The following is a 56860-nucleotide window of genomic DNA, read 5'->3' as shown; positions in this document are numbered from 1 at the left end:
CGGCGTGTCGTCGTCCTCGTTGTGCCAGGCCACGCCGAAGGCCGACAACAGCGCGCGCAGGGTGGCGCGCGGCGCCTGGTGCTCGTGGCCGAAGACGTCGTGGTAGCGGGTGTCGATGCCGAAGCGCGCGCACAGCGCCTCGATCGTGGGGGGCTCGCGGGATTCACTCGACATCGGACACCTGCAGGCTCAGATGCACCGCGCCGCGCGCGAGGCGCAGCCGTTGCGGATGTTCGTCGGGTGCGCTCGCGGCATCCACCGCCTCGCCGAGCGCGCCGACCGAATGCAGCGTCTCGCCCGGTGGCGCGTCGACCGCATGTTGATGCTCGCCGAAGCAGGCCAGCAGGTGCAGCACCGCGCCGTCCGACAGCGTCCAGCGCACGCGCAGCAGGTCGTCCTCGACGTCGTAGTCGCCGCCGTGCTGGCGGCCGCCGAAGTGCGGCACCAGCCGCTCGCGGCGCAGCTGCAGCAGCTGCCGCACGCCCTCGAGGTTCTCGCGGTGCGGCGAGCGCTCGCGCTCGCTCCAGTCGAGCTTGGCGAGCGCGAAGCTCTCGGGCGCGTTGCAGTCGGGGATCGCCGCGCGCGCGGCCTCGTCGGCGAAGGCGGCGAAGCGGCCGAACTCGTCGCGCCGGCCCTGCGACACCGCGGCCGCGAGCTCGGGCCCGAAGTCGCAGAAGTAGGGGAAGGGCGTGGCGGCCGCGTACTCCTCGCCCATGAACAGCATCGGCGTGTGCGGCGACAGCAGCAGGCAGGCGCGCGCGGCGCGCACCAGCACCGGGTCGGCCAGCGCATCGATGCGTTCGCCGAAGGCGCGGTTGCCGACCTGGTCGTGCGTCTGCAGGTAGGACACGAAGGCGCCCGAGGGCAGGTTGGCGCTCGGCTCGCCGCGCGTCTCGCCCTCGCGGAACACCGAGGCCTGGCCCTGGTAGACGAAGCCCTCGGCCAGCGCGCGCGCGAACAGCTCGAGCGGTTGCTGCGCATAGTCGGCGTAGTAGCCGTCGCGCTCGCCGGTCAGCAGCACGTGGGCCGCATGGTGCAGGTCGTCGTTCCATTGCGCGGTGGCGATGCGCGGACGGCCTTCCTTGTCGCGCTCGAGCAGGTGCGCGAGGTTGCGGTCCTCCTCGAGCACCACGTGCACCTCGCGCGTGCGGCCCGGGCCTTCGCGCAGCGCAGCGCAGATGGCCTGCACGATGCCCACCGGCGAGTCGTCGCGGATCGCGTGCACCGCGTCCATGCGCAGGCCGTCGGCATGGAACTCCTCGACCCAGTAGAGCGCGTTGTGGATGAAGAAGTCGCGCACGGTCGCGCTGCCGGGCCCGTCGTAGTTGATCGCGGCGCCCCAGGGCGTGCGGTGCGCGTCGTTGAAGAACTGCGGGCAGCAGGCATGCAGGTAGTTGCCTTCGGGCCCGAAGTGGTTGTAGACCACGTCGACCAGCACCATCATGCCGAGCGCGTGGGCCTCGTCGATCAGCGCCTTGAGCGCCTCGGGCCGGCCGTAGATGGCATCGGGTGCGAAGGGCAGCACGCCGTCGTAGCCCCAGCCGCGCCGGCCCGGGAAGTCCGCCAGCGGCATCAGCTCGATGGCCGTGATGCCGAGCGCCGCGAGTTCGGGCAGCCGCGCGCGCGTGGCGTCGAAGGTGCCCTCGGGCGTGAAGCTGCCCACGTGCAGTTCGTAGATCACGGCCTCAGACCAGGGCCGGCCGCGCCAGCCGCCGTCGCGCCAGGCGTAGGCGGTGGGGTCGATCACCTCGCTCGGGCCGTGCACGTCGTCGGGGTTGAAGCGCGAGGCCGGGTCGGGCACCTGCAGCCCGTCGGGCATGCGGAAGCGGTAGCGGTCGCCGGCGCGCGCCTGCGCGAGCCGCAGCCGGTGCCAGCCTTCGGCATCGCGCGCCATGGCATGCGCCTCGGTGCCGAGCTCGAGCTGCACCTGCGGCGCATCGGGCGCCCAGAAGCGGAAGTCGACGCCACCGGCGGGATTCGGCAAGGCGCCGAAGGGCATCGCGTGTATGCGCGGCTGCGTGAAGATGGCATCGTTCATTCGAAAGCTCCCGTGTTCTCTCGGCCCAGCAGCACCAGCGAGCGGCTCGGCAGCGCATAGGTGGCGCCATCCAGCTTTCCAGCCTCGCCGCCGCCATCGTCCTTCGTGGTGTCGAGCAGCACGCGCCAGGGCACCGCGCTCGGTGGCAGCTGGAACGGGATCGCGTCGTGGTGCGCGTTGAGCAGCAGCAGGAAGTCGTCGTCGCGCAGCGTCTCGCCGCGTGGCCCGCGGTCGGGCAGGGCGCTGCCCGAGACCAGCGCCGCGAGGCAGCGCACGTGGTCGGTGTTCCAGTCCTCGGAGCTCATCTCGTCGCCGTCGGGGCGCAGCCAGCAGATGTCCTTGGCCGACTGCCCCTCGGGCACGCGGCCCTCGAAGAAGCTGCGGCGGCGGAACGCCGGATGCCGGCGCCGCAGCGCGATGGCGCGTTGCACGAAGCGCGTGAGCGCGGTGCGCTCGGGCGTGTCGCTCCAGTCGATCCAGCTCCGCGCGTTGTCCTGGCAGTAGGCGTTGTTGTTGCCGTTCTGGCTGTGGCCGCGTTCGTCGCCCGCCAGCAGCATCGGCACGCCCTGCGACAGCAGCAGGGTGGCCAGCAGGTTGCGCTTCTGCCGCGCGCGCAGGGCGTTCACCTCGGCATCGTCGGTCGGGCCCTCGGCGCCGCAGTTCCACGATACGTTGTGGTTGCTGCCGTCGCGGTTGTCCTCGCCGTTGGCCTCGTTGTGCTTGTCGTTGTAGGAGACCAGGTCTTCGAGGTTGAAGCCGTCGTGCGCGGTCACGAAGTTGATGCTCGCGAACGGCCGCTTGCCCGACCAGCCGTAGAGGTCCTGCGAGCCCGTGAGGCGCTGCGCCATCTCGCCGGTGACGCCCGCGTCGCCCTTCCAGAAGCCGCGCATGCCGTCGCGGTAGCGGTCGTTCCACTCGGCCCAGCCGAGCGGGAAGTTGCCGACCTGGTAGCCGCCGTGGCCCAGGTCCCAGGGCTCGGCGATCAGCTTCACGCGGCTCAAGGTCGGGTCCTGGCGGATCGCGTCGAAGAAGCCGCCGAGGTTCTCGACCCGGCCCGACTCGCGCGCCAGCGCCGAGGCCAGGTCGAAGCGGAAGCCGTCGACATGCATCTCCTCGACCCAGTAGCGCAGCGAGTCCATCACCAGCTGCAGCGCGCGCGGATGCTCGAGGTTGACGGTGTTGCCGCAGCCCGTGAAGTCGTCGTAGTAGCGGCGCTGGTCGCCGTTGAGGATGTAGTAGGAGGCGTTGTCCACGCCGCGCATCGACAGCGTGGGCCCGAGCTGGTTGCCCTCGCAGCTGTGGTTGTAGACCACGTCGAGGATCACCTCGATGCCGGCCGAGTGCAGCGTCTTCACCAGGGTCTTGAATTCCTTGACCTTGCCCGAGGCGCTGTAGCGCATCTCGGGCGCGAAGTAGGTCAGCGTGTTGTAGCCCCAGTAGTTCTGCAGGCCGCGCTCGGCCAGGTGGCGGTCGTTGAGGAAGCCGTGCACCGGCAGCAGCTCGACCGTGGTCACGCCCAGGCGCCGCAGGTGGTCGATCACCGGCGCGCAGCCCAGGCCCGCGTAGGTGCCGCGCAGCTGCGGCGGCACCTCGGGATGCTGCATCGTGAAGCCGCGCACGTGCAGCTCGTAGATCACCATGTCCTGCCAGGGGATCGACGGCCGGCGGTCCTCGCCCCAGGTGAAGGCGGTCTCGAGCACGCGGCTCTTGGGCATCAGCGGCGCGCTGTCGCGGCGGTCGAAGGACAGGTCCTCGCGCCGGCCGCCCACGGTGTAGCCGTAGAGCGCGTCGCCCCAGCGCAGCGAACCCACGAGGTCCTTCGCATAGGGGTCGACCAGCAGCTTGTTCGGGTTGAAGCGGTGGCCCTCCTCGGGCTTGTAGGGGCCGTGCACGCGGTAGCCGTAGGCCAGGCCGGGGCGCGCCTCGGGCAGGTAGCAGTGCCACACGTCGTCGGTGCGGTCGCGCAGCTCGATGCGCTGCAGCTCGCGCCGGCCGCTCTCGTCGAACAGGCACAGCTCGACCTTGTGCGCATGCTGCGTGAACAGCGCGAAGTTCACGCCCTGGCCGTCCCAGGTCGCGCCGCGCGGGTAGGGCTCGCCGGGCCAGACGGCGGAGATGGGGCTGTAGGTGGCCTTCTTCATGAATGGGTCAATGCGAGGAATCGGTCGGGGTCGGGAAACACGAAAAAGGTCGAAGTGCCGATGGCCGCGTTCAGCGCGGTGGCGGCCAGCGCTCGCCGCTGTCGTACGGGCCCGGCGCGTGGTCGCTGCGCGGTGCCACGGGCTGGCGCACGGCGGGTGCCGGGGCGCTTTCGGTGCCGGTGGCGGCAGGCGTTGTCGGTGTGACGGGTGTGACCGGCGTGGTCGGCGTCACCGGCGTGCGCGCCGGCACGCCAGAACCGCGCGGGCGTTCGCGCGGCCACCAGTGCTCGATGCGCTCGGCGGCCCAGTCCTTGCCCGCGAGGCCGAAGGCCAGTGCAAGAGCAAGAACGATGCCGGCGAGCATCACGAGGAAGGTCTCGCGCACGATGTCGCCGCCCACCTTCACCTGGTCGAGCGCGATCAGCACCACGAACACCATCACCGCATACTGCGCGGCCTTGCCCAGCAGCTGGCCGTCCTGCATGCCGGCATTGCGGCAGTAGGTCTGCACGGCGCCGCCGACGAAGCGCGCGAAGTAGGCGCCGAAGGCCAGCACCAGCAGCGCGATGAAGATGTTGGGCACGAACCAGACCGCGCGCCCCAGCAGGTCGGCGATGTAGCTCAGCCCCAGCCCGTTGAAGGCGATCAGCAGCGCGGCCAGGATCACGAGCCAGTAGAACAGCACGCCGATGATGGCCGAGGTGTCGCTCGTGAGCCCGCCCTGGCGCCAGAAGTTGTCCAGCCCCGAGCGCTCGGTCAGCACGTTGAAGTTGAACGCGCGCAGCGCCTTGATGACCGCGAAGCGCACCACCTTGGCGATCAGCCAGCCCGCGAACACGACCACCAGCGCGACCAGCAGCCGCGGCAGGTAGGCGCCGATCTGGTAGAGGATCGCGCGCAGGGGTTCCAGGTGGAAACCGAAGTTGTCCATGATGAGTTCCTCCTTCTGTGGACCGTCGCGTCAGCGCGCGGTGGAATGGTTCGGCGCAACGAGGGCGAGCAGGCCGTGCAGCGGCACCTCGACCCAGTCGTTGCGGTTGTTGAGCTCGTAGCGCAGCTCGTAGAGCGCCTTCTCGATCTCGAACAGGCGCAGCAGCCCGGCATCGGCCGGCACCGCCTCGGCCGCGCCGGCCAGCGTGCCGGTGTAGGCCGAGAGGAAGGCGTCGCGCGTCACGCGCTCCCAGTCGCGCACCGCGGCATCGAGGCGCGCCGCCTCCTCGGCGTTCTGCGCCACGCGCCGCAGCGCGGTCCAGCGCGCGTAGTTGAACGAGCGCAGCATGCCCGCCACGTCGCGCAGCGGCGAGGCCTTGGCGCGGCGCTCCTCGAAGTCGCGCGCGGGCTCGCCTTCGAAGTCGATGATCACGAAGTCGTTGCCGCTCACCAGCACCTGGCCCAGGTGGTAGTCGCCGTGGTAGCGGGTCTTGAGGCCGCCGCCCTGCGCGGGCACGCTGGCGGCCACCGCCGCGTGCAGCGCCTCGCGCAGGCCCAGCAGCTGCTGCGCCTGCTCGCGCACCGGGTCGCTCAACTGGCCCAGCCGCTGCTGCAGCAGCGCCAGCGTGGTGTCGACCTCGGCCTGCGCATGCGTCTGCAGCGCCGTGGCATCGGCCGCGCTCGTGGGCTCGGGATCGAAGGCCGGGTCGCCGGTGCGGCGCGCCAGCGCGAGGTGCAGCTCGGCGGTGCGCTGGCCCAGCGTCGCGGCCAGCGCCACGAAGCCGCCGTGCGCATCGGCCGGCGCCAGCGCGTCGGCCGGCGCGGTGCGCAGTTCCTCGAGGTAGCGCTCGACGTAGTCGCGCGTGAAGGTCCAGCCGTCGCCCTGGTTCGCCATGTACGACTGCACCATCGCGAGCGCCATCACCCGGCCGTCGTTGCCCACGTACTCGAGCGCGCCGAGCACCGGCACGCAGTTGGCGTACTGCACCACGTCGGTCAGGAAGCGGCCCATCTCGAGCTCGGGGTTGATGCCCCAGCGCACCCGGCGGTAGCCCTTGAGGAACAGCGTGTCGTTGAGCGTCACCACCGTGTTGCTGCTCTGCGCGCTCGGCCGGCCCACCGGCAGTGCATCGATGTCCAGCCCGAGCTTCGCGAACGCCGCCGTGGGACGGAAGTGCAGCCGGCCCGCGGCCGTCGGCAGCTCCAGTCCCTGCGCGATGGTGCGCACCAGCGCGCGGCAGAAGGGCTCGTCGTAGAAGGCGTCGCCCATCAGTCCCACCTGGGCCTGCTGGCGCACCTTCGCGAGACCGGCCTGCGCCAGCCGGTTCATGCGCTCCTCCTCGCGCTCCTCCCAGGCCAGGGTCAGCGGCATGAAGTAGGTGGCGCTCTCGCGCGGGCCCTCGAGGTCGAACAGCGGCAGCAGGTAGCGGTCGGTGCCGTCCTCCCACACCGCGTGGTCGGCCAGCCGCGCGCGCTCGATGGTCTCGCCCTTGGAGGCATACCAGCGCTGGATCTCGATGTGGCGCGGCAGCGTGTCGGTCTCGAACTGCGTGCGCATGCGCTCGGCCATGCCGATGCGCCACGGCATCACGCGCTCGCGGAAGAAGCTGTCCCAGCCGTCGAACAGCACCAGCGTCGGCTGCTCCTGCAGCGCCACGCCCTCCTGGTGCCACACCGGCATCTCGGCATCGAGCGTGAGCTTGAACCAGTAGAAGCCGTACGAGGCCAGCGTGAGCAGGTAGGGCAGCTCGCCGATCGGCGGGAACGGCGCGCGCCCGAGCATCTCCACCGGCACGCGGCCCTTGAAGGCCGCGAGGTCGAGCTCGACCGGCTGCGCCGCGCGCGACAGGTTGAACACCGTCAGGATGATGTCGTCGTCGTACTCGCTGACGTAGGCCAGGATCTTGCGGTTGCCGGGCTTGAGGAAGCGGCGCCGGCCGCGCCCGAAGGCATGGCTGGTCTTGCGCACCGCGAGCATGCGGCGGGTCCAGTTCAGCAGCGAGCTCGCGTCGCGCGCCTGCGCCTCCACGTTGAGCGCCTCGTAGCCGAACATGGCGTCCATGATCGGCTGCAGGTACAGGCGCTGCGGATCGGCGCGCGAGAAGCCGGCGTTGCGGTCGGGGCTCCACTGCATCGGCGTGCGCACGCCGTTGCGGTCGCCCACGAACACGTTGTCGCCCATGCCGATCTCGTCGCCGTAGTAGATGATCGGCGAGCCCGGCATCGACAGCAGCATGCCGTTCATGAGCTTCACGCGGTCGAGGTCGTTCTCCATCAGCGGCGCCAGCCGCCGGCGGATGCCGAGGTTGATGCGCGCGCGCTGGTCGGCCGCGTACATGTTGTACATGTAGTCGCGCTCCTTGCTGGTCACCATCTCGAGCGTGAGCTCGTCGTGGTTGCGCAGGAAGATCGCCCACTGGCAGCCCTCGGGGATGTCGGGCGTCTGCTGCAGGATCTCGACCACCGGGTGCCGGTCCTCCTGCGCGATCGCCATGTACATGCGCGGCATCAGCGGGAAGTGGTAGGCCATGTGGCACTCGTCGCCGTCGCCGAAGTACTCGCGCACGTCCTCGGGCCACATGTTGGCCTCGGCCAGCAGGAAGCGGTTCCTGTACTCGGCGTCGATCGCCGCGCGCAGCTTCTTGATCACCGCGTGCGTCTCGGGCAGGTTCTCGTTGCTGGTGCCGTCGCGCTCCACCAGGTAGGGGATGGCGTCGAGCCGGAAGCCGTCCACGCCCATGTCGAGCCAGAAACGCATGACCTTGAGCACCGCCTCGAGCACCGCCGGGTTGTCGAAGTTCAGGTCGGGCTGGTGGCTGAAGAAGCGGTGCCAGTAATAGGCCTTGGCCACCGGGTCCCACGACCAGTTCGAGGTCTCGGTGTCGGTGAAGATGATCCGCGTGCCCTGGTAGAGCTGGTCGGTGTCGCTCCAGACGTAGAAGTCGCGCTCGGGCGAGCCCGGCGGCGCCTTGCGCGCGGCCTGGAACCACGGGTGCTCGCTCGAGGTGTGGTTGATCACCAGCTCGGTGATCACGCGCAGCCCGCGCTTGTGCGCCTCGTCGAGCATCTCGCGGAAATCGTCGAGCGTGCCGAACTGCGGGTTCACGTCCTCGTAGGCCGAGATGTCGTAGCCGTCGTCGCGCAGCGGCGAGGGATAGAAGGGCATCAGCCAGATCGTGTTGACGCCCAGCTCCTTCACGTAGTCGAGCTTCGCGGTCACGCCCTTGAAGTCGCCGACGCCGTCGTTGTTGGTGTCGAAGAAGGCCTTGACGTTGAGCTGGTAGATCACCGCATCGCGGTACCACAGCGGATCGTCGCTGTTGTCGATCTCGACGGTTTCCAGCGCGATGCGCGAGACGGGTGCATTCATCGCTCTCTCCCTCAGAGGAAGTAATCGAAATCGCGCTCGCTGCGCACGCGCCGGCGCACCACGAGGATGTGGGCGGGCACGCTGTGCGGATCGAGCTTCACGTAGTGGTGGTGGCCGCGCCAGGTGTAGCGCTGGTTCGTCAGCAGGTCGTGCACCTGGAACTCCTCGTCGGGGCCGACGCCGATGCTGGCCGGGTCGAGATGGAGCCAGCCCCACTGCACCTGGTGCGGATCGAGGTTGACCGCGACGATCACCACGTTGGCCTCGGCTTCGTCGTTGTCGGGCACGGACTCGCGCGCATAGGCCAGCAGCATGTCGTTCTCGACCGGCAGGAAGCGCACGCCGCGGTGCGTCTGCAGCGCGGGGTTGTCGTGGCGGATGCGGTTCACGCGCGCGATGAAGGGCGCGAGGCTCTCGGGATCGTCGTGGTTCCAGTGCCGCAGCTGGTACTTCTCGGAGTCGAGGTACTCCTCGCTGCCGTGCTCGCGCGGGCGGTGCTCGCGCAGCTCGTAGGCCGGCCCGTAGATGCCGTAGCTGCCCGCGAGGGTGGCCGCGAGCACCAGCCGCGCCATGTAGGTCGGTGCGTCGCCAGCCTGCAGCTGCTCGTGCAGGATGTCGGGCGTGTTGGGCCAGGCGTTGGGCCGGAAGTAGTCGGCGCCCGGGCCGCTCGACAGCTCGGTGAAGTACTCGACCAGCTCGGCCTTGCCGGTGCGCCAGGTGAAGTAGGTGTAGGACTGGGTGAAGCCCAGCTTCGCGAGCCGGTGCATCACCTTCGGCCGCGTGAAGGCCTCGGCCAGGAAGATCACCTCGGGATGCTCGCGATTCACTTCGCCGATCGCCCACTGCCAGAACGCGAAGGACTTGGTGTGCGGGTTGTCGACGCGGAAGATGCGCACGCCCTCGCCGATCCAGTGGTCGAGCACGCTCTTGAGCTCGGCCCACAGCGCGCGCCAGTCCTCGCTCTCGAAGTGGAAGGGATAGATGTCCTGGTACTTCTTCGGCGGGTTCTCCGCGTACTGCACGCTGCCGTCGGGCCGGCGGCGGAACCACTCGGGGTGTTCCTTCACGTAGGGATGGTCGGGCGCGCACTGGAAGGCGATGTCGAGCGCGATCTCGATGCCCTGCGCGTTCGCGGCCTGCACCAGGTGGCGGAAGTCCTCGGGCGTGCCGAGCGCGGGCAGGATCGATTTGTGCCCGCCTTCCTTGGCGCCGATGGCCCAGGGGCTGCCCACGTCGTCGGGGCCGGCCACCAGCGTGTTGTTCGGGCCCTTGCGCTGCTCGCGGCCGATCGGATGGATCGGCGGCATGTACAGCACGTCGAAGCCCATCGCGGCGATCGCGGGCAGCCGTGTCTCGACGTCGCGGAAGGTGCCGTGGCGGCCGGGCTCGGGCGAGGCCGAGCGCGGAAAGAGCTCGTACCAGGTGCTGAAGCCCGCGCGCGTGCGCTGTGCCCACAGCGGCAGCTCGGCCGAGGTCACGGCGAGGCTGCGGTCGGGATGGCGGCGCGCCACCTCGGCCAGCGTGGCGTCGAGCGCGAGTGCCTGCACCGCGCGCAGCTCGGTCGCGCCATCGGCCGCGGCGCGCGCCAGTTCCTCGCCCCAGCGCGCGAGTGCCTCGCGGTCGGCGCCGTCGGCGCGGCCCGCGGCCGCCACGATGTCCTTGGCCGCGGCCAGCGCCGCGATGCGGATGTCCTCGCCCACGCGGCGCGCCATCTCGTGGCGCCACGACTCGAAGGAATCGACCCAGGCGCTGACGCTGTAGAGGTAGCGCCCGATCGCGGGCGGCGCGAACGCGGCCTCCCAGACGTCGTTGCCGAGCGCGCGCATCGGCAGCTCGCGCACCTCGCCGCGAGCTTCGGGGCGCCAGCGCAGCATCACGCGCAGCACGTCGTGGCCGTCGGTGAAGCAGTGCGCGGTGATCGTCGTGCGCTGGCCCACGATGGCCTTGACCGGGAAGCGGCCCTCGTCGACCGAGGGCAGCACCGCGCCGATCACCGCGCGGATGCGGCCGTCGGAGCCGTCGGCCGGGGCGGGTGCATCGATTGCCTCTGGCGCCGCCGCGAAGCTCAGCGGCGGCTCGGGCGGCGGCAGCGAACGCTTGCGCGCAGGGGCCTTGGTCTCGGTGCGGGGGAGGGAAGTGCTTTCGCTCGCGGTCTGGGTCTTGCCCTTGGGCGCCTTGGCGCCTATCGGGGTGGTTTCACGCTTCATCGTTGGCCCTCGGATTGCAGGATCACGGTGGACAGCGGCGGCAGCGTGAGGCTCAGCGAGTGGCGCCGGCCGTGCGAACGCACGGGCGATGCCTCGACCTCGCCGAAGTTGCCCCAGCCCGCGCCGCCAAACTCGGTGGCGTCGGTGTTGAGCACCTCGCGCCAGATGCCGCCGCACGGCACGCCGACCAGCAGGTCGGTGCGCGGCACCGGCGTCATGTTCACGGCCACCAGCACCGGCGGGCCGCCGTGCGCGGGCTTGCGCAGGAACACGAACACGCTGCGCTCGGCATCGTCGGCCTCGATCCATTCGAAGCCCGCGGGCGTGAAGTCCTGGCTGTGCAGCGCCGGCTGCTCGCGGTAGACGCGGTTGAGCTGGCGCACCATGCGCTGCAGCCCGGCATGCGCCGGCAGGCCGCAGACCCACCACTCGAGCTCGCCGTCGTGCGTCCATTCGCGGCGCTGGCCGAACTCGGCGCCCATGAACAGCAGCTTCTTGCCCGGATGCGCCCACATGAAGGCCAGCAGCGCGCGCAGGTTGGCGAACTGCTGCCAATCGTCGCCCGGCATCTTGTTGATCAGCGAGCCCTTGCCGTGCACCACCTCGTCGTGCGAAAGCGGCAGCACGAAGTTCTCGTGAAACGCATAGACCAGCGAGAAGGTCAGCGCATGGTGGTGGTGGCGGCGATGCACCGGGTCGTGGCGCATGTAGTCCAGCGTGTCGTGCATCCAGCCCATGTTCCACTTGAGGCCGAAGCCCAGCCCGTCCATCTCGATCGGGCGCGACACGCGCGGCCAGGCGGTCGATTCCTCGGCCACGGTGAAGGTGTCGGGATGGTCGCGGTAGACCGCGCGGTTGAGTGTCTGCAGGAACTCGATGGCCTCGAGGTTCTCGCGCCCGCCATGGCGGTTGGGCACCCAGCCGCCCGGGCCGCGCGCGTAGTCGAGGTAGAGCATCGAGGCCACCGCGTCCACGCGCAGGCCGTCGATGTGGTACTTGTCGAGCCAGAACAGCGCCGAGGACACCAGGAAGCTGCGCACCTCGGGCCGGCCGTAGTTGAAGATCGCCGAGTTCCATTCGGGATGGAAGCCCTGGCGCGGATCGGCATGCTCGAACAGGTGCGTGCCGTCGAAGAAGGCGAGGCCGTGCGCGTCGGTCGGGAAGTGCGAGGGCACCCAGTCCAGCAGCACGCCGATGCCGCGCTGGTGCAGGTGGTCGACGAAGTACATGAAGTCCTCGGGCGTGCCGTAGCGCGCGGTCGGCGCGAAGTAGCCCGTGGTCTGGTAGCCCCAGGAACCGTAGAACGGATGCTCGGTCACGGGCATCAGCTCGACGTGCGTGAAGCCCATGTCGTTCACGTAGTCGGCCAGCGCATGGGCCAGCGCGCGGTAGCCCATGAACTGGCCGTCCTCGCGCCGCCACGAGCCCAGGTGCACCTCGTACATCGCCATCGGCGCATCGAGCGCGTTGCGCGCATGGCGCGTGGCCATCCAGTCGCCGTCGGCCCAGTCGTGGCCTTCGCCGAGCCGGTGCACGCGCGAGGCGGTGGCCGGCGCGAGTTCCGACGAGAAGGCGAAGGGATCGGCCTTGTCCTCGACGTGGCCGCGCTGGCGCGAGCGGATGCGGTACTTGTAGGTCTGGCCCGGCCGCACTTCGTCGACATGGCCGCGCCACACGCCGCTGTCGCCGGGCACGGGGCTCAGCGGATCGGCATCGCCGTTCCAGCCGTTCCAGTCGCCCACCACCGAGACCGACTCGGCATTGGGCGCCCACACGGCGAAGTCGGCGCCGCCGTCCTCGTGCGGATGGCAGCCGAGCTTGTCGAACAGGCGCGCGTGGGTTCCTTCGCGAAAAAGATAGGCGTCGGTGTCATCGAAGACAGCGGGGGGGTGGACAGCAAGCACGGTGGTTCCTTGGAACGGTGTCCCGGGCGCGGACCTCTTCGCGGGTCCATCGCCGAAGACCGGTAAGGCGGGGAGAAATCCATTTCCCCCGAAGCGCGCGTGCTTGCGTCGAAGCGTTCACCGCTTCGATCTGTCGGAGAAGAAGCCGTCCGGAAAAATGGAACACCGATGCAACGCGCGGGCGTTGCGAAGGACGGTGCGCTCGCGCGGGCTGGCGAGCGGGAAGAGGGAAAAAAGAAGGGGCCGCGCGGCCCCGTTCAATCGATCAGGCCGCGTCGCGCACGGGGCCCGAGCAGGCGCGCGTGAGTGCGCGGTTCAGATCCTCGAGCGCGTAGGGCTTGCGCAGCCACACGCTGCCGGCCGGCGGCTGCGCGGGCTCGGGTTCGCCCGAGGCGAAGATCACCGGGATGCGCTCGATCGCCATCAACTTGGCCGCGAGGTCCTTGCCCGAGAGGCCCGGCAGGCCCACGTCGAGCATCAGCAGGTCGAAGGCGCCGCGCATGTAGCGCGTGATCGCCGACTCGGCGCTGCGCACGCCCGTGGCCCAGTGCCCGATCGCGCGCAGGGCCTCGAGCGAGGTGGCCATCGCGTCCGCGTCGTCCTCGACCACGAGGATGCGCAATCGGTTCGGGTCGGCGGACGGTGGTGAATCGGAGGACAAGGAGGAAGGGCGGTCGACGAAGCTCGGTGCGTTCGCGGAGGGGGCCGAAGGTGCGGAGGGCGTGCTGGCGGTGGCGTTCATGTCGGGATGACGGAAATGCCGTGCACCCGGGGCTTCGGCGCAAGACGTCGACGCGACAGGCGGCAGGGCGATGCCGAATGAATGTGTGTGGTGGATGAAGGGATTGCATCCCAAGCTAACCAGCGTAAGAGGATGCGTCTGTCGGACGGCACCGCGTGCGGGCGCGGGGAATGCGCCGCGCACTCGAAGGCCGGGCCCATGCGGGAGGCCGCGGCGAACGCCAAGGAATTCCTCGCTTCCTACCCTTTTCGCACCCGGAGGCAGCGCCGTGTCGGCGCAGTCCGGCGATCGCGCAAGACGCCGTTCCATTCCCGTGCAGGACAAGGGCCCGTGTTGGGTGCGAGGCCTGCCGCACGGGCCTTCGCTATGGCATCGTTGCGCCCTGCCCGAATTCCGGGCGCCTCATGTGAATGGACCAGGAGAAACGCATCATGATCAAGATCGGAATAGTGGATGACCATGCCGTGGTTCGCGAGGGCCTCAAGGCGCTGTTCTCGGGTTTCGTCGAATTCCGCGTCGCCGGCGAGGCCTCGTCGGGCCGCGAGGCGATCGACCTCGTGCGCACCACCGAGCTCGACGTGCTGCTGATGGACCTCTCGATGCCCGGCCAGAGCGGCATCGACGCGCTCGGCATGATCCGTGCGAAAGCCCCGGACCTCGGCATCCTCGTGCTGAGCGCCTACCCCGAGGAGCACTATGCGGTGAACCTGATCCGCCAGGGCGCCTCGGGCTACCTCAACAAGGACTGCGAGCCCGAGGAGATCGCCAACGCGATCCGCACCGTGGCGCTGGGCCGGCGCTACATCACGCCCTCGGTGGCCGAGATCCTCGCCAACCAGCTCGACCGCAAGGACGATGCGCCGCCGCACAAGCACCTGTCGGAGCGCGAGTTCCAGGTGTTCCTCAAGCTGGCCAAGGGCGAATCGGTGGGCAGCATCGGCGACGCGCTGTCGCTGTCGGTCAAGACCGTGAGCACCTACCGCACGCGGCTGCTCGAGAAGCTGCACCTCAACACCAACAGCGACCTGACCTACTACGCGATGAAGGCGCAGCTGATCGATTGAAGCCGCGGCTTCAGAACCAGATGCGCGCCGCGTAGTACGCGCTCATGAAGAGGCCGGCCGCGATCACCACGCGCCGCACCGCCTGCGCGGGCAGCACCCGCACCAGCTGACCGCCGGCCCAGCCGCCGGGCAGCGCGCCCGCAAGCATCGCGAGCGTGGCCTGCCAGTGCACCGTGCCGCGCGCGATGAAGATCACGATCGCCGCCAGGCTGACGGCCGTGGCCAGCAGGTTCTTCATCACCTTCACGCGCCGGATGTCGTCGGGGTCCTCGATCGCCAGCAGCGCGCTGAGCATCACGCCGAGTCCCGCGCCGAAGAAGCCGCCATAGACCGAGACGGCCGTGAGCGCGGCCGTGCCCGCGAGCGCATTCGGCGCCGCGCCCTCGCGCCGCCGCGCGGCCCAGGCCTGGATCCGCGGCGCGAACGCGAACAGCGCGGTCGCGAGGCCGATCAGCAGCGGCACCGGCTGCAGGAACGCGGCCTCGGGCAGCGCGAGCAGCAGCAGCGCGCCCGCGATGCCGCCCAGCGTGGCGGCGGCCAGCGAAAGCGCGAGCCGGCGATCGGCCGCGGGCAGCTTCTCGCGGTCGGCCACCGCGGCGAGCAGATGGCCCGGCGAGATCGCGACCGCGTTCGATGCATTGGCCACCACCGGCGGCAGGCCGGCCGCGAGCATGGCCGGGAAGGTGATCAGCGTGGCGCCGCCCGCGATCGCATTGACCACGCCGCCCACCACGCCGGCCGCGAACAGCAGCGCCATGACCCTCGGTTCCATCGCCCACCTCCCGTGCAAAAGACGGGATGCTAGGAACGCGCGCGGCTTCGATCTAGGACGTTTGTGAGGGAGGCCGCATGCCGCGCCGGTAGCGGCCCGGCGACACGCCGAACACGCGGCGGAAGTGGCGGCCCAGGTGGCTCTGGTCGGTGAAGCCCAGCTCGAGCGCGAGATCCGCCAGCTCGGCATCGCCGCGCAGCCGCTCGCGCGCGACGTTGAGCCGGTCGACCAGCCGCCAGGCATGCGGCGGCAGCCCGGTCTGCGCGGCGAAGCGGCGCGTGAAGGCTTCGCGGCCCAGGCCGAGCCGCCGCGCGATCCTCGACACCGGTTCGTGCCACTCGAGCGCATCGAGCGCCTGGCCGTCGAGCACGCAGGCCGCACCCGTGCGCGCGGCCGGCGCGTAGACGTTGAGGCAGACCGTGCCCGCGTGCGTGTGCGCGAGGCCGCGGTGCGCCACGCCCGCAGGGATCGCGAGGCAGTCGCCGGCCCGCAGTTCGAAGCGCTGGCCGCCGGCCTCGACGACGCGGCTGCCGCGCAGCACGAAGCTCAGTTGCGTCTGGCGATGGAAGTGCGGCTGCAGCAGCGGCACCTGCGTGCCCTGCCAGTGGGCGAGCTCGACGCCGTCGTGCGGCGCCGGCGCGTAGTGCCAGCAGGGCGGGACGGCATCGGGCGGGGTCATGGCCCGATTATTGGCGCGCTCAGGCGCCCGGTGCGCTCGCCGCGGCCGGGTCGTGCTGCAGCTGCGGCGGCAGCCGCTCGTCGAGCCAGTCCATGCGCCAGGCCAGCACGGCCACCGCGCCGACGATGCAGACGGCCGCCACCGCACCCGTGAGCCCGTGCCGCTCGCGGTAGGGATCGGGCGCGATCCGCCGTGCGCCCGGCGGCACGTGCGCGGTCTGCGACAGCATGCCGCCGAGCCGCACGTTGACCTTCATGCGGCCGTTGATGGCCCAGCCGCTGGCATCGAGGATCGGCCCCAGGCTGCGCTGGCGCAGCTTGAGCCAGGCGATCAGCATGCTCGGGCCCGAGATCGCGATCACGATGCCGATCAGCGCCACCGGGATCCACTGCCCCAGGTCGATGAACTTGCCGAAGATGCCGACCAGCACCGCGCTGATGCTGCCGAGCGCCACGCCGATCGCGGCCACCGTGCCGACATCGACGCGGCTGGTGGCGGGCAGCGGCGGCTTGGCCGGCGCCTTCGTGGGATCGGCACCCGCGGCCTGGTCGGCGGTCGCGACCTTGCCGGCCAGCGACTGCAGCGCCGTCTGCGAGCCGGCCTCGCTCGCGGCCGCGCGCTTGGCCACCTGTTCCTCGATCATGCGGACGAACTTCTTGTAGGGCGCGAAGAAGGCCTGCGCCACGCTGGTCGGGTTCTCGATCAGCTTGGTGATGGTGGCGTCCCAGTCGCGGCCCTGGCGGTCGTAGAACACGCCGTTGCGGCCGACGAACAGGAAGTCCACGTCGCCCGCGGTGAAGGCCGCGACGATGCTCATCTTCTGCCCCTGCCGCGTGCAGTCGCAGTAGGCCAGGCAGGTCTTCGCCAGGCCCGCGAGCACCGCGTGCTTGGCCGTGTCCTGCACCTGCACCGTGAGCTCGCAGCTGCGCCCGTCGAGGTAGAGCGTGCCGGCCTGGAAGATCGCGCCCTCGCGCCGGTAGAAGGCCTTGAACGAGACGAAGTTGTCGAGCAGCAGCTTGAGGTCGCGCTGCAGCCGCAGCAGCTTCTCGAGATCGACCAGCAGCTTGTTGTGGCTCTCGGCCGCCTCGTCCTCGGCGATCAGCGCGAGCAGGGCTTCGCGCGTGGCGAGCAGCGCCTCGATGCGTTCGTGCGACAGGCCCGCGAGCGCATTGGCCGGCCGCGACGCGATCCAGTCATCGCAGGCGCCGAGCTGCTGGCGCAGTGCCTGCCATTCGTCGTCCTCGAGCGTGTCGCGCGCGCCGAGCAGCGGCGTCACCGCGTCGCGCGCGAAGACCGCGATGGCCTCGGCCCAGGCCGGGTTGAGGCTGGTGCCGCGCAGCGGCAGCGAACGGTGCGGCGTGATCGGCGCCAGCGGCAGCTCGGCGATCGGATGCGCGTTGGCGTCGAGCGTGTGGCCAGCGAGCGCGTCGTAGGCCTCGGCGGAGGGGTTGAGCGCCGTCACGGCCTGCACGTCGTAGGCGGCCACGCGGCAGCGCGCGAAGAAATCGTCGATCTTGGCCGCCACCTTGCGCATGGCCTCGGCCGCGGCCAGCGTGCGGTCGCCGAGCGCCAGCAGCGCGGCGTCGGCGCCCTTGGCGTACCAGTCGCGCATGGCGGCCGCGTCGGCCATGAAGGCTTCGGCGCGCGCGCGGTCGATGCCGGCGGTCTGCTTGTGGCGGTCGGGCGTGCTGCCGTGGCTGCGCATCGCCTCGGCGATGGTCGCGCGCAGCGCCTCGTCCTCGGCGGTCTCGGGCGTCACCACGCCGTCGCCGTTGAAGCGCATCGCGGCCAGCCATTCGCCGCGGTCGGAGATGTCGGCCAGCGTGAGCGTGTTCGTGTCTTTCCGGCCGAGCAGGTCGAGGATGCGCCGGCCCTCCTTCGCGAGTTCGGCGCCGGGCGCCTTCGCGCCGTCGAGGTCGTCGAGCGACAGCGCGCCGCCGCCCGAGAGCAGCACGTCGGCGCTGCGCAGCCGCTCGCAGGCCCACTGGCAGGCCGCGATCACCTCGGGCGGGCGCACGCGAGCGTCACGGTCGGTGTCGATCAGGTCCAGCGTGCGCGGATCGAAGTCGATGCCGCGCGTGGGACAGGCCAGCGCGACCCAGAGCTTCTGGTCGAGCTCGGCGATGCGCGCGATGTCCTCGCCGCTGCGGAACACCACCTGGTCGACGCCGCCGGCGCGCATGAACTGCCAGCGATGCGGTGCCGGCGAGGGGGCCGTGGCGCCGGGCGTGCCGGCGGCTTGTGCGGTCGTTGCCTCTGTCATCGCTCCGGCTGCCCTCAGACCGCGACCTTCTTGTGCTCGCCGAGGTTCTTCGGCGGCTCGCCGGTGAGGGCGGCCTTGGCCATCTTGTAGAGCTGGACCATCTTGCTGTCGTCCACGTCCCAGTACTCGGCCTCGACCACGTTCACGGCCAGCAGGCCGAGGTTGGGATCGTCCACGCCCTTCGGGAACCAGGCCTCGACCATCTTGCTGAACAGCGCGCGCTTCTTGGCGGCGTCCTCTCGCAGTTCGGCACGGCCCGAGATCGACACGTAGCTGTCGCTGTCGGTGTTGGCATAGGCGATGTTCACGACCGGGTCGCTCGCGACGTGGCGCGCGATGTCGCCGTTCTTCGGCACGAAGAAGTAGAGCGTGCCGGCCTCGTCGCCGTCCTTGTTCTGCGTGGTCAGCGGATGGCTGTGCAGCTGGCCGTCGCCGTGGCGGTGCGTGAGCATGCCGTAGCGCGTGTCCTTGATCAGGTCCCAGAGCTTGCTTTGATCGGTGGTGGTGGCGGTCATGGAGGTCTCCTTCAAGACGAAAGGGATGGAAGAAAAAAAGCGGGGGATCGACCGGCGAAGTGCCGATGTCTGAGGACTACCGTACGGTGCGAGCTCGGGCTGTCGCGCGGTCACACGGCGCACGGCCATGTCATCCGATGCCGACAGCGGGCGGGGTGCGATCGCGAGCCGGTGCGGCGCAGCCCTGCGCCGCGGGCCGCGCGAGCCCGCCGATCCAGGAAGAGAGAAGACGCAGCGCGCTCAGGCCGCGGCGGCCGCGCGCTGGCGTATTTCGCTGTGCAGCGCGCGCTCGCCGGTCGCGAGCGCCACTTCGTAGCTGTCGGCAGGGTCGAAGGCGCTGCGCAGCACGCGGGGATGACCCCCGCTGTCGTCGGTCTCGAGCAGGCGCCAGACAAAGGATCCGGGTGCCGGCTCGTCCACGATGAGTTCGATCGGATGTGTCATGGCCCGACCTTGATCCGATCGGCGGGCCCTGTCTGTAGGCCGTGGGCGACGAATCTTCCTCAGCTGCGCGCCGCGGCGCGGAACTCGCCGGGCGTCATGCCCTTGATGCGGCGGAAATGCCGGTTGAAGTTCGAGATGTTGTTGAAGCCCACCTCGTAGCAGATGCTGCTCACGTGCTGGCGCGTGGAGGCCAGCAGGCGGCAGGCGCGCGCCACGCGCAGGCCGATCACGAAATCGGTGAAGGTCTGGCCGGTGGCGCGGCGGAAGCTGCGCGAGAAGGCGTTCTCGCGCATGCCGACGATGGCGCCCACCTCGGCCAGCGACAGCCCCTCGGCATAGTTGTCGCGGATGTGGTCGAGCGCCTTGTGGATGCGCAGCGCGGCGCCATGCTCGCCGAGCGAATCGTCGGTGAAGGCGGCGTCGGCCAGCAGCCGGTACTCGGACCACTGCGAGAGCTCGTTGAGCAGCACCGTGAATTCGGCGAAGCGCGCCAGGCCCTGCAGCATCTCGATGCGCCGCAGCCGCGAGACGATGCCTTCGCCCAGGCCCACGAAATGCACGCCCTGCCGCGCGCGCGCCAGCAGCGGCGCGGCGTCGCGCAGTTCGGGAAACAGCTCCATGCCGCGGCGCAGCGGCTCGTCGCCGAAGCGCAGCACCAGGCCGCCCGCATTGCCGCCGCCGTGCAGCGGGTGGTGCTCGAACGCGAGGCTGTGCGGCAGCCGCGGTCCCAGCAGCACCAGGCTGCCGGGCGCGAAGCGATGGGTTTCCTCGTCGAGGCCCTGGCCCACGCGCAGGCGCGCGGGCGCGGCGCCGATCAGGTGCAGCTCGTGCTCGTGCAGGCAGTTCGTTTCCTGGCTGCGGGCCGACGAGGTGGGCGAGCTTTCGCAGTGGAGGGTGACGCGCGTGTCGGCCGGCTCGGGCGCGGCGGCGGCCGCGTTGCGTCGTGCATCGAGTGCGCGGGCGCGCGCGCCGCCGCGCGGGCGCGGTGCCACCGCGGGCAGCGGCAGCTTGGGGCGCGGCGCGCTGGGCGTGTGGGCGCGGGAGGCGGAGGCCGGGGGGATCGTGTTCAGCAAGACCGAATCTCCAACGGACGTTCGAGGGTGGGGCCGCGTCAACCGCGGCGCGGCGGCGGCGGCGCGGCCGTCTGCTGCTGGAACGCGGCCAGCAGCCGGTATTCCTCGCCGAGCTTGCGCGGCAGCGAGAGGTACACCGGCAGCAGCTGCCGGTAGAGCGCGGCGTTCTTCGCATTGGGCGTGTGGCGGTGCGTGGCGCCGACCATGCCCGCCACCACGTCGAGCGAATCGACATGGCCCAGCGCATAGAGGCCCAGCACCGCGGCGCCGAGGCAGGAGCTCTCGAAGCTCTCGGGCACCACCACCTCGCGGTCGAACACGTCGGCCATCATCTGGCGCCACATGCCCGAGCGCGCGAAGCCGCCCGTGGCCTTGATGTGGGCGCTGCGGCCCGCGATCGCCTCGACCGCCGGCAGGATGCTGTGCAGGTTGAAGATCACGCCCTCGAGCACCGCGCGGATCATGTGCTCCTTGCGGTGGTGGATGCCCAGGCCGAAGAAGGAGCCGCGCAGGTTGGCGTTCCAGTAGGGCGCGCGCTCGCCGGTGAGGAAGGGATGGAACACCAGTCCCTCGCTGCCGGCCGACACGCGCTCGGCGATGCGCGTGAGCACCTCGTAGGTGTCGATGCCCAGGCGCTTGGCGGTCTCGGCCTCGGCCGCGGCGAACTCGTCGCGCACCCAGCGCAGGATGATGCCGCCGTTGTTCACCGGACCGCCCACCACCCAGCGCCGCTCGGCCAGCGCATAGCAGAAGGTGCGGCCCTCGGGGTCGGTCATCGGATGGTCGACCACGGTGCGCATCGCGCCGCTGGTGCCGATGGTCACGGCCACCTCGCCGGGCGAGACCGCGTTGACGCCGAGGTTCGACAGCACGCCGTCGTTGGCGCCGATCACGAAGGGCGTGTGCTCGGCCAGGCCGAGCTTCGCCGCCACGTCGGCCGCCAGGCCCTCGATGTGCCAGGTGGTGGGCACCGGGCGCGAGAGCTGCTCGGCGCGCACGCCGGCCAGCGCGAGCGCGCCCTCGTCCCAGGCCAGCCGCTCGATGTTGAACAGGCCCGTGGCCGAGGCGATCGAGTGGTCGACCTGCCATTGGCCGAACAGCCGGAAGAACATGTACTCCTTGATGCCGACGAAGCGCTCGGCGCGCGCGAACAGCTCGGCGCGCTCGTGGCGCAGCCACACCAGCTTGGCCAGCGGCGACATCGGATGGATCGGCGTGCCGGTGCGGCGGTAGATCGCCAGGCCGTCCCATTCGTCGCGGATGCGCTCGGCCCAGGGCGCGGCGCGCTGGTCGGCCCAGGTGATGCTGGGCGTGAGCGGCGCGCCCGCGCCGTCGACCAGGATCAGGCTGTGCATGGCCGCGCTGAAGGACACGGCGAGCACGTCGGCGGGCGCGGCCTTGCTCTCCTGCACGCAGCCCGCGATGGCCGCGAGCACGGCCTGGAAGATCTGCTCGGGATCCTGCTCGGCGGCGCCGGCCTCGGGCTGCAGCAGCGGGTAGCCGACCGCGTGGTGGGCCAGCACGCGCCCCGCGGGCGTGAAGGCCACGGCCTTGGTGCTGGTGGTTCCGATGTCGACGCCGATGACGGTGCGGCCCATGGGTGCTTCCTCCTCAGACCACCATGCTCAGCAGCATGATGAAGACGATGGCCACGACCGAGATCAGCGTTTCCATCACGGTCCAGGTCTTGAAGGTCTCGGCCACCGTCATGTTGAAGTACTGCTTGACCAGCCAGAAGCCCGCGTCGTTGACGTGCGACAGGATCAGCGAACCCGCGCCCGTGGCCAGCACCAGCAGCTCGCGGTTCACGCCCGGCACCATGGTGGCCAGCGGCGCGACGATGCCCGCGCCCGTGATGGTGGCGACCGTGGCCGAGCCGGTGGCGATGCGGATCAGGCCCGCGACCAGCCAGGCCAGCAGGATCGGCGAGACCTGCGCGTTCAGCGCCATGTGGCCGATCGCGTTGCCCACGCCGCTGGCCACCAGCATCTGCTTGAAGCCGCCGCCCGCGCCGATGATCAGCACGATGGCCGCCGTGGGCGCCAGGCTGTCGTCGACGAACTTCATGATCTGCTTGCTCGTGAAGCCGCGTGCGAAGCCGAAGGTGTAGAGCGACAGCAGCAGCGCCGCCAGCAGCGCGGTGATCGGGTGGCCGATGAAGTCCATCCACTGGCGCACGATGTTCTTCTCGTCCAGCGCCACGTCGGCGAAGGTCTTCAGCAGCATCAGGCCCACGGGCAGCAGCACCGTCAGCAGCGTGACGCCGAAGCCCGGCAGCTCGCGCGCCTCGGGCTCGCGCGCCAGCTGCTCGAGCAGCTCGGGCGAGGCCTCGCCGGGCACGTACTTCGAGATGAACTTGCCGAAGATCGGGCCCGCGATCATCGCGGTGGGCAGGCCGACGATCAGGCCGTAGAAGATGGTCTTGCCGATGTCGGCGCCGAACACGCCGATGGCCAGCAGCGGCCCCGGATGCGGCGGCACCAGGCCGTGCACCACCGACAGGCCTGCCAACAGCGGAATGCCGATGCGGATCAGCGACACGCCGGTGCGCCGCGCCACGATGAACACCAGCGGGATCAGCAGCACGAAGCCGATCTCGAAGAACAGCGGGATGCCGACCAGGAAGGCCGCGAACATCATCGCCCAGTGCACGCGCTCCTTGCCGAAGGCGTCGATCAGCGTGCGCGCGATGCGGTCGGCGCCGCCCGACTCGGCCATCATCTTGCCGAGCATGGTGCCCAGGCCGAGCACGATGCCCACGAAGCCCAGCACGCCGCCGAAGCCGTCCTGGAAGGACTTCATCACCAGGTCCACCGGCATGCCCGAGGTCAGGCCGAGGAAGCCCGCGGCCAGGGTCAGCGCGATGAAGGGGTGCACGCGCCAGCGCGTGATCAGAAGGATGAGCCCGAGGATCGCCACCAGGGCGTCGACGAGCAGGAACACCTCTTTGCTCATTCCGAACATGTCTGTCTCCTGAAGCCGGGCGCTGCAAAGGCGGCCGGCGGGGTCGGGATAGCGCTATCCTGCACAACCCAAAAAAACCAGCCTGTGAAGCATCCTCGGGTTTTTCCGAGGCGGCAAGGGCCGGGACAGCGCTATCCTAGGACAGCGCTGTCCAATCCCGGACTGGTAGTAACCCTAGATTTCGCCATGGCCGATGCCCCCGAGCGCCCGCGCTCCCGTTCTTCCAGCCGCGTGACCCTCGACGACGTGGCGCGCGTCTCGGGCGTGAGCCCGATCACCGTCTCGCGCGCGCTGCGCGGCGCGCGCAACGTGGCGCCCGACCTGAAGGCGCGGGTGCAGGCCGCGGTCGACGCGCTCGGCTACGTGCCCAACGTGGCAGCGCGCGCGCTGGCCTCGGCGCGCAGCTCGCACGTGGCGGTGCTGATCCCGTCGCTGACCAACCAGCTGTTCGTGGAGCTGCTCGAGGCGGTGCAGGACACGCTGGCGCCGCACGGCTTCCAGTCGCTGATCGGCGTGACCCACTACGACCCCGCGCAGGAGGAGGCGCTGCTGCGCAGCTACCTCTCGCAGCGGCCCGCTGGCCTCTTGCTGACCGGCTTCGACCGCAGCGCGGGCGCCACGCGCCTGCTCGAGGCCAGCGACGCGCCCTGCGTGCACCTGATGGAGACCTCGGAGGCGCCCGGCATCCACAGCGTGGGCTTCTCGCAGCAGGACGCGGGCCGCGCCATCGTCGAGCACCTGCTCGCGCGCGGCCGCCGCCGCATCGCCTATGCCGCGGGCCAGCTCGATCCGCGCGTGCTGCAGCGCCTGGCCGGCTACCGCGAGGCGCTGCGCGCGGCCGGCTGCCACGACCCGGCGCTCGAGCTGCTGACGCCCGGGCCCACCTCGCTCGCGCTCGGCGGGCGCCAGTTCGAGGAACTGCTGGCGCGCCATCCGGACCTCGACGCGATCTTCTATTGCAACGACGACCTCGCCCAGGGTGGGCTGCTGGCCGCGCTGCGCACCGGTGTGCCGGTGCCGCAACGCGTGGCGATCGCGGGCTTCAACGACCTCGGCGGCAGCGACCAGATGCTGCCGCCGCTGACCACCGTGCGCACGCCGCGCCGCGAGATCGGCGAGCGCGCGGCCGGCATGCTGCTCGCGCTGATGCGCGACGAGCCCCTGGCGGACGCACGCACCGTGGACCTGGGCTTCGAGCTCGTGGTGCGGCAGAGCAGCTGAGCCGCCGCGCCGTGTCGCTCACTGCCCGTAGAGGCCCACCACGCTCTGGCCCATCAGCGTGCGGCCCTTGAGCGCCGCCAGCAGTTCGTCGCGCGTCAGGCCCTCGGGCAGCGAGCCCGGTTCGGCCTCGGTGGCGATCACCGTCAGCACGTAGTGGTGCGGCAGGTCGCCGGCCGGCGGGCACATGCCGCGGTAGGCGAGGGCGCCGGCCACGTTCTTGCCGACGCTGAACTCGGTGTTCGCCACCTGGCCCTCGCCCTGCCGCAACTGGCCCTTGGCGGCCGGGATGTTGTAGGCCACCCAGTGCGAGACGCCGAGGCCCTTGCCGCCATCGGGATCGCTCATCAGCACCGCGACCGAGCGCGTGCCCGCGGGCAGGTCGCTCCAGGCCACGGGCGGCGATACGCCCTGGCCGCCGCAGCCCGGTGCGTCGCCCGCGTGGATCTTCGGCATGGTCGCGCCGTCGGCGAAGGCGCTCGACGTGACCTTCATGCCCGCGGCCTGGGCGCCGAGCGCGAGGACGGCCAGCAGGGCCGTGCAGAGGATGCGTGTGTTCTTCATGGCTTCAGACCACCTTGACCGACAGGTTCGGCAGCCCGTCGATGTGGATCTCGATCAGGTCGCCGCGCACCACCGGGCCCACGTTCTCGGGCGTGCCCGCGTAGATGATGTCGCCGGGCTGCAGCTCGAAGGCCTGCGACAACCGGCTGATCTGCTCGGCCACCGACCAGATCATGTGCTTGAGCGTGGCGCTCTGCTTCGTCTCGCCGTTGACCTTGAGCCAGATCGCGCCGTCGCTGAAGTGGCCGACCTGCGCCACCGGATGGATCGGGCCCACGGGCGCCGAATGGTCGAAGCTCTTGCCGATCTCCCAGGGCTTCTTCTGGTCGCCCATGCCGCGCTGCAGGTCGCGCCGCGTCATGTCCAGGCCCAGCGAGTAGCCGTAGACCAGGCCGAGCGCATCGTCGATCGAGACGTCGCGCCCGCCCTTGCCGAGCGCCACCACGAGCTCGGCCTCGTAGTGGTAGTTCTTCGTCAGCGTGGGATAGGGGTGGTCGGCCACGGTGCCGGGCAGCACCACCTGCACCGCGTCGGCCGGCTTCTGGAAGAAGAAGGGCGGCTCGCGCGTCGGGTCGGAGCCCATCTCGCGCGCATGCGCGGCGTAGTTGCGGCCGATGCAGTAGATGCGGCGCACCGGAAACACCTGGTCGCTGCCGGCGATCGGGATGGTCGCGGCGGGCACGTCGAACGGCGTCTTCGCGTTGCGCGCGGCGCCCGCGGGCAGCGCGCAGCCGGCGATGGCGCCGGTGGCCATGGCGGCGCCGGCCAGCAGGCCGCGGCGGGAGGAATTGCTCATGCAGGGGTCTCCTTCGGTAGTAGCCAGACGATTCTGGGAGAGCGCATGCGCGCGCTTGCGCACGCATCTACGCAAAAGCAGGACGCAGGCAACACCCGGGGCCCGGGCGTACCATCGCGCGATGCCCGCTTCGACCTCGAGCCATCGCCTCTACGGCATGCAGGAGCGCGCCGACCACCTCGATTTCGACATCCGCTTCGAGGGCGCGCGCGACGTGCTCGCGCGCCCGCACCGCCACGAGTACTTCCAGATCCAGGTCGGCATCGAGGGCGAGTCGCAGCAATTGATCGGCGGCGCCGCGCGGCCCTTCGGCGCGGGCTGCCTGAGCTTCGTGCTGCCGTACCGGCTGCACGTGGTGCCGCATCCGCCGGGCGCGCGCTACGCCATCGTCAACTTCGACCAGTCCTTCCTCTGGCCCGAGCTGGCGGTCGAGCCGCTCGATCTCGAGGAGGTGCCGATCGCGCGCCATCCCGAGCTCGCGCCCTTCCTGTTCCAGGAGTACGTGGACTTCCGCTTCGAGGCCGAGGACTTCGCGCGCATCCTCGGCTGGCTCGAGGAGCTGTCGGCGCTCAACCGCGAAGGGCGCTTCGCGGCCGGCGGCGCGATCCGCGGCATCCTGCTGCAGCTGCTCTCGCTGGCCTGCCGAAGGCACGAGGCGGCGCTGCACGAGCAGGCGGCGCGCCATCGCGGCCACAGCTCGCGGCGCGATGCGCTGCAGCGCGTGCTGCACTACGTGCGCGAGCACCTGGGCGAGGAGATGTCGCTCAACGACGCGGCCGCGGCCGCGATGCTGTCGCCGAACTACCTCGCGCACCTGCTGAAGAAGCAGACCCAGCGCACCTTCACCGAGCTCGTGACCGAGCGGCGGCTGGAACGCGCGCGCGAGCTGCTGCTGGCCTCGGACGGCCGCATCGCCGACATCGCGCGGCAATGCGGCTTCGCCGACGCGGTCTATTTCAGCCGGCGCTTCCGGCAGCACATGGGGCTGACGCCGCGCGAGTTCCGCGCGCAGTCGCCGGCGCGGCCCGGGCCGTAGCTCAGGCCGCCGGTGGCTCGACCGGCAGCGCGCGCTTGTGCGCGCTCTTGCGGTGCGTCGACAGGATGACCTCGCGCGCCGCGGCCGACACCGGCTTGCCTTCGAGGAAGTCGTCGATCTGCTCGTAGGTCACGCCGAAGGCGTCCTCGTCGGGCTTGCCCGGCACCAGCGACTCGAGGTCGGCCGTGGGCACCTTGTAGACCAGCGCATCGGGCGCGCCGAGCAGCTGCGCCACCGCGCGCACGCGGCGCTTGTTGAGGCCGGTCAGCGGCGTGATGTCGGCCGCGCCGTCGCCGAACTTGGTGAAGAAGCCCATCAGCGCCTCGGCCGCGTGGTCGGTGCCGATCACGATGCCGTTGTGCGCGCCCGCCACCGCGAACTGCGCGATCATGCGCTGGCGCGCCTTGATGTTGCCGAGCACGAAGTCCTCGTGCGCCGCGTCGCGGAAGGCGAGGTCGCCGGCCTTGAGCGCCGCGAGCATCGCGTCGGCCGCGGGCCGTACGTCCACCGTCAGCAGGCGGTCGGGGCGGATCACGGCCAGCGAGGCCTGCGCCTCGGCCTCGTCCTTCTGCACGCCGTAGGGCAGGCGCATCGCGATGAAGGTGGCCGCGCGGCCCTCGGCGCGCAGCCGCTCGACCGCGCGCTGCGCGAGGCAGCCGGCGGTCAGCGAATCCACGCCGCCGCTGATGCCCAGCACGTAGGTCGACAGACCGGTGCGGCGCAGGTAGGCGGCGAGGAATTCGACGCGCCGCTCGAGCTCGGCGGCGGCGTCGAACACGGGGGCGACGGACAGCGCCGCGATGATCTCGCGCTGGGTGGCGTCGACGGGGGACAGTTCGGTGCTCATGGACAAGGTCTCCGTGGGTTCGCGGACATCAGAAGTCGACCAGGCTCAGGCCGATGCTCAACACCGTGCGCTTGCGGTTGTAGTCCACCAGCGTGTCGCCGTAGCCGTGGAACAGCTGCGTGTGGAAGCGCAGGTTGCTCTTGGTCGGGTCGCCGATCGCCTTGAGCCATTCGAGCCGCACCGAGCCGCGTCCGCTGTCGCGCAGGTTGTTGCGCACCGTGATGCCCAGCGTGTTGTTGCGGTCGAGGTTCCAGCGGCCGGTGACCTCGGCGCGGCCGATGTAGTCGGCGATGTCGGGGTTGTCGTCCTTGGTCGGGTTCTCCGACAGGCGCTTCCAGATCCGGCCCGTGATGCTGAAGCGGTCGTCGAGCTCGGCGCCGGCCATCAGGTAGACGCGGTTCCAGCTGCGCGACAGCGGCAGGCTCTGGCCGTTCGACTGGTGCACGATGCCCAGCCCGGTGTAGCGCCAGCGCCAGCCGCCCGGCAGCTTGAAGTCGGTCGGGTAGACATACATCAGCTCGGGCTCGTGGTCGGTGGTGCGGAAGGGCCGCGAGATCGCGCCGTTGAACAGCTGCCAGGTCGACTGCTGGGTGTAGGCGAACCACAGCGAGTCCTTCTTGATCGGGTCGTTCTGCGTCAGCAGGCCCTGCGCGAGCTTGGTGCGCACCGACAGGCCGATGCGCATCTCGTTGGCCTGGTAGGCCACCGGGTCGCCGGTGTGGTCCGGCGACGGCGAGGTCGGCGTGTCGGGCTTGTGGGTGGCGGCCGAGACCGAGACGTTGAGCGGCCGGTAGCCGCGGAAGCCGAAGGTGCCGCAGTCGGTGGCGTTCTCGAGTTCCCAGAAGCGCGACAGCGCCGAGTACTGGCGGTCGCGGCAGCCCTCGGTGGTGGCGACCGAGACCACGCGCGTGGCCGGGATCGAGCCGTCGACCGGCGGCGCGGGCTGGGTGTTGGCGAGCACCGGCGGCGCGACCGGCACCGACACCGAGGGCAGCGTCTGCTGCTGTGACCAGCGGTCGTAGCAGGCCAGCCGCGCGGCGTTGTCGGTGCCGAGCGCGGCGCAGCTCTGCCAGGTGAGCTGGTTGTCGGCCAGCGGGCTCTTGGGCTGGTCGACGGCCTGCGCCTGCGCGGCGCCGGTCAGCAGCAGCGCCGCGGTGGCCAGCACCGCGCGCAGGCGGCCTTGCATGGTGGTGTTCATTTCCCTGACCCTTCCTTCTTCGTCAGCACGAAGGGATGCGTGCTCTCATCGGTGGCATCGCGCCAGGTGCCGCGGAATTCGCGGCCGCAGCCGCCGGGCGCCATCGCGCCGACCCAGACGCCGCTGATGCTGCGGCCGTCGAGCGATTCGTCGATGGCCAGCGTGCCGTCGTCGCCGATGTCGCCCGCCAGTTGCGATACCGCGGCCGGCCGGCCGGTGGCGGCGGGGCGTGCGATGGTGCCGCGCACGCCGGCGTATTCGGGATGCCGGGCCAGTTGCACGACGGCCACGGCCGGCAGGCCGTCGAAGCGCGCTTCCCAGCGGCCGTAGAGCGCCTCGGGCGGCAGGTCCTGCACGCTGTCGGGGCAGGCGCTGCCCTGCGCGAGCGCGCCGGCCGAAGCCAGCAGGGCGAGGGTCGCGAGGGCCAGGCCTCGAGCGAAGCGCTTCATGGCGCGGCCGACGAAGCCGCCGCGGCGGCCGCGCCTTCCTGGGCCTTGCGCGCGAACTCGGCGCGCAGGGCCTTGAGCTTCTCGCGCGGGTCCTCGCGCGTGGTGCTCTTGTCGAGCGCCATCTCGGCGATGAAGCGGCTGGGCTGCGCGAGCACCATCTCGCGGCCCTTCTTGCGGCGCTTGGTCCAGCTCACCGCGAGGCTGCGCTGCGCGCGCGTGATGCCCACGTACATCAGCCGGCGCTCTTCCTGCAGCCGCTCGAGCGTGCTCTCGCTGACCTGCTGCTGGCGGCCGTCGTCGTCGTCGAGCTTGAAGGGCAGCAGGCCCTCGTTGCAGCCGATCAGCATCACGTGCGGCCACTCGAGGCCCTTGGAGGCGTGCAGCGTCGAGAGCGTGACCACGTTCTGGTCCTGCTCGCGCTCGCTGATGGTCGACAGCAGCGAGATCGTCTGCGCCACCTCGAGCAGGCTCTTGGGCTCGCTGGTGTTGTTGACGCCGGCCGCGTCGTCGAGCTCGCCGCCGCAGCGCTGCGCCATCCAGTCGCAGAACTCCATCACGTTGGTCCAGCGCGAGGCCGCGGCCTGCTCGCTGTCCTCGCCGTCGTAGATGTGCTTCTCGTACTCGATCTCCTTGAGCCAGGTGTCGAGGAAGGCCCGCGCGTTCTCTGCGCCCATGGTCTGGCGCGCGCGGTATTCGAGGTCGTTGATGTAGCGGCCGAACTCGTGCAGGCTTTCGAGCGCGCGCTTGGGCATCACGCTGGGCAGCGAGGAGGAGAACAGCGCCTCGAACAGGCTCAGCTTGTACTGGCTGCCGAAGGTGCCCAGCGCCGCCAGCGTGGTGTGGCCGATGCCGCGCTTGGGCGTGGTGATGGCGCGCAGGAACGCGGGATCGTCGTCGTTGTTGACCCACAGGCGGAACCAGCCGCAAAGGTCCTTGATCTCGGCGCGGTCGAAGAAGCTCTGGCCGCCCGAGACCTTGTAGGGCACCTGCGCGCGCCGCAGCGCCTGCTCGAACACGCGCGCTTGGTGGTTGGCGCGGTAGAGGATCGCGAAGTCGCGGAATTCCTTGTGGCTCGAGGTCTCGCGCAGGCTCACGAGGCGCGCCACCGTGCGCTCGGCCTCGTGCATCTCGCTGTCGCAGTCGACCACGCGCACCGGCTCGCCTTCGCCGAGCTCGGAGAACAGCGTCTTCGGAAACAGCTTGGGGTTGGGGCCGATCACGTTGTTGGCCGCGCGCAGGATGGCGCTGGTCGAGCGGTAGTTCTGCTCGAGCTTGATGACCTTGAGCGTGGGATAGTCGACCGGCAGCTTGCGCAGGTTGTCGAGCGTGGCGCCGCGCCAGCCGTAGATCGACTGGTCGTCGTCGCCCACCGCGGTGAAGTGGCCGCGCGTGCCCGACAGCGCCTTGAGCACCTCGTACTGGGTGGCGTTGGTGTCCTGGTATTCGTCCACCAGGATGTGGCCCAGCGTGGACTGCCACTTGCTGCGCACCTCCTCGAAGTCGCGCAGCAGCTTGAGCGGCATGCCGATCAGGTCGTCGAAGTCCACGCTCTGGTAGGCGGTCAGGCGTTCCTCGTAGCGCGCCATGATGGTGGCCGTGATGCGCTCGTTGTCGTCGGCCGCGATGGCCTCGGCCTGGGCCGCGTTCAGGCCCATGTTCTTCCACTTGCTGATGGTCCACTGCCAGATGCGCGCGGTCGCCAGGTCGCTGGTGCCGCCCGCGTCCTTGAGGATCTTGGTCACGTCGTCGGCATCGAGGATGCTGAACTGCGACTTCAGGCCCAGCACCGCGCCGTCCTCGCGCATCATGCGCACGCCCAGCGCGTGGAAGGTGCAGATCACCACCTTCTTGGCATCGCGCCCGATCAGTCCCTTGGCGCGCTCGCGCATCTCGGCGGCGGCCTTGTTGGTGAAGGTGATGGCCGCGATCCGCTTGGGCTCGAGCCCGGCCTGGATCAGGCGCGCGATCTTGTGCGTGATCACCCGCGTCTTGCCCGAGCCCGCGCCCGCCAGCACGAGGCAGGGGCCGTGCATGTAGTTGACCGCTTCTTGTTGCGCGAGGTTGAGACCGTGAGACATGGAAAGGGGGAGGGGAGCCGGCAGGGGCCGCAGGGCGCGGCGGGCGCGAAAGCGGGCAATGATACGGGGGCCGCAGGGGCCGCGGCGTCGGCCGATACCGCGATGTGGGAAGCGCGGTAAACGCACCGTAAAGGGGCATCGGCAGCCTGCTGCGAAGGGCCGGGGCCGGCGGCGACAATCGAGCCGTGCTGCCCGTCTTTCTCGTTACCTTTCCCTTCTTCGCGTTGATCGCCGCCGGCTACGGCGCCGCCCGTGCCCGCATCCTCCCGCTCGATGCGATCCCCGGCCTCAACAGCTTCGTCCTCTACTTCGCGCTGCCCTGCATGCTGCTGCGCTTCGGCGCCGGCACGCCGATCGGGCAACTGCTCGACGGCAGCGTCGCGCTGGTCTGGGGCCTGAGCGCGCTGGCGGTGGTGGGCGGCGTGGTGGCATTCACGCGCAACGCGCGCATCGGCTGGAACGACGCCGCCTTCGGCGCGCTGGTAGCGGCCTTCCCCAACACCGGCTTCATGGGCGTGCCGCTGCTGGTGGCCATCCTCGGCGCGCAGGCGGCCGGGCCGATGATCATCACCATCGCCTTCGACCTCGTGGTCACCTCCTCGCTGTGCATCGCGCTGTCGCGGCTCGACGGCGCGGGCCCGGGCGCGGCGCACCACGGGCCGCGGCAGGCCGCGCGCCAGGCGCTGCGCGGCATCCTGGTCAATCCGATGCCGTGGTCGATCCTGCTCGGCGTGCTGCTGTCGGCCGCGCGCTGGAAGCTGCCGGGCCCGGTGGAGCGCACCGTGGCGATGCTGGCCGACGCCGCCTCGCCGGTGGCCCTGTTCACCATCGGCGCGGTGCTCGCGCGCTCGGCGCTGGTGGCGCGCGAGCACGGCGCGAGCGCGGCCGTGGCCCAGGCCATGGGCAGCGGCGCGCGGCCCCTGCCGAAGGCGCCGCTGGCCGACGTGCTGCCGGTGGTGCTGGTGAAGCTGCTCGCGCACCCGCTGCTGGTGTGGGGCCTGGGGCTCGCGGCGATCGCGCTGGGCCTGCCGCTGTCGTGGCCGGCGCTGGTGGCGATCGTGCTGGTGGCGGCGTTGCCGAGCGCGAGCAACGTGTCGATGCTGGCCGAGCGCTTCGGCGCCGACAACGGGCGCATCGCGCGGATCATCCTGTGGACGACGGTGGCGGCCTTCTTCAGCTTCCCGCTGGCGGTGGGGCTGCTGAAGTGACGCTTGCTACGGCGTCAGCACGCCGAGCTTGAACGGATCGGCATCGGGCAGGCGCTCGCACTTCGAGAAATCGCGGCCCTGCGTGCCGTCGCAATAGAAGGCGTTGTAGATGCGGCCGAACAGCGAGGGGCTGGCGGTGAACAGCACGCCGTGCTCGGGCTGCCAGTTGTCGTGCGCGCCGCGACCGTCGGCCGAGGCCTCGATCACCTTGGGCGCCGCCGCGGCGCCGGGCGTGAAGTCGGCCAGCGTCCGGTGCGCGTCGTCGCGCCAGCGCACCGCGAGCTCGGCGGCCGTGGGCCGTGCCGCCACCGGCAGCATCACGCCGTTGACCTGGAAGCCGTCGCCGAAGCGGTGCGTCTTGCCCGCCAGGAAGGCGTAGGCGCAGGCCGCCATGCACTGGCCGCGCACCTCGGTCTCGACGCCGCTCGCGCGGATCGCATCGGCGAAGGCACCGGCGGCCTCGGCGGTGCCGCCGAAGGAATCTTCCAGCACCACGGTGCGCACCGTGCCGCTGCTCAGGTGGTCGATGAAGCTGGCGATCTCGCTGCCGTCGAGCATGCCCGAGACCAGCAGCAGCCGACCCTGGCGCTCGATCTCGGCGGCGTGCGTGGCGACGGGTGCGAGCACCAGGAAGCAGGCCCAAGCGGAGGCCGCGAAAGACAGAATCCCACTTGCGAAATGGAGCGGTTTCACGAGCGACCTTTGCCTTCAGGAGAGCGGGCTGGAGGGGCGCGGAGGGCCCGGAGGATCGCCCCGTTGCGGACTCCTCCACGGAGTCTTTTGCAGCGGCGCGCGCGTGGCGTCAACCCCTTTTGCAGAATTTTTCCCCTGCACCGTGCCGGCCGTAAGACATAGCTATCCGATACCACTTCGGATGAATGCTTGAGTTCACATGTCCGCTGCTAAAGTGGGCCGCAGACCGGAAGATGGCATGGGAGCTCGCACGATGATGGCAACACTGTTCCGAATTCTTTTATGGCTGGCGTGGCTCGCCGGCGCGGCCTGGCTCTGGCAGGCCGGCAAGCTCGGCACGGCCTCGGCGCTGGCGCTCGGCGCGCTGAGCCTGGTGGTGTTCGCCTGGCCCGGCAGCGTCGCGCGGCGGCGCCATGCGGACCGCGAACTGCGCTACGTCGAGATGGGCAAGGAGCCGATGAGCCTGCACTGAGCGCGGGCTCATGGCGACGAGGTTCAGATCCCCTGCGGATCGACGTCGACCAGCCAGCGGATCACGCCCTTGCCCTCGGGCGTGCGCCGCAACGCATGCAACTGCGGCTGCCACAGCGCGAGCATGCGCTGCAGCGCGGCGCGCGAATGGCTCTCCAGCAGCATCTGCGCGCGCTCCACGTTGGCCACGCGCTGGATCGCCAGCGGCACGGCCGGATAGCGCATCACCTGCGCCGCACCTTCCAGTCCATCGGCCGCGGCGCTCGCCGCATTGAGGAACGCCTGCGCCGCCTCCTGCGTGCGCGCATCGGCGCGCACCAGCGCCTGGTAGGCGAAGGGCGGCATCGCGGCGGCCTGCCGCTCCTCGAGCTGCTGCGCCGCGAAGGCCGGGTAGTCGTGCCGGCGCAGCGCCTGGAACAGCGGATGCTCCGCGTGGTGCGTCTGGATCCACATCTCGGCCGTGCTGCCCTGCGTGGCCAGGTAGGCGGCGTCGCGGCCCGCGCGGCCGGCCGACTGCATCAGCAGGCTGAACAGCCGCTCGGGCGCGCGGAAGTCGCTCGAGAACAGCGCGCCGTCGGGGTTGACCGCGGCCACCAGCGTGATGCGGCGGAAGTCGTGGCCTTTGGCGATCATCTGCGTGCCGACCAGCACGTCGACCTCGCCCGCGTGCACGGCCGCGAGCTGCGACTCGAGCGCACCCTGCTTCTTCGTGCTGTCGGCATCGATGCGCGCGATGCTCACCGCGCTGCCGTCGGGCCGCTTCACGGCCGAGAACAGCTCGGCCAGGTGTTCCTCGAGCCGCTCGGTGCCGCGGCCCACGGGCGCGATGTCGAGGTTGCCGCAGACCGGACAGGCGCGCGGCACGCGCTCGGTGTGGCCGCAGTGGTGGCAGCGCAGCGTGCGGTCGATCTTGTGGAACACGCGGTAGGCGCTGCAGTGCGGGCACTCGCTCTTCCAACCGCAGTCGCCGCAGGCCAGCACCGGCGCATAGCCGCGCCGGTTGAGGAAGATCATGCTCTGCTCGCCGCGCGCGATGCGCTGGCCGATGGCGTCGAGCAGCTTGGCCGACAGCACGGTCTTCGCGGGCTGCAGCGTCATGTCGACCAGCCGCACCGTGGGCAGCTCGCCCGCGCCGATGCGCGAGGGCATGGCCAGCCGCACGTAGCGCCCGCCGGGGTCGCCGTCGGCGGCCGGGCGGCTCTGGTGCCAGCTCTCGAGCGAGGGCGTGGCCGAGCCCAGGATCACCTTGGCCTTCTCGCGGTGGCCGCGCCACACGGCGAGGTCGCGCGCCGAATAGCGCGCGCCTTCCTGCTGCTTGTAGCTCGGGTCGTGCTCCTCGTCGACCACGATCAGCGCCAGGCCCGGCATCGAGGCGAACACCGCCATGCGCGTGCCCAGCACGATGCGCGCGGCGCCCGCATGCGCGGCCAGCCAGCTCGCGAGGCGCTGCGGATTGGTCATGCCGCTGTGCAGCGACACCACCGCCTGCGCACCGAAGCGCGCCTTGAAGCGGGCCTCGAGCTGCGGCGTGAGGTTGATCTCGGGCACCATCACCAGCGCCTGCGCCTCGGGCGAGCGCGCGAGCAGCGCGGCCACGCAGCGCAGGTAGACCTCGGTCTTGCCGCTGCCGGTGCTGCCGGCCAGCAGGAACGGGCCTTCCTCGGCCTCGATGCGCGCGAGCGCGGCGGCCTGCTCGGGGCTGGGCTCGACCGGGGAGGGCGTGCCGGTGTCGGCCGCGGCCTCGTCGTCGGCCGCCTTGCGCTTGAGCCGGCGCGCGAGTTGCACCGTGCTCAGGTCGCGCAGTTGCGGCGGCAGCGCGGCCAGCGCGATCTCGCCGATCGAGCGCTGGTAGTAGCGCCCGGCGAAGGCCACCAGGTCGCGCCAGGCCGGGCCCAGCGGCGCGAGCGCATCGAGCGCGGCGGCCACCGGCTTGAGCGCCAGGTCGGGCGCGGCCAGCTCCTCGGCCGTGCGCGCCTCGGCATGCCAGACCACCCCGAGCACCTCGCGCCGGCCCAGCGGCACCCGCACCAGCGTGCCGGCCGGCAGCGGCGCGTCGCCGCCGTAGCTCAGCACGTCGCCCAGCGCGCTGTGCGCGGGCGTCTGCACCGCCACGTCGATGCGCCAGGGCAAGGCGGCGCCGGACGTCCCCGGACTGCCGTTCGTCGGCTCGCCGAGCAGGTCTTCGGGGGGAATGGGGCGGTTCGGGATGGTGTCCTCGTTGGCAGGGTTTGTTAAAGCAGTGTTGAGCAAAGTCACTTAAGTCATTGATTTTTCAGTGCTTTGCGGTCCGTCCAGAGTTTCTGTGGATAACTTTGTTGAAAACCGGGCTGGACTCGCCGCCAAGCCTTGAAAATCAAGGCTCTGGCTGGAATGCCCGTAAAAAGGGCAAAGTTCAAACTCCATATAAATCAATGACTTAGCTTCGCTATTGCTTTGGTAGCGGTGCCAGGACCGCCTAACGCAATCTTGCGCACTGCAACACGCGTTTTGTGCATAAGTCGGTCGCCGAAGCCCGTTTTGGGCCTTGACAAAGCCGCCGCGCCGCATTTTGGCCATCTTCTTTTCCACATCCGCCATGCCGGCGGGCGGCTGCGGCCGGCGGCCTGCGGGCCGCGTCAGGCCGGCTGCCGCAGCTGGCGCGATTGGGTGTGCACCGCCTGCACCAGCGCCGACACGTGCTCGGGCGGCGTGAACTGGCTGATGCCGTGGCCCAGGTTGAAGATGTGGGTCGGCCCGGCCGTCGTGCGGTCGGTGTGCGGCGCGCCGAAGGCCTGCAGCACCTTCGCCACCTCGGCCTCGATGCGCGCGGGCGGCGCGAACAGCACGTTGGGGTCGATGTTGCCCTGCAGCGCCTTGGCCTGGCCATCGCTGCCCTCGGCCACGCGGCGGCGCGCGGCGCCGAGGTTCACGGTCCAGTCCACGCCCAGCACCTGGCAGTCGAGCGCGCGCATGTCCTCGAGCCAGAGCCCGCCGCCCTTGGTGAAGACGATGCGCGGCACCGGCTGGCCGTCGGGGCCGTGGCGCTTGAGGCCCGCGAGCACGCGCGCGGTGTAGGCCAGGCTGAATTCCTGGAACGCGCCGTCGGCCAGCACGCCGCCCCAGCTGTCGAACACCATCACGGCCTGCGCGCCGGCGTCGATCTGGGCATTGAGGTAGGCGGCCACGGCGTCGGCGTTGACCGCGAGCACGCGGTGCATCAGGTCGGGGCGGCCGTAGAGCATGCTCTTCACGAGCCGGTAGTCGCTCGAGCCCGCGCCCTCGACCATGTAGCAGGCCAGCGTCCACGGACTGCCCGAGAAGCCGATCAGCGGCACGCGGCCGTCGAGCGCCTTGCGGATCGAGGCCACGGCGTCGAAGACGTAGCGCAGCTTGTCCATGTCGGGCACCTCGAGCGCGGCCACGGCGGCCTCGTCGCGCAGCGGGCGCGCGAAGCGCGGGCCCTCGCCGGCCTCGAACGAGAGGCCCAGGCCCATCGCGTCGGGCACGGTGAGGATGTCGGAGAACAGGATCGCCGCGTCGAGCGGATAGCGCGCCAGCGGCTGCAGCGTGACCTCGGTCGCGTAGTCGACGTTGGTGGCCAGTCCCATGAAGCTGCCCGCCTGTGCGCGGGTGGCGACGTACTCGGGCAGGTAGCGGCCGGCCTGGCGCATCAGCCAGACGGGCGTGTGGTCGGTGGCCTGGCGCCAGCAGGCTCGCAGGAAGGTGTCGTTTTGCAGGGGGGCGAAGGGCATCGGGCGATTGTCGCAGGGCCCTTCGCACCGGGCGCGGGGCCGCCGGTTCCGCGTCAGCCGGCCTGCACGATCCCCGACACGTCGAGGAGGTACATCTGCCGCTGCGACTCGTGTACCGAGTCGATGCAGACCTGCCGGCCATCGCGGCTCCAGCGCGGATGCAGGTCGCAGCGGTTCTCCTTGCCCAGCGCGGGCGTGGCGTAGAAGCTGCCCAGCGCATGGCGCCGGCCGGTCTGCATGTCGAACAGGAACAGCACGCGCTCGTGCGTGCGCGCATCGGGGTAGGTGTCGCTCAGCAGCCAGCGCCGGTCCACGGGCGAGAAGCTCATGTGGCCGTTTTCCACCAGCACGCCTTCGCCGATCGCCTCGACCGAACCGCCGACGCTGTCGTGGTACAGGTGGTAGCGGATCCTGCCCGCGTGCGGGCTCCAGACGACGATGTGCTCGTCGTCGCGCCACAGCGGGTGCGAGATCTGGTACTCGGACTTCTCGTAGTCGAAGGTGCCGACGGCATCGGGGTCGAAGTCCTGCGCGAGCTGCGGCAGCGGATGGTCCGAGCACTCGAGCAGGCGCAGGTCGGAGCCGTCGGGGTTCATCGTGAGCAACCGGTGCAGGAAGCAGGTCTCGTCCTCGACGCGCTCGGTCCAGCGGTGCAGGAACAGCACGCGCGAGGACGCCGGGTTGATCTCGATGTGGCTGACCCAGTGGATCGCCCGGTCCATCGAGGCGCGGGGGTGGAAGCGGCGCAGGTCCTGGTAGCTCAGGACCAGCCGCGTGCCGCCCGTGGCCAGGTCGATCGCATGGATGCCGTCGCCCTCCGGCGCGAGCGGCAGCTCGAAGGGGCCGCCGGCCTCGCTGTAGCCGATCGTCCGGTGCGTGACGTACAGGCGCCGGTAGTCCACGCTCAGGGCGTAGCGGCTGTCGGGCGCGACCACGTAGACGGGCATCGGCAGCACGCGCCTGGCGCCGCTGTCGAGGTCGACGATCGTGGACCCGAAGCCCGGATAGAACGCGCCGGCATCGTCCGTGCGGCAGTTGTAGATCAGCTGGCGGCCCGGTGCCCCGTCCAGCCATTGCAGCTGGCTGCCCATCTGCCAGTTCCAGGCCGTGGTCTCGCCGAGCACATGGAAACGGTCGCCGTCCTGCAGGTCGAAGCAGCCGATGCGGGCGCTGGAGTCCGGCTGCAGTTCGGTGTCCATCCAGGGCACCTGCTGCGCCAGCAGGTAGCGCCCGCTGCGGTCCCAGGCGCTCTTGTCGTAGTAGCCGAAGAAGTGGTGTCGGCCATCGTCCGTTCCGACGCGGCGGCAGGCGGCGGGTGCGAAGCCCGTGAAAAGCGGATCGGTCATCGCGTCCTCATTCCGCGGCGATGCGGCCTTGCTGGATCACCTTGTCCCAGCGCAGCTTCTCGGCCGCGACGAAGCGGGTCGCGGCCTCGCGCGTGCTGGCCACCGGGGTCATGCCCTGCTCGGCCAGTCCCTGGGCGAACTCGCTCGACGAGACGATGCGGCGGATGTCGGCGTTGAGCCTGTCGGCGATGGCGTCCGGCAGCCTGGCGCTGGCCGCCACGGTGGTCCACGAGGTGGCCTCGAAGGCCGGGAAGCCGGCCTCGATCGCGGTCGGCACCTCGGGCAGGGCCGGCAGGCGGGTCTTGCCCGTCACGGCCAGGGCCTTGAGCTTGCCGCCGCGGATGTGGGCCAGGGTGGTCGGCGGGTTCTCGAACATCAGCTGGATCTGGCCGGCCAGCAGGTCGTTCAGCGCGGCCGAGCTGCCCTTGTAGGGCACGTGCACGATCGGCGCGTCGGCGGTGATCCGGAACAGCTCGCCGATCATGTGCACCGACGAGCCCACGCCCGCGGAGCCGAAGTTGAGGGTGTCGGGCGCCTTGCGCGCCAGCGCCACCAGCTGCTTCAGGTCGCCCGCGGGCAGGGAGGGCGTGGCCACCACCACGTGCGGCATCTCGGCCAGCACCGTGATCACCTTCAGGTCCTTCGCGGGGTCGTAGCTGAGTTTCTTGAAGACGCCATAGGTCGCGTGCAGCCCGACCGACCCGAGCAGCAGCGTGTAGCCGTCGGTCGGCGCATCGGCCACGAACTTGCCGCCGATGTGGCCGCCGGCGCCGGGTCGGTTCTCGACCACCACCGGCTGCTTGTAGAGCTTGCCCAGCCGGTCGGCGAGCATGCGGGCCTGCACGTCGGAGCTGCCGCCGGCGGTGAAGGGCACCACGAGCCGGATCATCTGGTCCGGATAGGTCTTCGGCTCCGCGGCCTGCGATGCCGCCGCGGCGAGGCCGAGGGCGGCTGCGAGAAGGCCGAGGCCGACGGCCCGGCGCGGCCATTGCTGTGTCATGCGTGTTCCTTGCTGCGCGCCGCGTGGGGCGCGATGAATGGTGGGAATGGGCGCAGTCTAGGAACGCGGCATCATTCTGGAAAATTCAATCTTGTCGCCGGGCTATGCAGAAAAGATATGCCCTCGCGAACGCGCCCACGGCGCCGTCCCAGGAGTCCTTGCATGTCGCGACCATTGAACTTCCGCCAGATCGAGGCCTTCCGCGCGGTCATGCAGACCGGCACCACCACGGCGGCCGCGGCCATGCTCCACACCACGCAGCCCTCGGTGAGCCGCCTGCTCGCGCAGATCCAGAACGCCACGCAGCTCAAGCTGTTCGACATCCACAAGGGGCGGCTGCGGCCCACGCACGAGGCGCGGCAGCTGTTCGAGACGGTGCAGCGCCATTTCCTCGGGCTCGACCGCATCGAGCAGAGCGTGGCCGTCATGCGCAAGTCGGGCGCGGGCTCGCTGCGCGTGGGCTGCACGCCGGCGCTGGGCCTGAGCGTCATGCCGCCGGTCATCCACGCCTTCTCGCGGCGCTACCCGCAGGTGCACGTGAACCTGCAGACCGTCGGCTCGCACGCGCTGCGCGAAGGGCTGCTCTACGGCCTGTACGACGTCGCGCTGACCACCTCGGGAATCAGCGACCCGCAGATCGAGGCCGTGCCGCTGCACCGCAGCGACGCGGTGTGCGTGCTGCATCCGGGCCATCCGCTCGCGAGCCGCGCCAGCCTGCACGTGCGCGACCTGAAGGACCAGGTGCTGCTCACCCTCAATGCCGACGACGAGATCCACCAGCAGTTCCTCGGCACCCTGCAGCAGCACCGCGTGGAGGCGGCGGCGACGGTGGAGACGACCTACTCGGTCACGATCTGCATGATGGCCGCGCAGGGCACGGGCATCGGCATCGTCAATCCCTATGTCGCCTCGGTGTTCGCGCGCGACCTGAAGGTGCTGCCCCTGCGGCCGCGCTGCCCGGTCGAGGCCTCGATGGCCCTGTCGCCGCAGTCGGCGCCCTCGGCCATCGCCGAGGACTTCGTCGGGCTGCTGAAGGCCTACTTCCGCGACTTCGGGAAAGGCAAGGCGCTCTAGCGCGGGTGTATCAGACCGCCGGCACGCGCCGCGCGTCGGCCGGGCTCACGTTGCGCCGGTAGAGCACCAGCGTCGCGACCAGCCCGCAGACCGCGGCCGCCGTCATCCACAGGCCCGGCGCGCCCTTGTCGCCGGTCATCTCGATCAGGCCGGTGGCCACGGCCGGCGTGAAGCCGCCGAACAGCGCGGTCGCGAGGCTGTAGGCCAGCGAGAAGCCGGCGGTGCGCACGCTGACCGGCATCACCTCGGTCAGCGCCACCACCATCGCGCCGTTGTAGCTCGCGTAGAGGAACGAGAGCCACAGCTCGACCTCGAGCATGCGCGCGAAGCTCGGCGCGCCGACCAGCCACTTGAGCGACGGATAGGCCGTGAGGATGGTCAGCACGGTGAACGCGATCAGGAGGGGCTTGCGGCCCACGCGGTCCGACAGCGCGCCCATGATCGGCAGCCAGATGAAGTTGGAGACTGCCACGCACAGCGTGACGACCAGCGCGTCGGTGGTGCTCAGGTGCAGCACGGCCTTGCCGAAGGTCGGCGTGTAGACCGTGATCAGGTAGAAGGACACGGTGGTCATCGACACCAGCATCATCCCGGCGATCACCAGGCCCCAGTTGGCGACCATCGAGCGGAAGATCTCGCGCGCGTCGGGGCGGTGCTTGCGCGCCATGAACTCCTCGGTCTCCTGCAGCGAGCGGCGGATCACGAACAGCACCGGCACGATCAGGCAGCCGACGAAGAAGGGCACGCGCCAGTAGAAGTCGCCGATCTCCTGCGCGCTGAAAGTCACGTTGAGCCAGTAGCCCAGCGCGGCCGCCACCACGATGGCGACCTGCTGGCTGGCCGATTGCCAGCTCACGTAGAAGCCCTTGCGGCCCGGCGTGGCCATCTCCGACAGGTAGACCGACACGCCGCCGAGCTCCACGCCGGCCGAGAAGCCCTGCAGCAGGCGCCCGATCAGCACCAAAAGCGGCGCGGCGAAGCCGATGGTGGCGTAGGAGGGCACGCAGGCGATCAGCAGCGTGCCCAGCGCCATCAGCGCGAGCGTGACGATCAGGCCCTTGCGGCGGCCCACGCGGTCGACGTAGGCACCGAGGAAGATCGCGCCCAGCGGCCGCATCAGGAAGCCGGCGCCGAAGGTCATGAAGGTCAGCATCAGCGAGGCGAACTCGTCGCCGGCCGGGAAGAAGGCCTTCGAGATCTGCGTGGCGTAGAAGCCGAACAGGAAGAAGTCGAACATCTCCATGAAGTTGCCGCCGGTCACGCGCAGGACGGTGGCGAACTTGGAACTGGAGGCGGTGCTGGCCGCGCCTTTGGACGCTGTGGTCATGTGTGGAGTCCCCTGGGTTGTGCGTGCGCGATGTGTGCACCCCGAGGGTAGGAAGCATTGCCCGACGGCAAGCTGACGCGCGTGGTCAGGTACCTGTCAAAGCAGGCCCCCAAAGAAAAGAGGCGCCGCGGCGCCTCCTGGTGAGTGACGGGCCCGGGGACGGGCTCAGGTCTTGTACTTGATCGAGCAGCCGTAGGGCCGCGTGCTCGCCGCCGTGATCGGCTTGTTGCCGAAGGCCTCGCCGAGCGCCTGGTTCACGTAGTTGACGGCGGTCTTGATGTCGTCCACGCGCGCCGAGGCGATGGAGTCGATGCCGCCCGCATACACCAGCGTGCCCTTGGGATCGATGATGAAGATGTGCGGCGTGGTGCGCGCGCCGTAGGCCTGGCCGATCATGCCGTCCTCGTCCATCAGCACCGCGGTGGGCGCGGCCGACTGCGACTTCATCCAGTCGGCCAGCGCGGCCGGCTTCAGGTAGTCGCTGGCGGCGCGCTCGGTGGAGTTGATGGCCAGCCAGACCACGCCCTTGTCGGTGGCGGCCTTCTGGGTGGCGGGCATGTTGCCGCTGCCGTAGTGCTTGCGCACGAAGGGGCAGCCGGGATTGGTCCATTCGAGCACCACGAACTTGCCCGCGAAGTCGGACAGCTTGTGCTTGGCACCGCTGGTGTCGACGGCGACGAAGTCGGGCGCCTGCTGGCCCACGGCGGGCGCGGCGAAGGCGTTGTTGCTCACGAGGAAGGTGGCGCCCAGCGCGACGGCGGCGGCCATGACGGCGCGGCGCGAGGCACGGCTGAGAGCGGCGCGGGCTCGGCGCGCGGCGCGCACCGAGCGCGAGTCGGGGCGCAGCTCGGTGGAGGGGGGAAGGGACATGGGCTGATCGAACTCCATGGAGATATTTCCGAATGACGGCGACAGCTTAGAGCGGTTTTTTCATGTGCCTGTGACAACCCATGTCACAGCCGTGGTCAAAGCGCGGCGAGTGCCGCGCGGACCTCGTCCTTGCCCAGGATCTCGGTCAGCACCACGGGCGGCTTGCCCGGGGCCTGCAGCACGTAGACCGGCACGCCGCTGCGGCCGAGCGCGGTCAGCGCGGCGGTGATCGCGGGGTCGCGGCGGGTCCAGTCGGCGCGCAGCATCGCGACCTTCTTGTCGTCGAAGGCGGCCAGCAGCTCGGTGTCGGACAGCGTGGTCTTCTTGTTGTATTGGCAGGTCACGCACCAGGCGGCGGTGAAATCGATGAACACCGGGCGGCCGTCGCCGGCCAGCTCGGCCACGCGCTCGGCCGACCAGGGCTGCCAGCGCGCTTCCTTCGAGCCCGCGACGCTCGCGAGCTTCGCGGGCTCGACGGTGGTCAGCACGTTGCGGCCGATGGCGCTGGTGAGCACCACGGTGAAGCCGATCAACACGGTGGCGATCACCAGCCGCGAGCGGCCGCGCAGCGTGAGCGCCCAGACGATCGCCGACAGGCACACCAGCAGCGCCAGCAGGGTGCCGGCGCCGTCGATGCCGGTCTGCTGGCCGAGCACCCAGACCAGCCAGGCGACGGTGGCGAACATCGGGAAGGCCAGCAGCTTGCGCAGCGTGCTCATCCACGGGCCGGGCTTGGGCAGCAGCCAGGCGATGGCCGGCACGAAGCCCGCCACCAGGTAGGGCAGCGCGAGGCCGAAGCCCAGCGCGGCGAACAGCAGCAGTGCCTGGCCGGCCGGCAGGCCGATCGCGAAGCCCAGCGAGGCGCCCATGAACGGCGCCGTGCAGGGCGAGGCGATGACCACCGCGAGCACGCCCGAGAGGAAGTCGTTGGCGATCGGGTGCTTGGCCTGCGCGCTGCACACCGACGAGGGCACGGTGCGCATGAACTCGAACACGCCCACCAGGTTCAGGCCGATCAGCGTGAACAGCGCGGCCAGCACCGCCACCACCGCGGGCGACTGGAGCTGGAAGCCCCAGCCCAGGCCGGCGCCGGCCGCGCGCAGCGCGAGCATGGCGCCGCCGAGCGCGAGGAAGGACAGCATCACGCCGGCCGTGTAGGCCAGCCCGGCCTGCCGGTGCGCGCTGCGGTTGCCGGCCTGGCGCGCGAAGCCCAGCACCTTGATCGCGAGGATCGGGAACACGCAGGGCATGAGGTTGAGCAGCAGGCCGCCGAGGAAGGCGCCGAGCAGCGCGGCCAGCAGCGTGCCCATGGGCTGGGGCGCGATCTCGTTCGAGGCCGCGGCGGTCTTTACGGCATCGGCCGCGTTGGCGGCCAGTGCCGCCTGCAGCGCGGGCGAGACCTGGGCGGCGGGCGCGGCGGCGGCCGCGGGCCAGCTGCCGCTCACGGGCGGCTCGGCGCGCCAGGCGATCGGCTGGCCGGGCTGGCGGTCGGCCTCGGCCAGCGCCACCACCACCGGCATCGCCGTGGGGCTCGCGCTGCGCTGGTCGGCCAGCGGCAGCGTGGCGGTCCAGGTGCCGCCCTGCCAGGATTGGGTCCAGTCCTTGCCGGAGACGGCCGCGGTGCGGATCACCTCGGGGGTCTCGGGGAAGAAGGCCAGCGTCTTGCCCTGGGCGGCGGCCGGCAGGCCCTCGAGGCGCACCTGCAGGTTGTTGCCCTGCACCTCGATCGCGCCCGGCGCGGCGAGCTGTGCCGGCTGCGCGGCCTGGGCGGCGTCGAACTCGGCCTTGTGCAGCGCGGTCGAGCCCTGCACCGGCAGCGCCAGCGAGAACTCGCCTTCCTCGGGGATGCATTCCTTGCGGCAGACCAGCCACGAGGCCTTGAGCCGCACCTGGAGTTCGGCCGGCCCGCCCGCGCCCGTGAGGGCCAGCGGCGGCTTGAAGGTGCTCGCCACCTCGAGCGGCACCGGCAGCAGCACCGTGTTCTCGTAGCCGTAGTTGGCGAGGTTGCCGACCGGGATCTTCTTCGGCACCGGCCAGGCGATGTCGCCGGCCGCCACGCCGGGGGGCAGGGTCCAGCTGAGCTCGGTGGGCAGGCCGGAATCGCCGGCGTTCTTCCAGTAGGTGTGCCACTCGGGCTGGTGCGCGATCTGCAGGCCGACCCAGACCGGCGCGCCGGGCGCCACGCCGTCGGGCGCATGCGCCACCAGTTCGGCGCGCACATGCGGGGTGGTCACGACCGCGCCCGTCTTGGCTGGAGTCAATTGGGCCAGAGCCGGCATCCAGGCTGCGGATGCTGCTATGAGAAGCGTAGCGAATCGGAGGCGCGTGAAGGTCATGCCGACAGTCGGAGCATTCAGGGGGAGCGAAGTTCCGGGCGGGATCAGGCGGCGGCCGCCCAGCCCAGCACCACGCGCCGGCTGTTGGCGCTCTTCTTCTCGATCTTGGTGACCACCACGGCGCCGATCTCGGCGGTGTTGGCCACGTGCGTGCCGCCGCAGGGCTGGAAGTCGATCTGGGCTTCGCCCTCGCCGCCGATGCGGATGGTGCGCACCGTGCCCGTGCCGCGCGGCGGCTGCACGCTCATGCTCTTGACCAGCGCCGGGTTGGCGTCGAGCTCGGCGTCGGTGATGGCGCCGACGGTCAGCGGATGGGCCGCGCCCACCAGCGCCGCGAGGCCGTGGGTCAGCGCTTCCTTGTCGAGCGGGTCGGTCATGTGGAAGTCGAGCCGTGCGTAGTCGGGCGTGATCGAGCAGCCGTTGACCGGCTGCGGCACCAGGTAACAGAGCAGGTGGGTGGCGGTGTGGAAGCGCATCAGCCGGTGGCGGCGCTCCCAGTCGATGCTCGCGGTGACGGTGTCGCCGGTCTTCAGCGCGGCCAGCAGGGTCTCCTGGCCCGGCGCGGGCACGTGCACGATCTCGTCGGTGGCGCGGCCCTCGGCGTCCTTGCCCTTGCGCGTGTCGGCGATCGCGAGCTCGCCGCCGCCGGCCAGCGCCAGCACGCCGCTGTCTCCGGCCTGTCCGCCGCCCAGCGGGTAGAACACGGTGCGGTCCAGCACGATGCCGGTCTCGTCGATGCGCTCGACGCGCGCTTCGCAGGAGCGCAGATAGGCGTCGGCACGGAACAGGTCGTGGGTCATCCCGGCGATGGTAGCGGCGATGCGCGAACGGGGTGCGCCCACGCCGGAAAGCGCCCACGACCGACAGCCCCCGGGGCGCCGCCAGCCCGAAGATCGCCCGATGCGCGGCACCGGGCCGCGCCGCAACGCACGAAGGACGGCGCATGAAGACACGGCAGCAAGCACCCACCCCCAAGACGGCCGCGGCCCTGCTGGCGGCGGTTCTGGTCCCGCTGGTGCTGGCGGGCTGCGGCGAGGCGGCCAAGCTCACGCCCGAACTGACCACCGGCCCGCGGCCGCAGCTGGTCGAGCCCAACAAGACCCTGATCCCCACTGTCAACGTCGCGCCCGTGGTCGGCTGGAACGACACCGCCGCGCCCACGCCGGCCGACGGCCTCAAGGTGGCGGCGCTGGCGCGCGGGCTCGACCATCCGCGCTGGGTCTACACCCTGCCCAACGGCGACGTGCTGGTGGCCGAGAGCAACAAGCCGCCCAAGCCCGAGGGCACGACCGACGGCGGCAGCGGCCTGATGGCCAAGGCGCGCAACTTCGTGATGAACAAGCTGATGGCGCGCGCCGGCGCCGGCGTGCCCAGCGCCAACCGCATCACCCTGCTGCGCGATGCCGACGGCGACGGCGCGGCCGAGGTCAAGCAGGTGTTCCTCTCCAACCTCACCTCGCCCTACGGCATGGCCTTGGTGGGCAACGAGCTCTTCATCGCCAACGCCGACGCGCTCGTGAAGGTGCCCTACACCGAGGGCCAGACTTCGATCGATGCCAAGCCCACCGTGGTGACGCCGCTGCCCGCGGGCATCAACCACCACTGGACCAAGAACGTGATCGCCAACGCCGATGGCAGCAAGCTCTACGTGACCGTGGGCTCGAACAGCAACATCGGCGAGAACGGCCTGGCCGCCGAGGAGGGCCGCGCCGCCATCTGGGAGGTCGACACCAAGAGTGGCGAGAAGCGCCTGTTCGCGAGCGGCCTGCGCAACCCCAACGGCCTGGGCTGGGACCCCGACACCCAGGCGCTGTGGACCGTGGTCAACGAGCGCGACGAGATCGGCAGCGACCTCGTGCCCGACTACCTGACCTCGGTGAAGGACGGCGCCTTCTACGGCTGGCCCTGGAGCTACTACGGCGGCGTGGTCGACGTGCGCGTGCAGCCGCAGAACCCCGAGATGGTGGCCAAGTCCATCGCGCCCGACTATGCGCTGGGCTCGCACGTCGCGCCGCTGGGCCTGGCGTTCTCGCGCCCGGGCGGCATGCCCGAGCAGTTCGCCAGCGGCGTCTTCATCGGCGAGCACGGCTCGTGGAACCGCAAGCCCAAGTCGGGCTACAAGGTGGTGTTCGTGCCCTTCATCGGCGGCAAGCCCAGCGGCCCGCCGGTCGACGTGCTCACGGGCTTCCTCGATGCCCAGGAGAAGGCGCAGGGCCGGCCGGTGGGCGTGGCGCTCGACAAGAGCGGCGCGCTGCTGGTGGCCGACGACGTGGGCAACGTCGTGTGGCGGGTGTCGCGCGCCAAGCAGAACTGAAGAAGCTCAGCCGCCGCGCACCGACGAGGGCCGCGCCACCAGCTGCGCGGCCGGGCCCTCGACCCGATGCCGCGAGACATCGCCGCGCAGGTGGTCGAACAGCAGCGCGATCGCCTGCTGCGCCACCTCCTCCAGGTGCAGGTCGACCGCGGTGAGCGGCGGCACGCTGGTGCGCGCGCGCAGGCCGTCGTAGCGGGTCGCGACCATCACGTCGTCGGGCACGCGGCGCCCGCTCTGCACGATCGCCGCCAGCGCGCCGGTGGCGAAGGCATCGACCGGCACGCAGAAGGCGTCGATGCCGGGATGGGCCGCGAGCAGCGCCTGCGCCGCCTCGTGGCCGCCGGCCTCGCCGCGCACCTCCTCGACCAGCGACAGCAGCGGCGGCTGACCGCGCGCGGCCATCGCTTCTTCATAGGCCGTACGCGCCTCGAGGTAGGAGTTGCGCTGCGCCGCGCCCAGGATCATCGCGACCTGGCGCGCGCCCTGGCCGTGCAGGTGCTCGAGCAGCAGCCGCGTGGTGCGGCCCGAATGGATGTCGACGTAGGGCGGCATCACCGGCCCCTCGGCCGGCTTGCCGATGGCCACCACCGGCAGGCCGCGGCGCAGCAGGTTCGCGAGGTTGGGATCGCCGGCCGAAGGCTCGATGACCAGCGCGCCGTCGACGTCGAGCAGCTCCATCGGCACCAGGCCGTTCTCCATCGCGGGCGCCAGCACCAGCGCGAGGCCGCGGTCGAGCGCCGCCGCCGCGGCCACCGCCGCCACCTCCATCAGGAAGCCCAGCCGCGAGGGCCCGCCCGCCACCGCGAGCGGCATCGAGGACAGCAGGGCGATCATGTGCGCCTGCCCGGTGCGCAGCCGCTGCGCATTGCGGTTCGGCCGGTAGCCGAGCTTGGCGGCCGCGCGCTCGACGCGCGCGCGGGTCTCGGCATCGACCTGCCCGCGCGCGTTGAGGGCGTGCGACACGGTGGTCGGCGACACGCCGGCCTCGCGCGCCACGTCCTTGATGTTCGCCCGTGGCGCTCGCTCGGTGTTCATCCCGTATTGACCTTCCACGAAAGCGGTGCTTCAATTCCCAAATCGTTTTGGGCGTCTGCCCGGAATGTACTTCACCCGCTGCGGCGGATTTTTTTGCCAGTGCGCCCAAATCGATTTGGGCGCGGACCGATCCAAGGAAAAACGATCATGTCCCGTGCGAACGAGCCAGCGCCCGTCGATGCCGTGCTGCCCTTTTCCCAATTGCTGCTGTTCGGCCTGCAGCATGTGCTGGTGATGGCCGCGGTGCCGATCACCTCGGTGTTCCTGGTGGCCAAGGCGCTGGGCCTGTCGGCCGCGCTCACGGTCAACCTGATCAGCGCCACCTTCCTGCTGTGCGGGCTCGGCACCTTGCTGCAGTCCTTCGGGCCGTGGAAGTTCGGCGCGCGGCTGCCCTTCGTGATGGTGCCGGGCGGCGCGCCGATCGTGATGTTCGTGACCATCGCCCAGCAGCGCGACCTGCAGACCGCCTCGGGCGCGGTGATCCTCACGGCGCTGTTCTATTTCCTGATCCTGCCGGTGTTCGCGCGCTGCCTGCGCTTCTTCCCGAAGATCGTCATCGGCACGCTGCTGCTGCTGGTGTCGATCAACCTGGTGAAGGTCTATGGCGGCATCATCGCCGGCAAGGCCGGCACGCCGACCTTCGGCGACCCGGTGAACATCGGCCTGGCGCTCGCCACCATCGGCTTCACGCTGCTGTTCGCGCGCCTGTTCAAGGGCATGCTGGGCCAGCTCGCGGTGCTGCTGGGCCTGCTGGCCGGCACGCTGCTGGCGGCCGCCTTCGGATTGATGGATTTCTCGCCCGTGGCGGCCGGCCCGTTGTGGAGCAGCCCGACCCTGCTGCCCTTCGGCCTGCCGCATTTCGACCTCGTGGCCGCGGTGCCGCTGCTGATCTTCAGCGTGATCTCGATGGTCGAGGCCACCGGCCAGACGGTGGCCGTGGCCGAGGTGGTGGGCCGGCCCATCGACCCGCGCGACGCGGTGCCGCGCACCGTGCGCGGCGACGCGCTGGTGTCGCTGCTCGGCGGCCTGTTCGGCACCTCGATGATCATCACCAGCGGCGAGAACATCGGCATCGTGCGCGCCACCAACGTGCGCTCGCGCTACGTGACGGCCATGGCCGGCGCGATCCTGGTGCTGATCGCGCTGTCGGCGCCGCTGGGCCGGCTGGCCAGTGCGATCCCGGCCGCCGTGGTGGGCGGCACCGCGATGGTGGTGTTCGCGATCATCGGCACCATGGGCATCGACATGCTGCGCCGCACCGACCTGCACGAGCGCGGCAACATGTTCGTGCTGGCGGGCGCGCTGACCATGGGCCTGCTGCCGATCCTCGTGCCGGGGCTCTACAGCCGCTTTCCCGACACGCTGCAGCTGGTGCTGGGCAACGGCCTCGCGATGGGCTCGATCACCGCGGTGGTGCTCAACCTGCTGTTCAACCGGCCGCTGGCCGAACGCGCGGCGCCCCTGCCGTCGGCGGTGCCGCCGCCGGTCTCGCCGCGGTGAGCTTCTTCTCTTTCCTTTCTTTCGGATCCAGACATGTCCCCTGATCACGAGGCCGCGCCCTTCGCGGCCCCCGAGCTGCTGCTCGTGCCCGACCACCTGATGCTGCGCGACGGCCCGGCCACCGGCCACGCCGTGCACATCGCCGACGGCCGCTTCGCCGACATCGGCCCCGCCGAGCTGCTGGCCGCGCGCCACCCTCGACTGGTGCCGCAACGCCTGCCCGGCCGGGTGCTGATGCCCGGCCTGATCGACGCGCACCACCACCTCACGCAGTCCTTCGGCAAGTCGCTGGCCTACGGCGAGCCGTCGGAGATCTTCCGGCGCGTCTGGGTGCCGCTCGAATCCAGCCTCGACGACGAGTTCGTCTATCTCGCGACCAAGCTCGCGGCGCTCGAGTCGCTGCGCGGCGGCTTCACCACCGTGTGCGACGCCGGCACCCGCGCGCCGGGAGACATCGGCGCGATGGCGCGCGCGCTGCACGAGACCGGCCTGCGCTGCGTGCTCGGGCTGATCTGCAACGACGGCGGCAACGAGAGCAGCGATGCCGAGCGCCGCGCGCTGAAGGCGCAGGCAGAACGCTTCCTCGCGCGCTGGCAGGGCGATGCGCTGGTGCATCCCTCGCTCGCGATCTCGGTGCCCGAAGCGGCCTCCGACGAGATGCTGACGACCGTCTCCGCGCTGTGCGCCGAGGCCGGCACCGTGTTCCAGACCCACGTCAACGAGCACCTGGCCTCGGTCGAGCGCTCGGTGGTCGCGCGCGGCCGGCGCCCGCTGGAACTGCTCGCGCAGCTGGGCGCGCTCGGCCCGCAGGTGCTGATCGCGCACGGCACGCTGGTGACGCCGCCGGAGCTCATGCTGCTGCGCGACACCGACACCGCCGTCAGCTACAACCCGGTCGCGAGCCAGTGGAAGGGCAACGCGGTGGCGCCGGCCCATCTCATGGCCGCGCTGGGCATCCGCTTCGGCCTGGGCACCGATGCCACGCGCAGCGACGGCTTCCGCCTGATGGATGCGGCCGAGGCCGCGCAGAAGATCGCCTTCGGCCTGGCCGTGGGCGATGCCTCCAGCGGCGGCGGCTGGACCTGGTTCGACCATGCGACGCACGAGGGTGCGCGCGCCGCGGGCCTGGGCGCGCGCACCGGCGAGATCGCCGTCGGCAAGGCGGCCGACTTCCTGCTCGTCGACGTCGACACGCCCGAGATGTGCACTTCGGTCGACCTGACCTGGGACCTGGTGCGCCTGGGCAACCGCGACCAGATCGAGGCGGTGTTCGTTGATGGCCGGCTGCGGCTGTGGAAGGGCTGGCCCACCGACTGGGACGCGCGCGCGCTGCAACGGCAGCTCGCGCGCACCGCCCAGGCCGCGATCGCGCGCGCGCCGATCGTGCGGCTGCATCCCACGGCCGCCGAGCACCGGCGGCAGGTCGCCGGATGAGCGCGCAGCACCTCGTGCTGATGTCGCTGGCCGTGCTGGTCGCCGCCTTCGTGCAGGGCGCGACCGGCGTCGGCTTCGCGCTCATCGCCGCGCCGGTGATCGGCCTCGTGCGCCCCGAGCTGCTGCCGGTGTGCGTGCTGGTGCTGATGCTGCCGCTGAACCTCTACGTGGCCTGGCGCGAGCGCGGCGCGATCGACGCCACCGGCGCGCGCTGGATCACCGGCGGGCGCGTCGCGGGCACCGCGGGCGGCCTGTGGGTGCTCGCTGCGCTCAGCGCGGGCCAGCTCTCGCTGTTCGTCGGCGCCTCGACCGTCGCGGCCGCGCTGGTCACCCTGCTGATGCCGGCCTTCTCGCCGGGGCGCGGCGCCTTCGTCGGCGCCGGGCTGGTCACGGGCATCACCGAAACCGCCACCGGCATCGGCGGCCCGCCGCTGGCGCTGGTCTACCAGCACCAGCCGGCGCCCACCATGCGCTCGACCATCGCGCTGTGCTTCCTGCTCGGCGAGCTGGTCTCGCTGGCCGTGCTGCTGGCCACCGGCCGCGTCGGCCTGCCGCAACTGCAGGCCGCGGCGCTGCTGCTGCCGGCGCTGGTCGTGGGCGCGGTGCTCAGCCGCCTCGTGCATCGCCGCGTGAACGGGCGGCTGCTGCGCATCTTCGTGCAGGTGTTCGCGATCGTCTCGGGGCTGGTGCTGCTGGTGAAGGCCTTCTGACCTCAGGCGCCTTGTTGCGCCTGCCAGGTCGCGCGGTCGAGCCGGTAGAGGCAATGGCGGCGCAGCGGATGGCCCTCGGCCAGCAGCGGGTGGTCGAATTCACCGGCCGGGTCCTCGCGCATGCCCAGGCGCTGCATCACCGCGCTCGAGCGCCGGTTGGGCAGCGCGGTGAAGGACACGATCTCGTCCAGCCCGAGCCGCTCGAAGCCCACGGCCAATGAGGCGCGCGCCGCCTCGCTCGCGAGGCCCTGGCCCCACCACTTGCGCGCGAGCCGCCAGCCGATCTCCACGCAGGGCGAGAAGGGCAGGGCATAGGCCGGCGCATTGAGGCCGGTGAAGCCGATCAGCTCGCCCGACTCCTTGTGCTCGGCGGCCCAGAAGCCCCAGCCGTTCTGCGCGATGCGCTCGATGAAGCGCGCGACCAGCGCGTCGCTCTCCTCGCGCGACAACGTGGCGGGAAAGAACTCCATCACCTGCGGATCGGCGACCAGCGCGGCGAAGGGCGTGAGGTCGCTCTCGCGCCACTGGCGCAGGCGAAGACGGGGCGTTTCGGGTTCGATGAGCGTGCGGTCCATCGGGAGATTCTGGCGCAGACGCAAGGCGCCGCCGATCGCTCATTTATGTCATGGAGTGATATATTTGCGCGCTTTCGCGCCACCGGCTTCCGGCCCCTCCATGTCTACCTCCACCCATCGCCGCGGCGACTTCGCGCTCGATGCGCGCCTGCTGCGCATCGCCACCCTGGCGGCCGTCATCGGCGCCGCGAGCACCGTGGCCGCGCGCGTGCTGCTCGACCTGATCCGCTTCTTCACCAACCTGTTCTTCTTCCAGGACTTCTCGCTGGCCGACCGCTCGCCGGCGGGCCACACGATGGGCGCCTGGGTGATCGCGGTGCCGGTGCTCGGCGGGCTGGTGATCGGGCTGATCGCGCGCTACGGCTCCGAGAAGATCCGCGGCCATGGCATTCCCGAGGCCATCGAGGCGATCCTGTTCGGCCGCAGCAAGATGTCGCCGAAGGTGGCGGTGCTCAAGCCGCTGTCCTCGGGCATCGCGATCGGCAGCGGCGGGCCCTTCGGCGCCGAGGGGCCGATCATCATGACCGGCGGCGCCATCGGCTCGTTGATCGCGCAGCACTTCCACCTGTCGGCGGCCGAGCGCAAGGCGCTGCTGGTGGCCGGCGCCACCGCGGGCATGACGGCGGTGTTCGGCACGCCGGTGGCCGCGGTGCTGCTGGCGGTCGAGCTGCTGCTGTTCGAGCTGCGCCCGCGCAGCCTGCTGCCGGTCGCGATCGCCTGCGCGGTCGCGGGCTTCACGCGGCCGCTGCTGATGGAGGCCGGGCCGCTGTTCCCGCTGCAGACCGCGGCGCCGGGCCCGCTCGCGCTGCTGTCGTGCGTGGTGGCCGGACTGCTGTGCGGCGCGCTCTCGGCCAGCCTCTCGCTGTCGCTCTACAAGGTCGAGGACCTGTTCGGCAAGCTGCCGCTGCACTGGATGTGGTGGCCCGCGCTCGGCGGCCTCGCGGTGGGCATCGGCGGTTATTTCGAGCCGCGCGCGCTCGGCGTGGGCTACGACGTGATCGGCGACCTGCTGCACAACCAACTGGCCTGGCAGGCGGTGCTCGCGCTGATCGCGGTCAAGGCGATCATCTGGGTGATCGCGCTCGGCTCGGGCACCTCGGGCGGCGTGCTGGCGCCGCTCTTGATGATGGGGGCGGCGCTCGGCGCGGTGTTCTCGCACGTGCTGCCGGGCGGCGACCCGATGCTGTGGCCGCTGGTCTGCATGGCCGCCACGCTCGGCGGCACCATGCGCGCGCCGCTGATGGCCACCGTGTTCGCCTTCGGGCTCACGCACGACAGCAATGCGCTGCTGCCGCTGCTCGCCACCTCGGCCACCGCCTACGGCTTCACCGTGCTCACCATGCGGCGTTCGATCCTCACCGAGAAGATCGCGCGCCGCGGCCACCACATCTACCGCGAGTACGGCATCGATCCGCTCGAGCGCCAGTTCGTGGAAGAGGTGATGACGCGCGAGGTGCGCACCATCGACGCCGCCCTGCCGGTGGCCGAGGCGCTGGCCATGTACTTCGGCGAAGGCCAGGCGCACCGCGCGTTCCCGGTGCTGCGCGGGCGCGAGGTGATCGGCGTGGCCGACCGCGCCGTGCTCTCTGCCTGGAGCACCGGCACCGTGGGCGATGCGGTGGCCGGTACGCCGCCGGTGGTCGCGCTGCCCGGCGAGAACTGCCGCGCGGTCGCCACGCGGCTCGCGCGCCACGGGCTCGAGCGGCTGCCGGTGGTGCGCGATGCCGATTCGCGCCTGCTGGTCGGCATCGTGGCGCGCAGTGACCTCATCAAGCCCTCGCTCGCGCACTTCCACGAGGAAGAACAGCGCGAGCGGGTGCGCAGCCTGCGCTGGAGAAGCTGAGCTTCGTTCAGAACCCGGCCAGCACCACCTTGCCCTGCGCCTTGCCGCTTTCGATCAGCGCATGGGCGCGGCGCAGGTTGGCGGCGTTGATGGTGCCGAAGCTCGCGTTCGCGGTGGTGCGCACGCGGCCGGCGTCGACCAGCGCGGCCACCTCGGCCAGCAGCGCACCCTGTTCGGCGATGTCGGTCGTCTCGAAGCGCGAGCGCGCGAACATCATTTCCCAGTGCAGCGACAGGCTCTTGGTCTTCAGCGGCATCGCATCGAGCACCTTCATGTCGTCGATTACCGCGAGCTGGCCCTGGGGCTTGAGGCTCTCGATGATCTGCGCGTAGTGCTGCTCGGTCTGCGTGAGGCTCGCGACCATGTCGACCTCGGCAATGCCGGCCGCCTTGAGTTCGGCCGCGAGCGGCTTCGAATGGTCGATGACGAGGTGCGCGCCCAGTTCCAGGCACCAGGCGCGGGTCTCGGTGCGCGAGGCGGTGGCGACCACGCGCAGCTGCGTGAGCTGGCGCGCGAGCTGGATCAGGATCGAGCCCACGCCGCCGGCGCCGCCGGTGATCAGCAGGGTCTGGCCCGCGCCGCCGCCCTTGGGCACGCGCAGGCGGTCGAACAGCAGCTCGTAGGCGGTGATGGTGGTCAGCGGCAGCGCGGCGGCCTGGGCATCGTCGAGCGTGCCCGGCGCGATCGCGGCGATGCGCTCGTCGACCGCGTGCAGCTCCGAGTTGGCGCCGGGGCGCACGATCGAGCCCGCGTAGTAGACGCGGTCGCCGACCTTGAAGCCCGTCACGCCCGCACCGATGGCCTCGACCGTGCCGACCGCGTCCCAGCCCAGCACCTTGGCCTGGCCGGCCTCGGGCGCGGCGTTCCTGCGCACCTTGGTGTCGACCGGATTGACCGACACCGCCTTCACGCGCACCAGCAGGTCGCGCGCGCCGGGCTGGGGCGCGGGCAGCTCGATGTCCTGCAGCGCTTCGGGGTGGTCGATGGGGAGGGGCTGGTAGTAGCCGACGGCTTTCATGGCGGTTCCTTTGTGGCGGATCTGGAGATGGATCGAATGTAGGGTGACAATCCCGATTTGATAAGAATGGCTAGGCGAGCAACACTTTCAAATGAAGATTGAAAATACCTCGGACCTGCGCGTGCTGGTGCAGACCGCGCGCGCCGGCACGCTGACGGCCGCGGCCCATGCGCTGGGCATCACGCCGGCGGCCGCCAGCGCCACGCTCAAGCGGCTCGAGACGCAGCTCGGCGCGCGGCTGTTCGAGCGCTCCACGCGCGCCATGCGCCTCACGCCGCAGGGCCAGACCCTGCTCGACTACGCGGTGCGCGCCTTCGAGCTGCTGGCCGAGGGCGAATCGCTGGTCACGGCCGACCGCGGCGAGCTGGTCGGCACGCTGCGCGTGGCCGCGCCCTCGGACCTCACGCGCAGCACCCTGCTGCCCTGGTTCGACGAGTTCCTCGCGCTGCACACGGGCGTGCAGCTGTCGCTGTCGGTCGGCGACCGGCCGCTGGACGTGATGCGCGACGAGGTCGACGTGGCGCTGCGCTACGGCGCGCTGGCCGATTCGCGGCTGGTGGCGCGGCCGTTCGCGATGACCAACCCCTTGTTGACTGCCTCGCCCGATTACCTGCGGCGGCATCCGGCGCCGAAGGTGCCGCAGGACCTGGTGCATCACAACTGCCTGATCTTCAACCGCGGGGGGCGGCTGCATCGGGTCTGGCGATTTGCGCAGAACGGGCAGTGGACGGAGGTGCGGGTCGATGGGAATCGCAGCGTGGACGATGCTTCGTTGGCGCGCGAATGGGCGGTGGCGGGGTATGGAGTGACCTTGAAGTCGGCGCTCGATGTGCGCGGGGATATCGAAGCCGGGCGGCTGGTGCATCTGATGACGGATTGGGAGACGGAGCCTTATCCGTTGCATGCGTTGTTGCCTAGTGGGAGGTTTGTTGCGGCTCGGGTTCGGGCTTTGGTTGATTTCCTGGCTTTGAAGTTTGATGTGTTGGGGCGGGGTGTTTACTCTGGGTAGGCTGTTGGCCGGGTCTCGCCCCGGCGGGCGAGTCACTTTCTTTTGCTTCGCCAAAAGAAAGTAACCAAAGAAAA

At 70.7% G+C, this 56860-nt stretch carries 46 protein-coding genes (1 of these 46 cut by a window edge); 12 read left to right on the top strand and 34 right to left on the bottom strand.

The features are described 5' to 3' along the window. The 8 genes from AC07PU_RS36300 to AC07PU_RS36265 all read right to left on the bottom strand — a co-directional run. Positions 1-174: the start of a malto-oligosyltrehalose synthase gene (locus AC07PU_RS36300; protein ID WP_495322922.1), read on the bottom strand. It extends 4977 nt beyond the left edge of the window; 174 of the gene's 5151 nt are visible here — the first part of the coding sequence; its start codon is at positions 172-174; its stop codon lies off the left edge, out of view. Continuing rightward, the gene (treZ, locus tag AC07PU_RS36295; RefSeq protein ID WP_495322921.1) at positions 164-2038 is read right to left on the bottom strand and encodes a malto-oligosyltrehalose trehalohydrolase; all 1875 of its coding nucleotides are present in this window, start codon (positions 2036-2038) and stop codon (positions 164-166) included. The genes AC07PU_RS36300 and treZ overlap by 11 nt, the downstream gene beginning before the upstream one ends. Further along, entirely contained in the window at positions 2035-4179 is a 2145-nt protein-coding gene (glgX, locus tag AC07PU_RS36290) for a glycogen debranching protein GlgX (protein ID WP_495322920.1), read from the bottom strand. Before glgX ends, treZ begins: the two co-directional genes overlap by 4 nt. A 70-nt stretch (positions 4180-4249) precedes the next feature. Next, positions 4250-5110 carry a mechanosensitive ion channel family protein gene (locus AC07PU_RS36285; RefSeq protein ID WP_093353767.1) on the bottom strand — a complete coding sequence of 287 codons (861 nt, stop codon included), beginning with the start codon at positions 5108-5110 and terminating at the stop codon, positions 4250-4252. 30 nt (positions 5111-5140) lie between these two features. Further along, entirely contained in the window at positions 5141-8479 is a 3339-nt protein-coding gene (gene treS / locus AC07PU_RS36280; protein ID WP_495322919.1) for a maltose alpha-D-glucosyltransferase, read from the bottom strand. 11 nt (positions 8480-8490) lie between these two features. Beyond that, the gene (locus AC07PU_RS36275; RefSeq protein ID WP_495322918.1) at positions 8491-10686 is read right to left on the bottom strand and encodes an alpha-1,4-glucan--maltose-1-phosphate maltosyltransferase; all 2196 of its coding nucleotides are present in this window, start codon (positions 10684-10686) and stop codon (positions 8491-8493) included. After that, the gene (glgB, locus tag AC07PU_RS36270) at positions 10683-12590 is read right to left on the bottom strand and encodes a 1,4-alpha-glucan branching protein GlgB (protein WP_495322917.1); all 1908 of its coding nucleotides are present in this window, start codon (positions 12588-12590) and stop codon (positions 10683-10685) included. Before glgB ends, AC07PU_RS36275 begins: the two co-directional genes overlap by 4 nt. 265 nt (positions 12591-12855) lie before the next feature. Continuing rightward, entirely contained in the window at positions 12856-13332 is a 477-nt protein-coding gene (locus tag AC07PU_RS36265) for a response regulator (protein ID WP_177239547.1), read from the bottom strand. Positions 13333-13763: 431 nt separating this feature from the next. On the opposite strand from AC07PU_RS36265, the gene AC07PU_RS36260 reads away from it, so the two are divergent. Next, complete coding sequence (locus AC07PU_RS36260; protein WP_057593235.1) at positions 13764-14396, top strand: response regulator; 633 nt, start codon at positions 13764-13766, stop codon at positions 14394-14396. 10 nt (positions 14397-14406) lie between these two features. On the opposite strand, the gene AC07PU_RS36255 is transcribed toward AC07PU_RS36260, so the two are convergent. From AC07PU_RS36255 to AC07PU_RS36220, 8 genes are all read right to left on the bottom strand, one after another. Continuing rightward, the gene (locus AC07PU_RS36255) at positions 14407-15168 is read right to left on the bottom strand and encodes a sulfite exporter TauE/SafE family protein (protein ID WP_495322916.1); all 762 of its coding nucleotides are present in this window, start codon (positions 15166-15168) and stop codon (positions 14407-14409) included. A gap of 52 nt (positions 15169-15220) precedes the next feature. Continuing rightward, positions 15221-15847: a helix-turn-helix domain-containing protein gene (locus AC07PU_RS36250; protein WP_495322915.1), complete on the bottom strand. Its 627-nt coding sequence runs from the start codon at positions 15845-15847 to the stop codon at positions 15221-15223. A gap of 19 nt (positions 15848-15866) precedes the next feature. Then, entirely contained in the window at positions 15867-18110 is a 2244-nt protein-coding gene (locus AC07PU_RS36245; protein WP_495322913.1) for a hypothetical protein, read from the bottom strand. 14 nt (positions 18111-18124) lie between these two features. Beyond that, positions 18125-18625 (bottom strand): pyridoxamine 5'-phosphate oxidase family protein, encoded by a 501-nt coding sequence (locus AC07PU_RS36240; RefSeq protein WP_490880111.1) that lies wholly within the window; start codon positions 18623-18625, stop codon positions 18125-18127. A 240-nt stretch (positions 18626-18865) separates the two neighbouring features. After that, complete coding sequence (locus AC07PU_RS36235; RefSeq protein ID WP_296788882.1) at positions 18866-19069, bottom strand: hypothetical protein; 204 nt, start codon at positions 19067-19069, stop codon at positions 18866-18868. A gap of 59 nt (positions 19070-19128) precedes the next feature. Continuing rightward, a complete protein-coding gene (locus tag AC07PU_RS36230) occupies positions 19129-20142 on the bottom strand; it encodes an AraC family transcriptional regulator (RefSeq protein WP_296788880.1) in 1014 nt (337 codons plus the stop codon). A gap of 38 nt (positions 20143-20180) precedes the next feature. Next, entirely contained in the window at positions 20181-21740 is a 1560-nt protein-coding gene (gene gntK, locus AC07PU_RS36225) for a gluconokinase (protein WP_495322912.1), read from the bottom strand. A 13-nt stretch (positions 21741-21753) separates the two neighbouring features. After that, a complete protein-coding gene (locus tag AC07PU_RS36220; RefSeq protein ID WP_093353792.1) occupies positions 21754-23106 on the bottom strand; it encodes a GntP family permease in 1353 nt (450 codons plus the stop codon). Between the two features lie 186 nt (positions 23107-23292). On the opposite strand from AC07PU_RS36220, the gene gntR reads away from it, so the two are divergent. After that, positions 23293-24327, top strand: coding sequence for an HTH-type transcriptional regulator GntR (gene gntR / locus AC07PU_RS36215; RefSeq protein ID WP_495322911.1), 1035 nt, complete (start codon positions 23293-23295; stop codon positions 24325-24327). An 18-nt stretch (positions 24328-24345) separates the two neighbouring features. Here gntR and AC07PU_RS36210 read toward each other — a convergent pair whose 3' ends face one another. Together AC07PU_RS36210 and AC07PU_RS36205 are read right to left on the bottom strand one after the other, a co-directional pair. After that, positions 24346-24888, bottom strand: coding sequence for a YbhB/YbcL family Raf kinase inhibitor-like protein (locus AC07PU_RS36210; RefSeq protein ID WP_495322910.1), 543 nt, complete (start codon positions 24886-24888; stop codon positions 24346-24348). Positions 24889-24892: 4 nt separating this feature from the next. After that, a complete protein-coding gene (locus AC07PU_RS36205) occupies positions 24893-25684 on the bottom strand; it encodes a fumarylacetoacetate hydrolase family protein (protein ID WP_057593206.1) in 792 nt (263 codons plus the stop codon). Positions 25685-25805: 121 nt separating this feature from the next. Here AC07PU_RS36205 and AC07PU_RS36200 point away from each other — a divergent pair, with 121 nt between their 5' ends. Then, positions 25806-26720: a helix-turn-helix transcriptional regulator gene (locus AC07PU_RS36200; RefSeq protein WP_495322909.1), complete on the top strand. Its 915-nt coding sequence runs from the start codon at positions 25806-25808 to the stop codon at positions 26718-26720. A gap of 1 nt (position 26721) precedes the next feature. Here AC07PU_RS36200 and nadE read toward each other — a convergent pair whose 3' ends face one another. The 4 genes from nadE to AC07PU_RS36180 are packed head-to-tail and all read right to left on the bottom strand — an operon-like array spanning position 26722 to position 31292. After that, a complete protein-coding gene (nadE, locus tag AC07PU_RS36195) occupies positions 26722-27567 on the bottom strand; it encodes an NAD(+) synthase (RefSeq protein WP_495322908.1) in 846 nt (281 codons plus the stop codon). Positions 27568-27595: 28 nt separating this feature from the next. Continuing rightward, positions 27596-28765, bottom strand: coding sequence for a phospholipase A (locus AC07PU_RS36190; RefSeq protein WP_495322907.1), 1170 nt, complete (start codon positions 28763-28765; stop codon positions 27596-27598). Continuing rightward, positions 28762-29214, bottom strand: coding sequence for a hypothetical protein (locus AC07PU_RS36185; RefSeq protein ID WP_495322906.1), 453 nt, complete (start codon positions 29212-29214; stop codon positions 28762-28764). The genes AC07PU_RS36190 and AC07PU_RS36185 overlap by 4 nt, the downstream gene beginning before the upstream one ends. Beyond that, positions 29211-31292 carry an ATP-dependent helicase gene (locus AC07PU_RS36180; RefSeq protein WP_093353807.1) on the bottom strand — a complete coding sequence of 694 codons (2082 nt, stop codon included), beginning with the start codon at positions 31290-31292 and terminating at the stop codon, positions 29211-29213. Before AC07PU_RS36180 ends, AC07PU_RS36185 begins: the two co-directional genes overlap by 4 nt. A 185-nt stretch (positions 31293-31477) precedes the next feature. Here AC07PU_RS36180 and AC07PU_RS36175 point away from each other — a divergent pair, with 185 nt between their 5' ends. Continuing rightward, positions 31478-32500 carry an AEC family transporter gene (locus AC07PU_RS36175; protein ID WP_398496524.1) on the top strand — a complete coding sequence of 341 codons (1023 nt, stop codon included), beginning with the start codon at positions 31478-31480 and terminating at the stop codon, positions 32498-32500. A gap of 6 nt (positions 32501-32506) precedes the next feature. On the opposite strand, the gene AC07PU_RS36170 is transcribed toward AC07PU_RS36175, so the two are convergent. Next, the gene (locus AC07PU_RS36170) at positions 32507-33127 is read right to left on the bottom strand and encodes a hypothetical protein (RefSeq protein ID WP_296788861.1); all 621 of its coding nucleotides are present in this window, start codon (positions 33125-33127) and stop codon (positions 32507-32509) included. A gap of 319 nt (positions 33128-33446) precedes the next feature. On the opposite strand from AC07PU_RS36170, the gene AC07PU_RS36165 reads away from it, so the two are divergent. Beyond that, positions 33447-33665, top strand: a complete 219-nt coding sequence (locus AC07PU_RS36165; protein WP_281077749.1) for a hypothetical protein — start codon at positions 33447-33449, stop codon at positions 33663-33665. 23 nt (positions 33666-33688) lie between these two features. On the opposite strand, the gene AC07PU_RS36160 is transcribed toward AC07PU_RS36165, so the two are convergent. From AC07PU_RS36160 to AC07PU_RS36145, 4 genes are all read right to left on the bottom strand, one after another. Next, the gene (locus AC07PU_RS36160; protein WP_495322946.1) at positions 33689-35794 is read right to left on the bottom strand and encodes a primosomal protein N'; all 2106 of its coding nucleotides are present in this window, start codon (positions 35792-35794) and stop codon (positions 33689-33691) included. A gap of 485 nt (positions 35795-36279) precedes the next feature. Continuing rightward, on the bottom strand, positions 36280-37395 hold the full coding sequence (gene hemE / locus AC07PU_RS36155; RefSeq protein ID WP_495322905.1) for a uroporphyrinogen decarboxylase: 1116 nt from the start codon (positions 37393-37395) through the stop codon (positions 36280-36282). Between the two features lie 53 nt (positions 37396-37448). Beyond that, positions 37449-38741 (bottom strand): hypothetical protein, encoded by a 1293-nt coding sequence (locus AC07PU_RS36150; protein ID WP_495322904.1) that lies wholly within the window; start codon positions 38739-38741, stop codon positions 37449-37451. A 7-nt stretch (positions 38742-38748) separates the two neighbouring features. Further along, positions 38749-39741 (bottom strand): tripartite tricarboxylate transporter substrate binding protein, encoded by a 993-nt coding sequence (locus AC07PU_RS36145; RefSeq protein ID WP_495322903.1) that lies wholly within the window; start codon positions 39739-39741, stop codon positions 38749-38751. 162 nt (positions 39742-39903) lie between these two features. Between AC07PU_RS36145 and AC07PU_RS36140 the strand changes: the two genes are divergently transcribed. Further along, complete coding sequence (locus AC07PU_RS36140) at positions 39904-40815, top strand: LysR family transcriptional regulator (RefSeq protein WP_398496515.1); 912 nt, start codon at positions 39904-39906, stop codon at positions 40813-40815. Positions 40816-40825: 10 nt separating this feature from the next. On the opposite strand, the gene AC07PU_RS36135 is transcribed toward AC07PU_RS36140, so the two are convergent. The 4 genes from AC07PU_RS36135 to AC07PU_RS36120 all read right to left on the bottom strand — a co-directional run bounded on the left by AC07PU_RS36135 (position 40826) and on the right by AC07PU_RS36120 (position 46148). After that, complete coding sequence (locus tag AC07PU_RS36135) at positions 40826-42142, bottom strand: MFS transporter (RefSeq protein ID WP_495322902.1); 1317 nt, start codon at positions 42140-42142, stop codon at positions 40826-40828. 165 nt (positions 42143-42307) lie between these two features. Then, positions 42308-43012 (bottom strand): redoxin domain-containing protein, encoded by a 705-nt coding sequence (locus AC07PU_RS36130; protein WP_296788854.1) that lies wholly within the window; start codon positions 43010-43012, stop codon positions 42308-42310. 95 nt (positions 43013-43107) lie between these two features. Next, positions 43108-45348 (bottom strand): protein-disulfide reductase DsbD family protein, encoded by a 2241-nt coding sequence (locus AC07PU_RS36125; protein WP_495322901.1) that lies wholly within the window; start codon positions 45346-45348, stop codon positions 43108-43110. A gap of 44 nt (positions 45349-45392) precedes the next feature. Beyond that, complete coding sequence (locus AC07PU_RS36120; RefSeq protein ID WP_495322900.1) at positions 45393-46148, bottom strand: alanyl-tRNA editing protein; 756 nt, start codon at positions 46146-46148, stop codon at positions 45393-45395. A gap of 143 nt (positions 46149-46291) precedes the next feature. On the opposite strand from AC07PU_RS36120, the gene AC07PU_RS36115 reads away from it, so the two are divergent. Beyond that, positions 46292-47662 (top strand): PQQ-dependent sugar dehydrogenase, encoded by a 1371-nt coding sequence (locus AC07PU_RS36115; RefSeq protein ID WP_398496509.1) that lies wholly within the window; start codon positions 46292-46294, stop codon positions 47660-47662. A gap of 6 nt (positions 47663-47668) precedes the next feature. On the opposite strand, the gene AC07PU_RS36110 is transcribed toward AC07PU_RS36115, so the two are convergent. Then, a complete protein-coding gene (locus AC07PU_RS36110) occupies positions 47669-48697 on the bottom strand; it encodes a LacI family DNA-binding transcriptional regulator (protein WP_495322899.1) in 1029 nt (342 codons plus the stop codon). Between the two features lie 147 nt (positions 48698-48844). Here AC07PU_RS36110 and AC07PU_RS36105 point away from each other — a divergent pair, with 147 nt between their 5' ends. The 3 genes from AC07PU_RS36105 to AC07PU_RS36095 are packed head-to-tail and all read left to right on the top strand — an operon-like array spanning position 48845 to position 52341. After that, positions 48845-50197, top strand: coding sequence for a uracil-xanthine permease family protein (locus tag AC07PU_RS36105; protein ID WP_495322898.1), 1353 nt, complete (start codon positions 48845-48847; stop codon positions 50195-50197). A 33-nt stretch (positions 50198-50230) separates the two neighbouring features. Further along, positions 50231-51631 (top strand): amidohydrolase family protein, encoded by a 1401-nt coding sequence (locus tag AC07PU_RS36100; protein WP_495322897.1) that lies wholly within the window; start codon positions 50231-50233, stop codon positions 51629-51631. Further along, a complete protein-coding gene (locus tag AC07PU_RS36095) occupies positions 51628-52341 on the top strand; it encodes a TSUP family transporter (RefSeq protein WP_495322896.1) in 714 nt (237 codons plus the stop codon). The genes AC07PU_RS36100 and AC07PU_RS36095 overlap by 4 nt, the downstream gene beginning before the upstream one ends. 2 nt (positions 52342-52343) lie before the next feature. Here AC07PU_RS36095 and AC07PU_RS36090 read toward each other — a convergent pair whose 3' ends face one another. After that, positions 52344-52916 (bottom strand): GNAT family N-acetyltransferase, encoded by a 573-nt coding sequence (locus AC07PU_RS36090; protein WP_495322895.1) that lies wholly within the window; start codon positions 52914-52916, stop codon positions 52344-52346. A gap of 100 nt (positions 52917-53016) precedes the next feature. On the opposite strand from AC07PU_RS36090, the gene AC07PU_RS36085 reads away from it, so the two are divergent. Further along, positions 53017-54759, top strand: a complete 1743-nt coding sequence (locus AC07PU_RS36085; protein ID WP_495322894.1) for a chloride channel protein — start codon at positions 53017-53019, stop codon at positions 54757-54759. A 7-nt stretch (positions 54760-54766) separates the two neighbouring features. On the opposite strand, the gene AC07PU_RS36080 is transcribed toward AC07PU_RS36085, so the two are convergent. Beyond that, the gene (locus AC07PU_RS36080; RefSeq protein ID WP_495322893.1) at positions 54767-55777 is read right to left on the bottom strand and encodes a zinc-binding alcohol dehydrogenase family protein; all 1011 of its coding nucleotides are present in this window, start codon (positions 55775-55777) and stop codon (positions 54767-54769) included. A 91-nt stretch (positions 55778-55868) separates the two neighbouring features. Here AC07PU_RS36080 and AC07PU_RS36075 point away from each other — a divergent pair, with 91 nt between their 5' ends. Further along, the gene (locus tag AC07PU_RS36075) at positions 55869-56786 is read left to right on the top strand and encodes a LysR family transcriptional regulator (RefSeq protein WP_093353850.1); all 918 of its coding nucleotides are present in this window, start codon (positions 55869-55871) and stop codon (positions 56784-56786) included. The last annotated feature ends 74 nt before the right edge of the window (positions 56787-56860 follow it).

The sequence above is a fragment of the Variovorax sp. GW821-FHT10D07 genome, assembly GCF_059415325.1.
Note: the sequence above shows the minus strand (reverse complement) of the source record. Positions and strands in the feature narration are given on the sequence as shown.

Coding starts and splice junctions, on each gene's coding strand:
- AC07PU_RS36245 (WP_495322913.1), bottom strand. CDS start 18,110: ATGACAGAGGCAACGACCGCACAAGCCGCCGGCACGCCCGGCGCCACG.
- AC07PU_RS36130 (WP_296788854.1), bottom strand. CDS start 43,012: ATGTCCCTTCCCCCCTCCACCGAGCTGCGCCCCGACTCGCGCTCGGTG.
- AC07PU_RS36250 (WP_495322915.1), bottom strand. CDS start 15,847: ATGACCCCGCCCGATGCCGTCCCGCCCTGCTGGCACTACGCGCCGGCG.
- glgX (WP_495322920.1), bottom strand. CDS start 4,179: ATGAAGAAGGCCACCTACAGCCCCATCTCCGCCGTCTGGCCCGGCGAG.
- AC07PU_RS36120 (WP_495322900.1), bottom strand. CDS start 46,148: ATGACCCACGACCTGTTCCGTGCCGACGCCTATCTGCGCTCCTGCGAA.
- AC07PU_RS36235 (WP_296788882.1), bottom strand. CDS start 19,069: ATGACACATCCGATCGAACTCATCGTGGACGAGCCGGCACCCGGATCC.
- AC07PU_RS36260 (WP_057593235.1), top strand. CDS start 13,764: ATGATCAAGATCGGAATAGTGGATGACCATGCCGTGGTTCGCGAGGGC.
- AC07PU_RS36190 (WP_495322907.1), bottom strand. CDS start 28,765: ATGAACACCACCATGCAAGGCCGCCTGCGCGCGGTGCTGGCCACCGCG.
- treZ (WP_495322921.1), bottom strand. CDS start 2,038: ATGAACGATGCCATCTTCACGCAGCCGCGCATACACGCGATGCCCTTC.
- AC07PU_RS36115 (WP_398496509.1), top strand. CDS start 46,292: ATGAAGACACGGCAGCAAGCACCCACCCCCAAGACGGCCGCGGCCCTG.
- AC07PU_RS36220 (WP_093353792.1), bottom strand. CDS start 23,106: ATGTTCGGAATGAGCAAAGAGGTGTTCCTGCTCGTCGACGCCCTGGTG.
- AC07PU_RS36090 (WP_495322895.1), bottom strand. CDS start 52,916: ATGGACCGCACGCTCATCGAACCCGAAACGCCCCGTCTTCGCCTGCGC.
- treS (WP_495322919.1), bottom strand. CDS start 8,479: ATGAATGCACCCGTCTCGCGCATCGCGCTGGAAACCGTCGAGATCGAC.
- AC07PU_RS36210 (WP_495322910.1), bottom strand. CDS start 24,888: ATGAAGAACACACGCATCCTCTGCACGGCCCTGCTGGCCGTCCTCGCG.
- AC07PU_RS36125 (WP_495322901.1), bottom strand. CDS start 45,348: ATGACCTTCACGCGCCTCCGATTCGCTACGCTTCTCATAGCAGCATCC.
- AC07PU_RS36165 (WP_281077749.1), top strand. CDS start 33,447: ATGATGGCAACACTGTTCCGAATTCTTTTATGGCTGGCGTGGCTCGCC.
- AC07PU_RS36150 (WP_495322904.1), bottom strand. CDS start 38,741: ATGACCGATCCGCTTTTCACGGGCTTCGCACCCGCCGCCTGCCGCCGC.
- AC07PU_RS36095 (WP_495322896.1), top strand. CDS start 51,628: ATGAGCGCGCAGCACCTCGTGCTGATGTCGCTGGCCGTGCTGGTCGCC.
- AC07PU_RS36205 (WP_057593206.1), bottom strand. CDS start 25,684: ATGAGCAATTCCTCCCGCCGCGGCCTGCTGGCCGGCGCCGCCATGGCC.
- AC07PU_RS36085 (WP_495322894.1), top strand. CDS start 53,017: ATGTCTACCTCCACCCATCGCCGCGGCGACTTCGCGCTCGATGCGCGC.
- AC07PU_RS36255 (WP_495322916.1), bottom strand. CDS start 15,168: ATGGAACCGAGGGTCATGGCGCTGCTGTTCGCGGCCGGCGTGGTGGGC.
- gntK (WP_495322912.1), bottom strand. CDS start 21,740: ATGGGCCGCACCGTCATCGGCGTCGACATCGGAACCACCAGCACCAAG.
- AC07PU_RS36105 (WP_495322898.1), top strand. CDS start 48,845: ATGTCCCGTGCGAACGAGCCAGCGCCCGTCGATGCCGTGCTGCCCTTT.
- gntR (WP_495322911.1), top strand. CDS start 23,293: ATGGCCGATGCCCCCGAGCGCCCGCGCTCCCGTTCTTCCAGCCGCGTG.
- AC07PU_RS36110 (WP_495322899.1), bottom strand. CDS start 48,697: ATGAACACCGAGCGAGCGCCACGGGCGAACATCAAGGACGTGGCGCGC.
- AC07PU_RS36200 (WP_495322909.1), top strand. CDS start 25,806: ATGCCCGCTTCGACCTCGAGCCATCGCCTCTACGGCATGCAGGAGCGC.
- AC07PU_RS36180 (WP_093353807.1), bottom strand. CDS start 31,292: ATGTCTCACGGTCTCAACCTCGCGCAACAAGAAGCGGTCAACTACATG.
- AC07PU_RS36075 (WP_093353850.1), top strand. CDS start 55,869: ATGAAGATTGAAAATACCTCGGACCTGCGCGTGCTGGTGCAGACCGCG.
- hemE (WP_495322905.1), bottom strand. CDS start 37,395: ATGCCCTTCGCCCCCCTGCAAAACGACACCTTCCTGCGAGCCTGCTGG.
- AC07PU_RS36140 (WP_398496515.1), top strand. CDS start 39,904: ATGTCGCGACCATTGAACTTCCGCCAGATCGAGGCCTTCCGCGCGGTC.
- AC07PU_RS36275 (WP_495322918.1), bottom strand. CDS start 10,686: ATGAAGCGTGAAACCACCCCGATAGGCGCCAAGGCGCCCAAGGGCAAG.
- AC07PU_RS36135 (WP_495322902.1), bottom strand. CDS start 42,142: ATGACCACAGCGTCCAAAGGCGCGGCCAGCACCGCCTCCAGTTCCAAG.
- nadE (WP_495322908.1), bottom strand. CDS start 27,567: ATGAGCACCGAACTGTCCCCCGTCGACGCCACCCAGCGCGAGATCATC.
- AC07PU_RS36265 (WP_177239547.1), bottom strand. CDS start 13,332: ATGAACGCCACCGCCAGCACGCCCTCCGCACCTTCGGCCCCCTCCGCG.
- AC07PU_RS36100 (WP_495322897.1), top strand. CDS start 50,231: ATGTCCCCTGATCACGAGGCCGCGCCCTTCGCGGCCCCCGAGCTGCTG.
- AC07PU_RS36285 (WP_093353767.1), bottom strand. CDS start 5,110: ATGGACAACTTCGGTTTCCACCTGGAACCCCTGCGCGCGATCCTCTAC.
- AC07PU_RS36080 (WP_495322893.1), bottom strand. CDS start 55,777: ATGAAAGCCGTCGGCTACTACCAGCCCCTCCCCATCGACCACCCCGAA.
- AC07PU_RS36145 (WP_495322903.1), bottom strand. CDS start 39,741: ATGACACAGCAATGGCCGCGCCGGGCCGTCGGCCTCGGCCTTCTCGCA.
- AC07PU_RS36240 (WP_490880111.1), bottom strand. CDS start 18,625: ATGACCGCCACCACCACCGATCAAAGCAAGCTCTGGGACCTGATCAAG.
- AC07PU_RS36185 (WP_495322906.1), bottom strand. CDS start 29,214: ATGAAGCGCTTCGCTCGAGGCCTGGCCCTCGCGACCCTCGCCCTGCTG.